This is a genomic window from Pseudoalteromonas sp. PPB1, assembly GCF_015356275.1.
In the GTDB taxonomy this organism is placed as follows: Bacteria; Pseudomonadota; Gammaproteobacteria; order Enterobacterales; family Alteromonadaceae; genus Pseudoalteromonas; species Pseudoalteromonas rubra_D.
The window spans coordinates 1-57671 of the sequence record NZ_JACEQV010000001.1; the positions used below are offsets into that span (position 1 = coordinate 1).

The following is a 57671-nucleotide window of genomic DNA, read 5'->3' on the forward strand; positions in this document are numbered from 1 at the left end:
GTGGGTTGAGCATTTCCTTAAGCAGTTTGGGGTAAGTGTGGCACTTGCTTGTGAGGTTGCAGGACTAAATCGAAGTGTCTATTACTACACGCACAAGCGGCCACCAGATGATGAGGTAATCGATGCGTTGCTATTGCTTGTAGAGCGTCACCCTCGCTGGGGTTTGCCTAAGTTGTTTAAACGGCTGCGGCATCAGGGCAAAACATGGAACAAGAAGCGTGTTGAACGAGTTTACAATATGCTAAAGCTCAACTTGAGGCGAAAAGGAAAGCGCCGTGTTCAGACACGCAGCCCAGAGCCATTGAGTACGCCGGAAAAGCACAATGATTCTTGGTCTATGGATTTCATGAGCGATGCTTTAAGCTTTGGACATCGCTTCAGAACATTAAATATTATCGATGATTATAATCGACAAGCACTGGCCATCGAAGTAGATACCAGTTTGACCACAGAGCGAGTTATCAGAACGCTTGAACGAGTGATTGCCTGGCGAGGAAAGCCGTCGCAAATAAGGGTTGATAATGGACCTGAATTTACATCCAGCTTGTTGGAAAGTTGGGCTCAGAACAAAAATATAAAGTTAGAGTTTATTCAGCCAGGTAGTCCTTATCAGAATGGATTTGTGGAGCGTTTTAATCGCAGTTATCGAGAAGAAGTATTAGATTTATATCTGTTCGATTCACTACAACAAGTACGCGAAATCACAGATGAATGGTTAGAAATTTACAATTATGAAAGGCCTCACGATGCGCTGGAAGACATGACTCCAGTTGGCTATCTTGAGGCTGCATAATTCTACTAATGAGCTGTACTAGGTTGGGTGGAGTTACAATAAAGCACATCTGGTGCCTGCGCAACACGTTTTCCCTTTTGTCAGAGGAAATAAAAACGATAAAAATGATTGCCTTGCCATTTATGAAGCAAGCCAGCGGCCTTACATTCGCTTTGTGCCTGTGAAATCAGAATCACAGCAAGCCGTATTATTACTGCATCGGATGAGAGAAAGGTTAATTAAGGCGCGTACCGCATGCCTAAATCAGACCCGAAGTTTTCTGCTTGAATTTGGCATTGAAACACCTAAAAGTTATCGCGCTTTTTACAGTCACATTCAGACCTTACTCGCCCAACAACTGCAACCGGTCATCTTGTTGCTTATACACGAAACTTGCGCCGAGCTGAAAGCCTTTGAACGCCAGTTAAAATAACTCGATTCTCTGTTCCGAGACACGAACCAACGTAGTCAGGCTGCTGAAATCATGCAATCCCTGCCAGGTGTCGGCCCAATCATCGCGTCTGCTTTTAGTGCCAGCATAGATAAAGGCCTGGCATTTAACAGTGCCAAAGAGTTCGGTGTCTGGTTAGGGCTCACACCCAGACAATATGCTTCCGCCGATAAAAGCGTTCTGAGCCATATCACCAAGCGAGGGGACAGATACCTGCGCAAGCAATTAATCCACGACGCTCGTACTATGGTCACACACGCACATAAAAAAGACGATGATTTAAATCGCTGGGTCAGCGCTTTACGAGAGCGAATTGGTATAATTAAAACCATTGTGACCACTGCCCACCGGCTGGCCAGGCTGATGTGGATATTACTACAGAAAAATGAACAGTATCTGCCGCAATATACACAATCGGGGGCGACACAATGCATCAAGGGTTAGGTTGTCAGGTGAGCTCGGCAAAGACAAGGGTCATTGAACCTGTGTGGGTGTTGTGAGCCACTGACAACCGCTTATCTGTTTGCCAAAGTACGATGAAAAAAAGGTCCAACCCTGCCTGCGCAAAACCCGACGAAGGCACTGTCGTTACAGACCGAGTGGGTGTATTAACTTTAGGGTGTGCAGGCTCGGAACTCATTAGGGGCGCTGAACAATCAGTTAAGCCCGGATATATGTCAGAGCAACACATTTATAGCGGACTGGACCAAGCATCAGGCGTGGCAACACGGGTAACATAACGAACGGGATAACGAAAACTCGCTAACCCGCAGGCCTACTCGGCTTGACATCGATGGAGCGTCCATATATGTCTTTGGTTTTTCACTGGAGCCTTGCCAGAAACAAAACGGCCGACACAGGGGGGAAATTGAAAAGTTACTGGTACATCCGGCTTATCAGCGTCAGGGCATAGCTCAGGCATTGATACAACGTCTTGAAGCCTATGCCAGCCAGGCCGGCATTTCATTGCTAGTGCTGGATACGCAAAGTGGTGACAAATCAGAGCGGTTTTATCAGGCAACCGGATTTACCAAAAGTGGACAAATCCCACACTTCGTCAGTGATGAACAAGGTGCCCTGTATGCTACCAGCTATTATTTTAAAAGACTTTCAATTAGCTAAATCAATAAAGGGGATTTAGTCCTTTTTCGGTGGTGGTGGGGGAAACAAAGACACTTCCCTTTTATATCGATAGGCGCCATTCGTGCTATTGATAATACTCAAAACAGGGTCAATGCAACCCAAGTATTCAACAATAAACTTAGCGCCAGGCTGCAGCCTGGAGCGACAACCGGCATCAAACTTACCTTCTACCTCATAGTGCCTGCCATCTTCCAGTTTATCGTTATCCATATCAGTCAGGTTATAAAGTAAAATTGCTTCCAGCACCCGACCACTTCTCGCGGCGTCTTCACCATAAAACATAAAAACAGGGTTTCTGCGTTGTGATCTCAACAGTAACCCCTTAACCTTAATTAACTTTCCATCGTAACGTTCAGGGTCGACAATGACTTTAAGCAAAGACACCCTACTGGATTCAGACAGTGCCGAAAATGATGCTAAAAAGCATGTAATACAAAAACCTAACTTTACCAATAAGGACATTTTCGTGCTCCTGTAATTGCTGTTGTTTGGCTACAAAACTCAGAACAATCATGGGTAGGCATAGACATTGCCAAAACTTATCATTTTAGAGACGCAAACCTTCATACTGGCGATGGCCATAAAACGCATACCCACTTTCGAATTCAATAGGCGGGACGCCACTTGTAAGCTTTGGAAACCACAATCGTAGCGCTGAAAATAACATAAACCTGGAGGCAGGACCAAAACTCCCCGTTACCACACAGGTTCTCAGCCTGTGACACAAATGCAGCGTGACTAACGCATCACTCTGATATAAAAAATGCCCCTGTAAACAGGGGCATTTTTAAATAGATGCAAAATAAAGAGACCGGCTCACTCTACACTTTGAGTATGAGCCTATAATTCTTGTATTCAACACTAAATGTTAAGTATCACTGCTGAGTTTGTCACTTAAACCAATAAGCTTACTTTTGAAAGCAAACATATATATGCCCACCCCTAGTAACATTGGGATATGGTACTCATAAAAAATACTAAATGAGCATATTACCAATGCTAAGAGGTAGTTAGCCGTAAGTGCCAACTTTAAGGTGCAGTCCTCCAAAATCAATACCCTTAACCTTTTCCAAACTGCCAGTACAACAATTCCGACCAATAAGAATAAATAGGTTTCGATAGCGGCTTTTGTAGCCGCTATCAAAGGTAAAAAGAACAGACACGCCAAAGCAATAGCAGAAGCGATTGTCCGGCCATCATTCTCCGGGAGGCTTTTCGACATAATTTGTCATACCCTGAATAACGCCTGTGCCATGCACTCCATTAACTACACCAATATTGTCCATTGTCTGACCTAATGGTTTATATATATACTGGTATGATTTGCCTACAGGGCCTAACAGCATACCGATTGCATTTTGGGTATTAGGCACTAAGCCATACGCGATAAATGACAAGAATGTCGAACTTAACATAGCCGTCATAGTCCCGGGAGCACCTACAACCAGTGCAGCGACGCCAACAGCAGAAGCCCATTCTTCATTGGTTGTTTCGTTGTAACTCTTCATATCTTCACCAGTTTGTGAAGGCAGATAACTCTCCGAGAAACTTGCAGGTTTTGAAAGTGGGTCTACCCAGTAATACTTGCCATCCTTACCCATCCTGCTAACAAACCCTTCTGCTTTATAACCCAAAGGACGTTCCCGGCTTCCATATTTAACCGCACTTCCTCCTTCAGCGTTGTACCACCACTGCATGGCTGAGGTGACCGCGCCATTAGCGAACTTACCACCCGTGAGTTCAGAGACCGTACCTCCGACGAGCCCAGCAATGATAGTCCGGGTGTAGGCATTGCCAAAGTTCGTGGTCTTAGGATTCATAAACCCTTTCATACTCGCCGACACCATCGAGCTGACAAAACCATGACCAAATTTACCTCCTTGCAGAACTGACGTGATCCCGCCAACCATGGCATGGGAAGCCACATTGGCCAAAGAAGTGAGCCCTCCCGTCTCAAATGGCAGGGCAGTACCTATCACTTCAGAAACGCCAATTGTCACGCTGGAGATAACATATGCCTTCAGTGCTGCACCGAAACTGCCCGTTACCGCATAGGTTTTCAGTCCCTGATATAACGGCAATGCCCAGGGCGCATACATCCCCAATGCAATACTGACCGCCGCATCCAGAATTGGGATCTTCGCAATGGCTTTAAGTAATGAGCTCAGTCCCGTGATCTTCATTAACTTCTTCAGGAAGTAACCGCTCGGGTCGTTGTAAGTCAATGGGTTATTCAGCACATAGCTGTAACGGTTATGGCTTTGCGTTAAATCCGGAAACTGAACAAACGGATCCGCCTGTAAGAATCGACCCAGATTAGCATCGTAGATACGCCCGTTCATATGTATGACCTCGAGCTGGTCTACCTGCTCGTGCCCGGTAAAGGCGCGCATCTGTGTCAGTGGTAACAGGCTGCTGCCCATTTCAGAGGCCGCATACACCCGCTGCTGTTTACCCCAGGGGTCGTAAATGTACTGTGCAATCGCACTGCCGCTGTCATTGGTCACCAGTACGGTTGAGCCCAGCATATCGCTGTGTGCAACCTGAGTTTTTTGTGCCTGACCCTCAACCTGACTGATAACCACACCACCGGCATACCAGCGATGCTCAATTTGCGATGGCAAAGTACTGCCACTGCTGTCTTTACCCCCAGTCTGCTTGATCAGCTCATAGACCTTATCAACGTAGTACACCTGTTTTGTTTGTGAACTGCCATTCACCAGTTGTACGTCTTTACGGTAATAGCGGTTACCCGCCTCATCATAGCGGAATTCAGTATAGGTATTACTGTCTTTGGTGATTTTATAAGGCTTATCAAACTGGGTGTAGTAAAAACGGCGCTGACCATCGTTAACAATGTTGCCATGGCTGTCATACGACATACTGTAGCTGCGCTTACCACTTGCCCCGGAAACAGACGTCAGCTGATACGGGTTATTGGTATTCGTATAGTGGTAAGTCCCGACATTGGTATTGGTTTTGATATTGCCATATGCATCATAGCTATAGGTTTGATTCGCCAGGCGCAATGACACACCATAACGGGTGCTGGCATGGCTTACCGTACGAGTTTCCAGGCGCTGCAGGCCGTTATTTTCATAGCCAAATGACTCGGTAAATTTGAACGAATCGTTACCCACGCCAGGCTCATAATACTGACTGATACGATGACGCGTTGTGCCACGGATATCATGCTTATAATTCACCGTATACAGCGTCTGAGTAGCATTTGAAATAGAAATTGAGTCAATAAAGGCACTGTCTTTTTCAAACGACTGGGTCCGGGATACCCCGCCAGCAAACGTCTGCTGCGTCACCCGTCCCTGTGCATCAACACGCTCAATTTTGCTCAACAACTTATTCGTGGCGGCATCATAGTTACTGCGCAACTGACCATTTGTGTAATACGACTTCACAAACATGCCATTTGGCAGCGCCACCTGACTAACCTGACCCAGGCTGTTATAGCTGGAAACAGACTTAAACTCACCACCGGCATTTTTAGTCACACTGCTTTCAGGACGACCTAAATCATCAAAAGTGTAATGCTTGCTGATGCTTGCCGTATTATTGGCAATTAAGTTTTCGCAGCTTGCCGCTGAGCCTGTCACACGGAACTGATAAGCATCTGTCAGTTTACCTATGTTACGCGCAGATTTGCTGTTGCCATACACATTACAGCTGACCAAGGAACGACCAGATACGGTTTTATCCAGCTGAACGGTGCGTGATACCTGACCCAATTTATTATAGAAGGTCTCTTTTGTTTCAGAGCGGCCGTTCACCTCTTTCACAACCTCTCCGAAGCCGTTGTAATACAGCTGCCAGGTTCCTCGGCTGGGATCATCTACCTTAATTTTTCTGCCATAACGGTCGTAGTGCGTTGTGGTTACAGTGTTTTTGAACTGTCCTGAGCTACTATTATAAACCGCATTGGTTGTGCTCACTGCGTTACCTAACGCGTTGTAGTTAAATTTAACACGGTTCACAATATCCGGATTAGAGCCCGTATAAGGATCTGTCTTATACAATGTACGGCCCTGCACATCCTGCATTTCATCGCGTTTGTAACTGGTTGCGCTGTAGTTATCATTACTGCCACCCACATCCGTGGTACGGGTTAAATGACCCAGATACTGAACGCTTGTCACTTTGCCACTGGGTAGCGTCGTTTTTTCCAGACGATTGTAGCTGTCAAAATCAAAACGCGTCGTGTACTTAGTCTCTCCCAATTTATAAGGCAATGTCTTAGTGATCGGGTTGTTGTGCTTATCGTAGGTGATATCCTCGTACGCCACACTCCCATCGACCAGTGCTTTGGTATTGCGCACATTGCGGCCATATATATCAAACACCTGATACTGCGCAGCCACACCTGGCTGAGTGGATTTAGTATAGTAGCGTCCGTTCACTGATGAGCACAGCGAGCTGCTGCCACACGATAAGGTTTCACTCTTCTGATAATTACCATCCGCAAAGTGAATCTCTACCACTTCTCCCCACTGGTTCAGAAGCTGTGTTTTTGACAAGCCATTGGGGCTGGTTTCCGTCACAGAAACAATGCGCCCATCCGGGTTGCTCACACCATTATATAAAAACGTGACTGCCTGGTTTAGCGCATTCGTCTTTCTGACAATCAGCTCACCCGTACTATCATACTGAGTATAAGTAGAACGCGTCTCTGAGCCCGCGGTGACATCAGTTTGCTTCACATTACCAAACGCATCGTAATGCAGTGTTTTAGTGTACTTGTTACTGGCATCACAGTGATTCACATCATTGCGGCTAGTCACGCTGCCAGAGCATTCTGGGGCAACCGTTTCGCTTTTCAGCATCAAGTTATCGTAGTAAGTAAACTCGGTTTTACGGGTCAGATTGGAATAAGCCAGACCCTGCTTAGCATATTGCAGCTGTCTCACCGAGCTTGACTTTAAGCGCCCATGTCTCAGATAGTCCGCACCCGTATAATAGGCGTTAGTTGAACTGGTGATGTGCGCCACAGTCCAGCTATCCTGGCCACTGCCCGTTGGCATATAGGTCGCCGTCGTATTGCTGGTCAGGTTACCCCACTTGTCAGTCAGTCCAGAGTCATAGCTGTTGGTGACCATAATCCGCTTGATGGGACGACGGGTGCCATCAGAGCCTACCTGCCAGCCTTTTTCATCACTGTGGCGAAGATAAACGAATAATGACCCCAGCTTATCGGTATGCTGATTCCAGGTAGAGGTTGCATGCGTGATCAGATGACCGCCAGCATAAGACTTAGTGAACTGAGGCTTGCCTGTCAGTGGCCAGCTCTGATGATAGCGCGTCGTCGTTTTGATGTTCGTTTGCGGATCGGTAGTTTCTATTTCATAGAAACCCTGAGGCCCTCGACCCAGTTTATCAATCTTAAACCCTGAGTATTTGTATTTAACACCCACTTGCTGTGCCGATGAGCCACTGCCATTAGAATCCGAATAGACACTACTCACCAGCCACATACCAAATTTTGGTGAGAAGAAGTTCGCATTCACCTTACCTAAGGTATTAAACGCCGGTAAATGGGTGTACACCGCGTCGTCTGATATCTTCTTATAGTTAATATCCGTTTCGACACCGAAACCCGTGGTGATTTTAGTCAGCTTATGTGAGGCAACACTGGCGCTCAGCATCGTATTGCGATAATGCGCAAAGGTTGCATTGGACGTTGCAGCAGTACTACTGCGCAACACATCAACCAGGCCATCACCATCTATGTCACCAATTTTAAGCGTATGACCAGTGCCTTTTAATTCACCACCCAGTTTGATTTCCGTGTAGCCAATACTGGTGGCGCTGGTTGTTTTCCCTGTCCAGACCGTCGCCTGCATCCCATCAGTGTAGGTCGTATCAACCCAGATATAGCCCGTGTCACAATTACGCCATGACGTGGTTGCCACTTCCTCTGCTAACGCAGGTACTTCAGGTTCAATACCATGGGGCTGGCCATCGCCTACCCAGCGGCAATACCCCTCACGATCTACTACTCGAGCATGATTAAGCGCGATAATATCAGCAATATTATCCTGGTTTACATCAGCAAAGTGAACGTTGCCCCGGTAACTCTCAGTGCCCATTTTTTCAGAGAGTATCGACAAACTTTTTGCCGATTGTAACGGTGCTGCCGCATTGCCTGTACCCAGGCGATACTGCCAGCCACTGTTTTTAGCAAATACCAGATCAGACAGGCCATCACCATTTAAGTCTGCAAACCGAATGTCTTCCACACCACTGAAGTCATAGTCAAACTTACTATACTCATCCGTGCCTTTACTCAGCAGCAGCTTATATTTATATGCCGCACGAGAACCTGGACACCCAGCCTGACTGTGCATAGGGCCATAGCTGGTTTTCAGTCTGACAATAAAGTCGGACACACCATCTGCGTTAATATCCGCACTTTTGGTGAATTTACGCTCTATTGAATAAGACGAGTTACACCCCTGGCTACTCCTATCTGGAGAAAAGTCTGCAGTGCTAAACTCATAGAAATAATCAAGTGCGCCGTAGTCCCGGCCCAGGGCGTTATTGGATTCTATGTTCTTACGATAGGCCAGCTTTCTGCCATAGCTGGATAACCAGTCAGACAAGCCATCACCGTCAATATCGACGAACATAGTAGAACTTGAATACCCAGGCGCCAGTGCCACAGCCGAGCTAAACGAGAGTCGTTCAACATACTCATTTGGATAACAAATCCCTCTGCCTTGCAATTGCGTAGCGCTCAGGCTGGCTGGCTGAGAAAACGCTTCGGTACGTACGCTATCTGCTGACTGTACTTGCTCTAAATAATCAGCATGCATCAGATCTGCACCGTAAGGCTGCACACCATCATCACAGATCATATCCGACACCGTTTGCGTAGCAGGCTGATAGGCCTTTGCATACCACTTGGTTGTCGAGCCCGACGTTTGTGCATAGATGATATCGGTATAACCGTCACCGTTCACATCCGTCAGTTTAAAATCATTAACCGACTTCAGGTTTGAGGTGATCACATCTGTATCATGACCTGCGATCTTAACGCTCAGTACTTTGCCCGTACTATTGGTATATAAGAAGTCCGAGCGACCATCGCCGTTAAAATCCGTCAGTAAGGTCGTTGTTCTTATTCCTGAAGTTTGGTTTGCAGCGACAGCAAACCCAACATCGCTGGTGTCTTTTTTATAATCAAACGTAAGTGCGTACTTACATGACTTATCAGCACTGATTGAGGTACATTCCTGAATGCTGTCAATATAGTCATGCTTACTACCATCACCATTGATATTGTAATAACGGTATGCCTCACCGCCGCGTGTAACCTCAATTCCCGAGATGCGTTTTACATTCGCCACCTTACCCCCATAGGCGTAACCATATTGGCGGGTATTACGGTCAGTGTAATCAAAGTTAACTTTTACTTTTCCATAAGCAATATAGTTCAACAGGTGGTAGCCAAGGCTCGTATTGGTGGTGTAGTGATAGGTAATTTTATTGCCGAAAATATCACTGACTTGTTTCAGCGCCCAGGTGTGTGCCCCTTTCGCTGAACTGCCAGCCGGTTTGACAAACGCATCACTGTCACTGCTTAACGATGTATCACCGTAATATTTTGTATCGCCATCTTTGGATTCAACCACAAAACCTTTGGGCCCGGTGTTGCTGCTATCTGTACCGATTGCTTTAATGGTCATAAAGTTAGACAGCTCAGTGCGATAGGTGCTGTTTGCCGCACCATAAGTGCCACTGACCAGGATCAGACGATTACCATCTAAACAATATCCGTCGCTCTTTTGCATTCTGACCGCTTGTTGCTTACCGTCTGTTGCAATGTTTTTTGTACATCGGGTAATGGCAGAAGCAGCTGCGACATTCCATCCATACCCGGCATTACCGACGCCCGCAGCAGAGCTATAAGAGATAGAAACCGACGGCTTGATGCCACCAGGGCCCTTAGGTAAAGCCACAGGTATTGAGTAGGTTGCCTGACCCGTCTCATCAACCCTAAAGTTGCCCGCCGTGGTATCTATTTTGCTGGCTGGCTCTACTGCACCTTGCCCGGTATACAAGAAAGTGCCATTTGCCGAAGCCAGGAAAACTTCTGAGCCTGACTTCACATCCAGCCGGCCATCACCATTGACATCAGTAAGTTGATAATTATTAGCTAAATTGGTACCCGACGGCAGCTTAAGTGCACGGATCGCGCCCGACTTAGTGCCAATCGAAATGAGACTCGCATCATGATGAGAAGACGCATCGGTGAAAAGGACATAATCTCTGGTACCGTCACCATCTATGTCTTGCCAGAGCAGGCGCTCTGTTAGCGAGGCGCTAAGCTGAAGCTGAGATTCTATGGCTCTAAACTGTGATTCAGAGAGTATTTCACGGGTCCACTGACCGTTACTGTATCTCAGTTTGAGTAACCCCATTGTGGGGTAGACGTATAAAGGCACGTCTATTTCACCGGCAATTAAGACAAACTGCTTAGGCGACTGAATATAGATATTTCCCGAGCTATCCTCATAGACACTGGGCGACTGTGCAACACTCGCCTGTGCCAGTGAGGAAAACAGAAATAACAAGCTTATTATTTGTATTATTGTTTTCATATTTTCAAAATCCCTGACTGATTTTATTTACCTTAAAGAAACAAAAGACAATCTCTCTGAACAAAATTCAGACGGTGATTATACCTAAAGCAGAAAAATGAACAAATGATTAATAATGAATTAAATTTCACGAACAGAAAGACATGACAAATAACAAATGAACAATATAAATATTTACTTTGCCCAACGGACAAACGTGTCGGTAACAAAACAGCCTATTCACCAGGCAATCGTTACTCGCGCCAGGACCTGTTCAGCCCTCACAGAAGCCATGTTAGTTACAGAGTGACTGAAGCAGTTCCGCACCACAAAAACCTTCCCACTGGCAACCTATAGCTTGAGCGCCACAACAAAATGTTTCATCAATATTTCATCGCTGTACGCGCTCAAATCAGATAGTACCATCAGCTTTTCTCCGTCTTTGGCTATCAGGTAACTGTTCCCAAAGATATCGATCATGGCACCATTCAAAAGCACGACTCGCTCTCGGCATTCGCCCTGCTTAATTTGCGGGTATATATCACGTTGCCAGTCTGGCCTTTTTAGTAACTCCAGTTTGTCGGTACGTTGCTTTAATACATCAGCGACATTGATCAGTTGGCACAAGGCGATGATGCGTTTGTCATGAAGTGCTTCTTGCTTCCAATAATTGAACAACAACGAAAAGCTCAGAATCGACAGAGCCAGACACATCAAGCAACACCAGAAGCACACTGTACGCATTCATTTTATCCCGTTATTATCTCATTTATTATGTTGCTCGCTTCCATCGGCTATCTCTTTAAGCTATTTCCCACCAGCTAAATCAATAAAGGTACCTGTCGCATAGCTTGCCTGATCACTGAGCAACCAGGCGATGGCACTGGCCACCTCTTCGGGTTTACCACCTCGTTGCAGTGGCAAGTATGAAGCCAGCCTGTCGACTCTGCCTGGTTCACCACCATCGGCATGAATATCGGTATAGATACATCCCGGACGGACACAATTCACACGGATCCCGTCTGACGCGAGCTCCAGAGATAAGCCGCGCGTGAAGCTGTCAATGGCGCCTTTGGCTGCCGCATAGTCTACATACTCATTTGCGGCTCCAAGATAGGAAGCCACCGATGACACATTCACGATGGCACACATGTCCGCCTGATGATATGCACGGATCTGCTTAAGCACCTCTCTGGCGCAGATAAAGTAGGGCGTTACATTGGTGCACAACATCTGATTAATGCGTTCAGCTGTCATGTCTTCCACGCGCATTTGAGTAGCCAGCACTCCGGCATTATTGACCAGATGTGAGATAGGCCCCAATTGTGATTTGATGTCTTCGCACAGCTGAACCACCTGCGCCTCTTCGCAGATATCAGCGGCAAAGCTATCCGCAATGCCCCCTTGTGCGCGGATCTGCGCAACCACCTGTTCAGCAGCCGCATGGTTAGATTTATAATTAACGGCTACCTGATAACCCTGTCCGGCAAGCAACTTGGCGCTAGCCGCACCGATCCCTCGGCTGCCTCCCGTGATTAAAACGACTTTTTTCATTGTTGTTATTTCCCATATAAAAAGGGGTGCTCTGCACCCCTTTAGATTCATTTTTAACGGTCTGGACAACTGTCCAGGCTCAGCTAATGCAGCCGTTATCGGCCAAATTCAGTTGGCGCTGGCGGCACAGTAAGTGGCGTCTTCGGATTTGCTTTCATTTCTTTTAGCAGCTCCTCAACAGCGCGCTCTACTGACGGATCTTTACCTGCATGGATCAGTTCCGGACGATCAATGACTTCGATATCCGGACTCACGCCCACATCTTCAATGATCCAGTTACCCTCATTGTCCAGAATACGGAAAGTCGCAGCAATTACCTGACCACCGTCAACCAAGCGAGGATTACCCGAAATACCGATCAGACCGCCCCAGGTACGAGTACCAATGAGTTTACCTAATCCCGCCTGACGGAAGTAGTAAGGTAACGCGTCCCCGCCCGAACTTGAATAGCCATTGATCAACATGGCTTTCGGTCCATCATGGGCAAATTGCGGCGTTTTAGTTGGCTCAACACCACGGCGTTTCCAATAGTTCAATGGTTTGCGAGCCAGCCAGGTGATCATATGCTCAGGTATAAAGCCACCGCCATTGTAACGGTCGTCAATGATCAGGGCATCTTTGGTTGTCTGCGGCATAAAGTGCTTAAACATCGCACGGTTACCTTCAAACAAAGTATTTGGCAAATGAACGTAACCGATACGGCCGCCTGACAGTTTATCGACATATGCCATGCGAGAATGAACCCACTCAAGGTAACGCAGGCCACCTTCACTGGCACTTGGCTTCACTGTTACCTGCCAGGCCCCATCCAGGCTTGGTGTGTTATTAAGACGCAGCTCAACCTGAGTCCCCTGAGTATTTTCCAGCAGCTCATAGAAATTACTCACCGAGTTAACCGAGCGACCATTCACCGATACAATGTAATCGCCCACACTGGCGTTCACACCCGGCTCATCTAGCGGCGAGCGGAACTCTTCATGCCAGTTCTCACCCTGATAGATTTTTTCAATGCGCACAAAACCTGAATTGTGGGCACTGATCTGAGCCCCTAATAAACCGTGCTTTTTGCGCTTGGCTTTCGGCTCGTCACCAGACTGAACATAAATGTGACCCGCATTGATTTCACCAGCAATTTCGCTCAGAACATAATCCAGGTCATTGCGATGTGCGACGGCATCAGCCATTGGCTGATAACGCTTCAAAATGGCATCCCAATCCTGACCATGGTGATTTTCATCATAGAACCAGTCTCTGAGCGTCCGCCAGCCTTCGACATACATTTGTTGCCATTCAACTTTCGGATCGATCTTGAGCATCATGTTGCTCAGGTCAAGTTGTGTCGCTTTCAGATCTTGCTTAGCTTTGGGCTTTATCACACTGTATTTACCGCCTGCACGGACAATCAGATGCTCACCACCAGCAGCCAGCTTGTAGGCCTGTACGCCCTTAGCAACCGTTTGCACTTTGCCATCTTGCTTGTTGGGGATCAGCTTTAGTGTGCCTTCAGACAGTGTCAATACGCCGTCCTTCACACCATTCAGGTCGCCATAACTACCTGCTTTCGCCGGTAGTGCGACCACCCGTGACATAAAGCCCTCAACCTGCAGCTGGTTATCTGCTTTGCTGTCGTCGGCCTTCTCGTCTTTTTCTTCACTGACGATTGCCGCTTCATCACTGTTAAACGCACTCAGTGAAGCAACCTGGTCGTTCACCGCAACAGCATACAAACGGGTTGCGTTGTTATACAAATAAGCAAATTCATACGAGCTGAAAGTCAAATTGAAATCGCGCTCTGACGTGAAATACAGGTATTGGCCATCCGGTGAGAATGCGGGGTTCTGCTCATTAGTCATGTCATCTGTAAGACGACTGAGCTTTTTACTCTGCGTGTTGTAATGCCACAGCGATGCATACCGGTTGGCATTGTTTTTCACAAAGATCAGATCTTCGCTGTTGGGAGACCAGGTATATTGTGTGATGCCATCGTCATCAAATTTACCGGTATCAATTTTATGCAGCTCACCCGATTTAGCGTCCAGCCACCACATAGTGTGGTTCTTGTCAGCAAACAATAGCTTTGAACTATCAGCAGACCAGATAGGGTCAAATCGCCAGATAGTGCCGTTGCTGGTGAGTTGTGTGACTTCGTTATTGTTGGCGCGATCTTTTAGATAGATCTCATATTCGCCCGAAACATCACTCATGTAAGCGATATAACGGCCATTCGGTGACCAGCTGGCTGAAATTTCACGACCCTTGTCCGTCATACTCAAGTTACGAGTCGTGCCCTGCTCTACTGGCACTGAAAAAACTTCACCACGTGCAGTAAATAAGGCACGCTTACCGTCATGAGACACATCCATTGAATCAATGAATTTGCTGACATTTTTGGTATAAGGCATGGCGTACTTACGCACCCCTGGCACATTAATAGTCAGCTTTTCAGTGGCTTTGGTTGCCTCATCAAAACGATACAGGTAACCGCCATTTTCATACACGATGGCATCAGGTCCAGCTGAGGGCCACAGCACATCATAGTCACTGTGGTTAGTCATTTTAACTGGCGCTTTCCCTTTCCGGTGCTTGTATAAGTTCAGCGTATAATCGCGATCAGAAACAAAGTAAATACTGTCATTCACCCAGGTTGGCTGCTGATCGGTTGCTCTATGATCTGTAAGCTGCTCAGAGGTGTTGTTTTCTAAATCATACACCCAGACATCCTGCGCACGACCGCCTCGGCTGCGTTTCCAGGTTCTGAATTCACGATCTATCGGTGTATAAACAAACTGTTTACCATCGGGTGACAGCATACCACCACCACTTTCAGGGATTGCCAGTGGCTGCTCCAGGCCACCATCCGCCGGGATCATGAAAGGGCGACCCATACGTTTACCCCAGGGAGTACGATTGGCACGGAATACAATATGTTTGCCGTCCGGTGTCCAGTCAAAAACCCGGTAGTCAAAACCGCCGCGCGGTGGCATTGGGCCTACATCATTGTAATACGTCAGCTGCTTCAGGTTAGAACCATCCGCGTCAATCACATAAATTTGTCGGCTACCATTGTATTCGGCAGCAAAGGCGATGCGTTTGCCATCGGGAGAGAATTTGGGAAACGTCTCAAAGCCAACATGGTCTGTCAGGCGAGTGCTGTTACCCGATTTCGTGTCGGCAATATAGATATCGCCACCATATACGAAGGTAACCTTGTTCTGATGAATATCAGGAAAGCGCAGTAAACGCGTGTCCTCTGTTTGGTAAGCAGCGGCCAGCGGTGCTGCCACAGCCGCAATGGCGGCAACTAGGTGCTTGAGTTTCATAAGCCTCACAAGTTAGTTTTGTTATTTTATCTCATTTATAATAACAACTCTGTTCCTAATTACAGCTAACTTGCGGTCAAAAGCTTGTTACAAAATATGAAACCCCAATGATATGGCCCAACTCAGCGCCTATCACTGAAAGTTCAGTACCTCAACGCCCATGTCTTCTTTAACATGTTCAATCACCATATAGGTATGATTGGTGCCAACACCGGGGATCTCAACGATCTGCCCCAATACCTCTCGGTACTGACGCATATCTTGTACCCGTATCTTTAAAAGGTAGTCGAACCCACCCGCCACCATGTCACAGGCCACCACGTTGGGAAGCTCCAGTACATGTTCCTTAAACGTTTCAAACACTGATTCGGTCGAGCTTTTCAGGGTGATCTCGACATGGGCCACCAGGTGCTGACCCAACTTGGCGGCATTTAACCTGGCAACATAGCCTTCAATATAGCCCTCGGCTTCGAGTTTCTTTACCCTATCCAGGCATGGACTGGGGCTCAAATTAACCGCTTTGGCCAGATTTACATTGGAAATACGGGCATTCTTTTGCAGGATATCCAGGATAGCTAAATCAATCCTGTCGAGCACCCGGGTTTTAATTGAAGTGGTCATTCAGCATAAAATTCTGCACAGCTTGGCAATTACCCGCAAATTTACCGTAATCCAAAAAAATAAGACAGCATATTCTGCTGTCTTTTCGATAGAATGTCCCCGAAATTTGACGTAATCGCCACATCAGAGACTTATCCGTGGCAAACCATTTATTAGAACGCGAGACTGGCTAAAAGTTGAACACCTCTAAAGGTGTGTTAAGGTTAGCACTATGACCGCATCATATTGTCGTAATTGACGCTTTATGCAAAGGCCTGCTTACATTAAAAGGCCACTCACATAGCAAGTACTTACATACAATTTGCTATCACTGCTTTAAGCTGTTCAATTTACAATCATTTTTGACTCTTATTTTATGAGGCTGAGTTATGCTTTATAACGGCGATTTGACAACCACCTGTCCTATCAGACAGAAGATCCGCGATTTTTACCGCATCGATGAAAACGAAGTTATCGACCATATTTTGCCTCTGGCAGAAGTAGGCGTAACGGCGCGTAGCCGTGCCTGGGAAAGAGCACGCCAGATGGTACTGAATATCCGTCGCGATCAGGATGGTCAAAATGGGGTAGATGCTCTGCTTAACGAGTTCTCTCTGTCATCAGAAGAAGGCGTGGTATTGATGTGTCTGGCAGAAGCCTTACTACGCGTACCAGATAAGGAAACTCAGGACCAGCTGATCCGCGATAAACTCGCCAAAGGTGACTGGAGCTCTCATTTGGGTAGCAGTGACTCTCTGTTTGTAAACGCGTCGAGCTGGGGTTTGCTGGTCACCGGTAAAATGGTTAACTACAGTGACAAACAACAAGAAGAACAATTTGGTGTCCTAAAACGCACTATTGGTCGCTTAGGCGAGCCTGTGATCCGCAAGTCTGTTAACTTCGCTATGAAGATCATGGGTAAACAATTCGTCATGGGTGAAACCATTCAGGACGCCATTACCCGCGCCGCAGAAAAAGAACAAAAAGGCTACGTATACTCATACGATATGCTAGGCGAAGGTGCGCGTACCATGGCGGATGCCGAGCGCTACTACCAAAGCTACATGAATGCAATCCACGCCATCGGTAAAGCAGCTGCCGGTCGTGGTCCAGTTAAGAGCCCGGGTATTTCAGTTAAGCTTTCTGCTATCCACCCACGTTATGAGTTTTCTCACAGCGACCGTGTGATGGAAGAGTTGGTGCCTAAGCTCAAAGAGCTGGCGGTAGCAGCAAAGCAGTATGATATTGGCTTTACGGTCGATGCTGAAGAAGCGGATCGCCTGGATATCTCTTTAGACGTGATTGAAGCGGTCTTCTCAGCACCGGAGCTGGATGGCTGGAATGGTTTTGGTCTGGCGGTACAGGCGTATCAGAAGCGTGCTATTTTTGTAGTGGAATGGGTTGCTGATCTGGCTCGTCGCGTAGGTCGTAAACTGATGGTCCGTCTGGTAAAAGGTGCTTACTGGGATACCGAAATCAAAACCACACAGCAAGACGGTTTAGACCACTTCCCGGTATTTACTCGTAAAGCGACTACTGACGTCTCTTACAAAGCCTGTGCAATCAAACTATTAGAAGCACGTGATGTGCTGTTTCCGCAGTTTGCTACGCACAATGCCTATACCGCAGCCACCATTCTAGAAGTGGCTAAAGGCGACAACTCTGGGTTCGAATTCCAGCGTCTGCACGGTATGGGTGAATCTCTGTTTGACCAAATCGTAGAAAGCGAAGGGATCCAGTGTCGTGTATACGCGCCAGTTGGCCATCATGAAGACTTGCTCGCTTACCTGGTGCGTCGTCTGCTTGAAAACGGTGCCAATTCATCGTTCGTTAATGCCATTGTCGATACCACTAAACCAGTAGAATCTCTGCTGCCAGATCCGGTTGAAACCTTGCAAGGCCTGCGTAACAAATACAACAAGCAGATCAGCCTACCTATTGAGTTGTACGGCGATGAGCGTCCAAACTCAAAAGGAATGGACCTGACTGACATTAATGTGCTCACCCCGTTCAAAGAAAACCTGGATAACTGGTTCAACGAACATCGCATTGAAGAAAGCGATGTGCCAGAGGGTCGCATGGCAGTACGCAACCCGGCTAATCACACAGAGATTGTGGGCCATGTACCTGTGCATGACGAAACATACATGCAAGGCATTCTCAGCAACGCAGAAAACGCCTTTGCTGAATGGTCTCAAACACCGGTTAAAGAGCGTGCCGACCTGCTGCGCCGTGTGGGTGATATTCTCGAGCGTCACCACGACGAACTGGTTGCAATCTGTATTAAAGAAGCTGGTAAAATCACCCAAGATGGTATTGATGAAGTACGCGAGGCCGTAGATTTCTGTCGTTACTATGCAGCACGCGCCGAAGAGCTGTCTAAAGACGAGCGCTTTGAAGCCCGTGGTGTGATTTTGTGTATCAGCCCGTGGAACTTCCCACTGGCGATTTTCCTCGGTCAGGTTGCCGCGGCCATAGTGACGGGTAACACCGTTATCGCTAAGCCTGCTGAGCAGACAAGTATGATTGCCGTTCGTTGTATCGAGCTGATGCGTACTGTTGGTCTGCCTGAGCACGTTGTTCAACCGGTTATTGCGCGCGGTAGCGAAGTAGGTAAACACATTGTCCCGGATGAGCGTATTCAGGCCGTAATGTTCACCGGTTCAACTGAAACCGGCACATTGATTTCACAAATCCTGGCTGAGCGTAATGACATCCAGGTACCTCTGATCGCAGAGACCGGTGGTCAAAACTGTATGGTGGTAGATTCAACGGCCCTGCCTGAGCAAGTTGTTGACGACGTTATTTCTTCTGGTTTCCAAAGTGCCGGTCAGCGCTGTTCAGCTTTGCGGGTATTGTTCCTACAAGAAGACGTCGCGGATGGCATTATCAAGATGCTGCAAGGTGCACTACAAGAGCTGCATGTTGGCGACCCGGCGCTGTTGTCTACCGATGTAGGCCCGGTGATCGACGAAAAAGCACTGAATGCACTGACTAAACACGTTGAGTTTATGAAAGGCAACGGCAAGTTGTTGTTTGAAGCTAAGATCCCGGACAACAGTGAAAATGGTGCTTACTTCTTTGCGCCGCGCTTGTATGAAATCTCTGACTTGTCAGTGTTGAAGCGCGAAGTATTTGGCCCGGTTGTACACATCATCCGCTTCAAAGGCGAAGACCTGGACAACGTCATTGACCAGATCAATGGCACGGGATATGGCCTGACTATGGGTGTTCACTCTCGTATCGAAGCACGCTGTGAATACCTGGCGAAAATGTCTCGCGCGGGTAATGTCTATGTCAACCGTAACATGATCGGTGCCATCGTAGGTGTGCAGCCATTTGGCGGTCGTGGTTTATCAGGCACAGGTCCAAAAGCCGGTGGTCCAAACTACTTGTTGCGCCTGGTGAAAGAGAAAGCATCTCCGGACAACGTTCAGATGACTAACCTGACACCTGATGAGCTAGAAACACACCACTTCCCGGGTGCGGTTGAGCAAGTTGAAGCCCTAATGCAAAACTCGCTTCGCGATGAAAAAATCTGGCGTGCAACCCCGCTTAATGACCGTGTGTCTGCGGTACGTCAGCTACTTGCTAAAGTGGCAACGGTTGAGATCATCGATGACCTGGCGGACGATTTAGCCCTGACACTGGCAGATGCCCGTGCCCAGCTTAACCGCCTGGAAAAGCGCATGCGTTCACACATTGTGTTACCTGGGCCAACGGGTGAATCTAACACCTTACACCTCGAACCACGTGGCTGTGTTGTGTGTTATGCCGATAAGAGTACCTCGTTTAACTTCTGGGCGCTGTCTGTCATCACTGCATTGGCAGCAGGTAATACCGTGATCACGGTAGCATCTGAGCTATTCTACGAGGAAGCACAGGCATTCCGTGACAAGTTTGTCGCCACCGGGGTTGCCGAAGGTGTATTCCAGGTCGCTAAGCCAAACCAGTTGCAAGCTATCCTGGCACACCCGCACCTGTCAGGCGCTGTGGTTGCTGCACGTTCGTCACGCTTGGGCTACTTCAGTCAGCAGCTGGCTGCACGTAAAGGCGCTATCCTGCCAGTGATCAGTGCTGAATACTACGACACACTGATCAGCCGTCTGGTTACGGAGAAAACAATCAGTATTGATACCACCGCATCGGGCGGTAATACTTCACTGATGACTCTGGTAGAAGATGACGAATAACCGAATGCGTTAAACCTCATTCAACCTAAGCCGGCATTCGCCGGCTTTTTTTATGCAATTTCAATCACCTTAAACGGCGCTGTAATGCACAAATTACAAGCCTGTACCTTGATTTGTAGCAAAACTATTTCATTTTTTATTGAACCGTTATATTGTGCCTGCTTCTCTCACAAAGTTAGGGGCTATGTGTGCAAAAGAACAAAACTATCGGCAGCATGTTAATCGTTGCCGGCACCACCATCGGAGCAGGCATGCTGGCGCTGCCGATCGCTTCTGCGGGACTAGGATTCACCACCGCGTTACTCTTAATACTGGCAACCTGGGCCTTGATGACCTACACCGCCTTACTGATGCTCGAACTGCATCAATACGCCAACAAAGAAGCCACACTCAACACACTCGCTAAACGCATTTTGGGTAAAAAAGGCCAGTATGTGGCAAACTTCTCCATGGTATTTTTGTTTTATGCACTGTGTGCTGCCTACATTGCAGGCGGCGGTGCTCAGCTTCAGGAGAAGCTGACTGCATTAACCAGTATGGATATTGCACCTCAGGCAGGCTCAGTACTGCTGGCCATCATGGTCGCAACAATTGTTACTTTGGGTACCAGCACCGTAGATAAGCTCAATCGCGTCTTATTCACGATCAAAATCCTGGTGCTGGCCAGTTTGTTTTTTGTTCTTACGCCCTATGTACGCGGTCAACACTTGCTAGATATGCCCGTCGAACAAGGGCTTATCATCTCTGCGTTACCAGTCATCTTCACGTCATTTGGCTTTCATGGCTCCATTCCCTCTATCGTTAAGTATGTTGGCCTTGATATCCGCACACTGAGAAAAGTGATGATAGTGGGCGCTTCATTGCCTTTAGTGATCTATATAGGCTGGCAATTGCTCAGTCAGGGTGTGATGGCACAAAGTGCTTTACTAGATAGCGAAGGGCTGCCTGGGTTTGTAGCTAGTATCTCCAGTATCGCGCATAGCCCACAGGTAAGCACCTTTGTGACACTGTTTGCAGACCTGGCTCTGGCGACCTCATTTTTAGGAGTAAGCCTGGGTCTGTTTGACTTTTTTGCTGATGCCTTTAAAAAGCGTAATACCGTGTCCGAGCGGGTGATCACGGCACTCATCACCTTCTTACCGCCACTTGGTTTTGCACTGTTTTATCCGCAAGGATTTATTATGGCACTGGGTTATGCGGCCATTGCGTTAGTGGTGCTGGCCATTTTCCTGCCGGTTACTATGGTTTGGCAGCAGCGCAAAACCCAGCAAATGGACGGCTACCAGGTTGTTGGTGGAAACTTGGGTCTGGTGTGCGCGGGACTTTGCGGCGTATTGATCATTTCAGCACAATGTTTGCAAATGCTCGGGGTTATCCCTCCACTTTAACAAATCACCACACTTTTTGCCTCGATTTAACTGCGGCTGGCGATATAATGCCCGTATAAAGACATTATCAGCCGTAGTTAAGAAGGACCGTATGAAGCATCTGATCCCCCTCATTCTGCCAGCCACTTTACTTATCGCCTGTGGCGGAGAGAATAGTGAGCCACTAAAGGCTAACCCGGACTCTTCCACAGATAACAATACCCAGGATACCAGCAACCTCACACAAAGCTGCGGCAGTGATTTCAACGCGCAACGGTCGCTGAACAAGTTTGAAAGCACCTCGGTGTTTTGGCAAATTGAAGGAGCCAGGTTACAATCCAAACCCCAACTCACCCTATTAGCCGACAAGTTATCTCTTTCTGCATCTCACGAACTTAGCTCAGATGACACCTTGTGCCTGCTGGCCGCAAATATCTTTGGTTCCAGTAGTGCTCAGACCTGGCAAGGGAATGACAATGGCTCGGTAAAACCGGGGGAGCTGTACTATTACAGCCCCGCGATGACCTTTACAGGGGCTTTACCGTCTTTCACGTCACTGGATGACTGGCGCAGCCAGGGTGCGCCGACACAAACCCCAGTCACAACCCCAGACAGCGAGATCACTATTTGGTATCGCAACCGGGATGAAAACCGCTTTACTTTGGGAACGACACAAAGTAACCAAAATCCAGTCATACTGAGTTGTGATCAAGACGGATTTGCATTGTCTTACTCTTTGTCGCAGGTTGCTCAAAGTCAAATAGATACACTCAATCCCAGTTTCTGTGAAACCCAAGGCAACGGAGAAAACGCAGTGACTCAATGCCTGAGTGTTGCACTTACCACCACGGATAAACTGGAGTCATGTACATTTGGCGCAACCAGTGTGGCTTTACCAGACAACACTGGCAACAAAACATCCGTCAAAGTCGCCGGTGAGCTGAATATTGTTACAGGGGACGCTGAACTAAAGATTACTCAGATTGATGTAAAGTAGTAAGACCCTCTAATGCCGTGCCTGGTTGGGCACGCATTACCCGGCATCTTGCTGTGGACGGGTCGATGAATTCGCTTTTGCATTTCTGTCCAACAAATATATCAGCGGAACAAAACACAAGAAAACGGTCGCGTAGTTCACTAAAGGCAGGATAGTTTTATACAGGTAACCTGAATAACTAAGTTCCATAAGATGCCGGTCAACCAGCCTGAACAGCTGTAGTAAAGGCGCAGGAATAACAACCAGTTGGCAGATGATGCTCTGCCACATATACATTTTGTCTTTCAGGGCCCAATAAGCAACAATGGCAATAAAAAGAATGTCGGCCGCAGCCCAGTAAATGTAACGGTAGACTTTGTTGCTATCAAGCTCCAGGACCAAATCGTGAGTCAAATAGCCGTTAACGAAAAACGCAAAACACAATAGCGAGTACCGTAATGCTTGCCTGTCTTTCAGGAAATAAAACAAAACAACGGCAACTGAAACAAGGACCATCTGACTATCAAAAATAGTATTCAGAAGTGCTCTTATCGTGTCACCGTTGATATCGATATTCGCCAACATGGCTATCAGAAACCGTTAGAACTTATTTCGGATCTTCGCTTCCATCGTCACCGCCACCATTTGAACCCGGCATATAAGCATATTTATTAAGCATTGTTTTCTCCATTAACATTATCAGATTAAATTCCGCTGAATAGCCTAGCCCAAGAATCGGTACCACGCAATACTTCTAGTTGTTTCCACGTACATTAATTGGGTCAGATTCCTTAGCCTTACCTTGCATGATAGAGATTTCGACACGCCGGTTGCGACGACGGTCTTCATCAGTTTCATTGGGCACCAGCGGCCGAGTATCTGCATGCCCGACGACGACCATACGGTTTTTGTCGAATCCAGTGACGGTCTGCATTTCTGTCGCAACCGCAACCGCCCGAGTCGCAGACAGATCCCAGTTATTACTATATAGCTCATTCGAAAACTGGAAGTCATCCGTATGCCCGGACACCGTTATTTCGCCAGGCACATCTTTGAGTAGTTGGGCAATATCCTGGATCACGGGTTTAAACTTAGGTTGTAAGAATGCGCTGCCAGAAGGAAAAGAGCCATTCTCCTGGATCCGAATAATGATTTGCTGTCCCAATGATTCCAGTTCAATTGCACCATCCATGATTTGCTTTTCCAGCTGCTGGGCGATTTTTTTCACCAGTTCATTGACCTGCTCCTGCTCCGCAGCCGCAATTGCCTGTGTCATCGACTGCTCTTGTGCGGTACTGGAAGACTCACCTCCGCGCTTGTTACCACGCTGCTCTTGTCGTCCACCCGCAGAGCTTTCATCACCAGCCTGAAACTCCAACATCTGCTGCGTCATTTCAACTGTCTGTTGCTGTATCGTTTCGATAGGAGTGGGTTCAGGCTTGCCCGGCGTGAACTCCATGGCAATCACACTGGTCCCTTTTGGAATGTCCTTTACCTCAATCTTGTTTTGCACGCCAAATGCAAATTTCATGGAGCCCGCGATCTGCTTAAATTTGAGTACATCCATTTCTGAAAACGCCAATAGCAATACGAAGAAACACATCAGCAGAGACATCAGATCGGCAAAAGTCCCCATCCAGGCAGGTAAGCCTGGGGGGGGACATTTGCATTCGTTCTCGTCAGACATAATTACTCCTCGGCCTCAGCACCCCGTTTGGACTCAGGTAGGTAGTTTTTCAAGATACCTTCTATCACTTTCGGGTTCTGGCCGTCCTGGATCCCCAAAATAGCATCCAGGATTAAGCGTTGATTTCGTTCTTCCTCGTCTTTACGCAGCTCCAGTTTTACCTGAATTGGAATAGCCACCACGTTAGCCAAGAACGCACCATACAATGTCGTCAATAGTGCAACGGCCATCGCGGGTCCAATCGCTTTCGGGTCATCCATGTTCGATAGCATGGCTACCAGGCCGATTAAGGTACCAATCATCCCCATTGCAGGAGCAATGTCCGCCAAAGATTTAAACAATCCAGCACCCATTTCATGACGCGTCGAAGTGAGCGCAATGTCTTTTTGCAGGGTTGCCCTGACCACATCCGCATCGTGACCATCCACCAGCATGTCAACACCTTTACGCATAAAGGAATTGGGAATTTCGGCCTCTTCTAATGCCAGAAAGCCGCCTTTACGCGCAGAATCCGCCAGCTCAACCGCTTTCTCAATCAGTTCTTCCGGGGTCTCCAGCTTAAACATAAAGGCCTTACCGGCCACTTTACCGATGCCAAAAAACTGGCTCATGGTAAAGTTCGACAGCACGATAAAAATCGAGCCACCAAATACAATAACCACTGATGGAGTGTTGTAAAACATGGCAATCTGGCCATCACTACTAAGTACCATGGACATCACAATCAAGCCTATGGCCCCTAAGATACCAATCACGGTTGCTAAATCCACACACCCTCCAAAGGAAATTACCCGTTATCTATCACGCAGTTATTATTATCGACAGAGTTATCGGCCAGTTTTGCAATAACTTAACTCAATTATATTAAATTGCCTTGAAATTGCGAATCCATAAACCAATGGCAAGTCATCCTGACTGTATAACGCAAAAATTCTGAGAGATCTTTGACCTCAATCTGTAATACTCATAAAATTAGGCGTTTTTTAATTTAGCTCAAAGTGAATACTGCACATGGCGACAAAAAAACCGGAAAACATGAGCTTTGAAGAAGCTGTTGACGAGCTTGAAGGCATTGTACAGGGCATGGAACGGGGCGAACTCACCCTGGAACAGTCGCTCAAACAATTTGAACGCGGGATAAAGCTGGCCAACGCTTCCTCGCAAAAGCTGCAACAGGCAGAACAGAAAGTGGCGATTTTGCTCGGCAATGACGAGCAAAGCCCGCTAAGTGAATTTACGGACGAGCTGGAATAAACATTGGATTTACAAGCACAACTTGCTCATGCCAGAGCGCAAGTCGAAGAAACTGTAGGCGCGTATTTCGCTCAGGAATTGGACAGTGACGACACCGCCATTGCTGCAGCGCGCTACAGCATTAGTAATGGTGGTAAACGGTTGCGCCCATTTCTGGTCTACACAACCGGGCAAATCTTTGGCGCCACACCTCGCGATCTCGATATCGCCGCAGCTGCCGTCGAATGTATTCACAGTTATTCATTGGTTCATGATGACCTCCCGGCCATGGACGATGATGACCTGCGCCGTGGTAAACCGACTTGCCATATTGCATTTGATGAAGCACAAGCAATCCTGGCAGGTGATGCTTTGCAAACCCTGGCTTTTGAGCTGTTATCAGCGCACACATTCTCTGTCCCGGCGGCAAATCAGATTGCGATGATCAAAACCCTCGCAAAGGCATCCGGGTTGCAAGGCATGGTCGGTGGTCAGGCGCTGGATTTAGCAGCAACGGACAAGTCTGTCAGCTTGGCAGAACTGGAGCGGATCCATCGCTTAAAAACGGGCGCGCTGCTAACTTGTGCTATTGAACTTGGCGCGCTGTGTGCCCCAGATGTGTCGCCACATACCCTTGCCCGACTACGTGACTATGGTCAGAATATTGGTCTGGCATTTCAGGTTCAGGATGACATTCTTGATATAGAAGGTAACACTGAAGTGCTGGGCAAACCTCAGGGGTCTGATCTGGAACACAATAAGTCTACGTATCCTGCTCTATTAGGATTATCGGGTGCCAAACAAAAAGCACAAGCACTCGTAGAAGAGGCAAAGCAGGCGCTGCACAACATTGATGCAGACACACAAACCTTGGCTTTGCTGGCAGACTATATTATTGCCAGAGACCATTAATGACCATAAACCGACTAGCAATCAACTGATAAGTCGCTAAATTAATAACTAGTTAAGTTATACTGTGGTGCATTGCACACTGCACGCCGAACAAAGCGCCGAGCACCCAGCACAGAATTTATAAATTTAATGGCGGATAACAATGACAACCAAGTCAGCGAACTCTGCCCAGGATAACGTAATCAATATGAGTCTTGATAACAGCAAGTATCCCCTTTTGGCATTGATTGAGCAGCCTGAGCAGCTGCGCACTTTGCCGCAACATAAACTGACCGAGTTCAGCGATGAGCTACGTGACTATCTGCTCAACTCGGTCTCGCAAAGTAGTGGTCACCTTGCCTCCGGTCTAGGCACGGTTGAACTGACAGTGGCGCTGCATTACGTTTACAATACGCCCGCTGACCGCCTGGTATGGGATGTAGGCCACCAGGCTTATCCACATAAAATTCTCACGGGTCGTCGCGATCAAATGCATACCATACGACAAAAAGATGGCCTGCATCCTTTCCCGTTTCGTGAAGAAAGCGAGTACGATACATTCAGTGTTGGTCACTCTAGCACCTCTATCTCTGCCGCGCTGGCCATGGCGATTGCCGCTGAAAAAGAACAACAGGGGCGTAAAGTCGTCGCTGTGATTGGTGATGGTGCAATGACCGCAGGTATGGCTTTTGAAGCCATGAATCATGCCGGTGATGTGAAATCGGACATGCTAGTGATCCTTAACGACAACGAAATGTCTATTTCTGAGAATGTCGGCGCATTGAACAACCACTTTGCACGGATCTTATCGGGTAGCTTTTATACCAATATCCGCGAAGGCGGTAAAAAGCTACTTTCCGGTGTACCACCGGTGAAAGAACTGGCCAGCAAAGTTGAAGAGCATCTCAAGGGCATGGTCATTCCGGGCACCTTCTTTGAAGAACTCGGCTTTAACTACATTGGCCCAATAGACGGCCACGACGTCAATATGCTGGTGGACACACTCAGAAACATGCGCAACCTTAAAGGTCCGCAGTTGCTGCACGTAAAAACCCAAAAAGGTAAAGGTTACCAACCAGCTGAAGCCGATCCAATTGGCTATCATGGCGTGCCAAAGTTCGATCCTAGCGTGCATAGCCTGCCCAAATCAAAACCTGCTGCACCAACATTTTCTAAAGTATTTGGTGACTGGCTGTGTGACATGGCAGAGCAAGACAATAAGCTAATGGCCATCACGCCAGCCATGCGCGAAGGTTCAGGCATGGTGCGTTTCTCTAAAGAGCACCCAGACCAGTACTTTGATGTGGCCATTGCAGAGCAACATGCCGTCACCTTAGGGGCAGGGTTTGCCTGTGAAGGCCTTAACCCGGTCGTGGCCATCTACTCCAGCTTTTTACAACGGGGTTATGATCAGCTGATCCACGATGTGGCACTGCAAAACCTGCCTGTGTTGTTTGCCATTGACCGCGCCGGGATTGTTGGCGCAGATGGCGAAACACACCAGGGAGCCTACGATCTGAGCTTTATGCGTTGTATTCCCAGCATGGTCATTATGGCTCCCAGCGACCTGAACGAATGCCGTCAGATGCTCTATACCGGCCATCGCCTGCAACAACCTGCCGCTGTGCGCTATCCGCGAGGCTCCGCAGGTGAGGCTGAAATTGAAGCACAGATGACGGAGCTGGAAGTGGGTAAAGCCAACCTGCTGCGCTCAGGTAAAAAGGTCGCCATTCTTAACTTTGGCACCTTGTTACACAACGCAAAACCAGTCGCAGAGGCGCTGGATGCAACTTTAGTTGATATGCGCTTTGTGAAGCCACTTGATGGCGACATGGTTACTAAGCTGGCAGCTGAGCATGATCTGCTGGTGACACTGGAAGACAATGCCATTGCAGGCGGTGCTGGTAGTGCGGTCAGCGAGCATCTGGCCGCTGCGCAGATCCTCAAACCAATTTTACATCTGGGCATTCCTGATGAGTTCATCAAACATGGTACACAAGACCAGATGCACACCGAAATGGGCCTGGATGCAGACGGGATCCAAAAACGGATAGAAGCCGTCCTGTAACCGCTTCACCACCTTAAATTGAGCCACTGTCATCGCAGTGGCTTTTTTATTTTCTGCCTGCCAAACACAGACTGTTCCAAACATGCCAATCCTTGCGCCAAGTCATGAAAAGGAGCCTTTAGACTAGTAAATATAAGCCAACTCGCTGACAATACAGCGGTGATTAAATGGAATTAACGTGTCCCGCCGGGATGCGTCTTCACGGAACCAAGTCCACTCGAGTACCCAAAGTGCGAGTAAGCAAGGCCCAACGAATGTCCTCCCCTCGCCTTTCGGGTTAGTGGTTCTTTGCTGCCGGTTATCCTGGCAGCACATCAGGAGTTTCCTATGTCTTCAATAACACGCAAAGAAGCCGCACAACTGGCACTGGATTGTATGGATTTGACCAGCCTGACTGGCACAGAATGCGACCAAGATATCATCCAGCTTTGCCAGCAGGCCAGCTCAGCATTAGGCAATGTGGCTGCAGTTTGTATTTACCCTCAACATATCGCACTGGCCAGACAACACCTGGCCACAGGGATCCGCATCGCCACTGTCACGAATTTTCCGCACGGTAGCGACAACATAGTCAAAGCAGTTGAAGAAACTCGCACAGCTGTTGCACTTGGTGCCGATGAGATCGATGTGGTCTTTCCTTACACTGCTCTGATGGCTGGTAACGCTGACATCGGCTATCAGCTTATCGAGCAATGCAAGCAGGCTTGTGGGACACACGTGCAACTCAAAGTCATTATTGAGTCCGGTATGCTGCCAACGTCACACTTGATTGAACAGGCATCGCGCATCGCAATCAATGCCGGGGCTGACTTTATTAAAACCAGTACCGGCAAAGTTGCCGTGAATGCCACCTTAGAGGCCACGCAGGTGATGCTCAATGCCATCAAGAACAGTGGCAAAGCAGTCGGCTTTAAAGCCGCTGGGGGTGTACGCACAGTTGCCGATGCTCAAGCTTACCTAATGCAAGCCAGCCAAACTATGGGCCCGGACTGGGTGAACAAGCAGCACTTCCGGTTTGGCGCTTCTGGCTTGCTCAATGATGTGCGCTCAATCCTGACAGGTGCGCCCTGCGAAGACAAGGGAGGTTACTGATGATGCACACTAACCCGCATGGTACGGTTCACATTAATGCGCCTGACGATGCATTTGCTGACACAGTATTGCTGCCGGGCGATCCTCTGCGCGCCAGATTCATTGCAGAGCACTTTCTGGATGATGTTAAAGTCGTCAACACAGTGCGTAATATGCTAGGTTACACGGGCTTTTTTCAGGGTCGCAAACTCTCGGTGATGGGCACAGGCATGGGGATCCCCAGCTGCTCCATTTATGCCAAAGAGTTAATCACCGAATACAAGGTGAAAAACCTGATCCGCGTAGGCAGCTGCGGGGCCGTTTCCAAGCACGTGCAACTGCGCGACATTATTATTGCCATGGGTGCCTGTACCGACTCAAAGGTAAACCGAATGCGCTTTAAAGATCATGACTTTGCAGCCATTGCCGACTTCAACCTACTCAATGCCTGTGTCCACACTGCCTCAGCATTGACGCTAAAAGTACAGGTTGGCAATGTTTTTTCATCCGACCTGTTTTATACGCCACAGCCAGACATGTTTGAGCTGATGGATAACATGGGGATCCTGGGTGTAGAAATGGAAGCGGCCGGATTATATGGTGTCGCCGCGCAATATGGTGCCAGGGCACTGACCATTTTAACGGTTGCAGACCACATTACCCTGGATACACACCTGAGCAGTGACGCCAGGCAATCTTCCTTCGAAGAGATGATCCAACTGGCACTTCTGACAGCAAAAGAAATATAATCACAGTCCATTACCTGGTGTGCCAGCAGGCACACCCTAATAGCCTGTTCGTTGCCATAACTTTTTGCCAAACACGAAACAATTCAACGGCTGTTTCCTTCACTAAAGATAATACCCAAATCTGCGACCCAGACACCATCCATTGCGAACTGCTACTGGCGCTGTTACCATCCCCGTGAAAGGAACATACACAACCACAATTTGGGAGTATTACTATGAGAACACTTTTACCCATTGCCGCTTTACTCTTCTCTGGCTCAGCACTTGCTAGTTTCGAAATGAGCGGCAAAATCATCAGGCTATTTGTCAGTGAAACGGGGAGTATTGCCGTAAGACTAGACAAAAATTACAATGACTCTGCCAAACAGGCGTGCCCTGGATTTAATGGTTGGGCAGGTAATGTATCGGCAGATCCAATTCTTAAGTCCACCTTGCTTGCTGCACATGCATCTAAAACGAATGTCGCACTCTCAATATCGGGATGCACAGCGGGCGGGGCCTGGGTAAAAGTCGCCGCCGTTTATTCTGACTAGTCAGTTACGATACACTTCAGGAAGCCTGCTAACGCAAGCTTCTTTGACCAAAAACAGCGAGTCACGGCGTGTCTGATAGCCAAATCATGATGCTTTTTTACCCCGACCTGTTTTATACTCTCCTCCCTGAGCCGGGACTTTATCGCTGATATCTAAAATGCACCACGCTAGCATAAAGCCTAAGAGCCCGTTTTTTCTTTAATTACATACTTTTAAAACTATGACCAAAACCCGACAGATCATTTATGCGGTTGTACTCAACCGGGGATTTTTACTGTTTCCACTGGTGCTGATCAGCCTGCTGGTTGGTAGTATCACCGCAGAAGACATTCGCTATCTGCTGGGCCATATGGATCAGCATGGCTATCAGAAAGTCATTGAAAATGAGTCGACCATCACCATTTTGCTGATTGGCTTTGGGGCTATCATGGATGGCCGGAAAATTTTTTCAAAACGCATGCTGGAAAGTAAAAACGACCCAACGCTTGAGCAACACAGTGCGCTGAATGCGACCTCTGAATACTATGGTTTTATGCTGATTGTGATAGGCATTGCCATCGAGATTGTTGATCAAATCACAAGGTATTTGAGCACATTCAATATTGATATTATGGCATTTGAAGCCATTTTTAGCCTGGTATTTAATGTGGTTGCGCTCATTGTGATGCTCAAAGCAGCCTACAGAATAGCGGCCATTGACATAGAAGCACACCAGCTTTAAGCCTAATCCCAGCGCGCTTCTTACACTCCCTGTAATACAAAGTAATATACTTGCGGCATTCGAGCATGTAGGATAAAAAATAGGTGTAAGTATCTAATATCAAAGCGCTAGGGATTGTTTTATGTCAACAGAAGCATTTACGGGCGAACTCATGCCCTTTGTCGGTAATTTTGTCGTAAGAGAGTATCTGGCATGTGACGGCCAGCTAGTCAGCATAGGGCAGTTTACGGCCCTTTACTCATTAATGGGTACCTTGTATGGTGGTGACGGCCGGGTCTCCTTTGCCATGCCAGATCTGCGCGGCCGCAGCCTTGTTGGCCACGGAAAGGCACCCGACTTAATGTATGACTATCAAATCGGTATGATCGGTGGCATTGAAGAAAAAACACTCACTGAATATCACTTACCAACACACAATCACACCGCATCGGCTCAGGTACCGACCCTCAATAGCGGGGCGACGTCATCCATGTCTGTTGCGAACAATAACGCAAACACACCAGCCCCCAATATCAGCGCTTTCCTCGGCAAACCACAGGATCAAAGCTTCTTTGTGCCAAGTGCATTTGAGGCTGTCCAACCGGTTAAGGTCAAAGGAATGAATGTAGACGTTCAGTCTTCGGCCTGGGCCAACGTTGAGTTGCATGATACAGGCCAGAGCGAGTCTGTTGATATCCGCAATCCGGTTCAGGCTGTAAACTGGCTTATTTGTGCAGACAACATCTATCCGCCACGCCCCTGATCAGTACTAAGCTCAATCAACAGCGTTTATCGGCTCGCATCCGTTAAAACTTGCCAATGACGTTGTCGGTATGTGCTGTAATACAAAGTAATATACTTCTAAAAAAGGATGAGGTATGGTTGATTTTGACTATAACGTTTTTAACAACAATGATTTAGGGAGAGCGTGTTATGGCTGCCGACGCATTTATCGGTGAAATGATGCCGTTTACAGGTAACTTTGCAGTACGCCAATTCGCAGAGTGTGGTGGGCAACTCATTTCAATCTCACAATACTCAGCAACGTATGCCATCCTGGGTACCTTCTATGGTGGCGATGGTAGAAGCACCTTTGCGATGCCAGACCTGCGTGGCAGAAGCCCTGTCAGTAAAGGACAAGCACCGGGCTTATCCTACTATCCGTTAGGTAGCAAAGGCGGCAGCGAATCAGTCCAACTGACAACCGCACAGCTCCCCGCACACTCTCATACAGCAACTGCCACTGTTGGTGTATCCAGTGCCGCCACGGCCACCCTATCTGTGGCCTCCAACAATGCCAATAACCCAGCACCAACTGCAGCTGCTTACCTTGGTAGACCACAAGACTCAAGCTTCTTTGTTCCCAGTGCATTTGAAGCAGAGCAACTGGTCGAGATCCAGGGACCAGAAGTGCAGGTACAATCGGTCGTAGACAACGCAACAGTCACGGTAAACAACACAGGTTTAGGTCAGGAAGTTAGCTTACTAAGCCCGATTACCACGATTAACTGGCAAATGTGTTTGAATGGACTGTTTCCATCCCGCGCATAATAGCTCATTTGACCACCGCGCATCGGGAGGCGATCCTCCTGATGCGAATTACTAAGGTTGCAAAGCGACCTTTTATTTTCTTGGCTGATAGCCAGGTAGTGATTTTCTTGTCAGCAACAGGCGCGCACTAGAATTAGCCAGCTAACGACTTCCATACGCCTTCGGGCACAACCATTCATTGCATCCATCTGATGTACTTATTATCGCAATTTAAACAACATTACAGAGAGGTAGAATCATGCAAGTTGAAGCATACCAGGGTGATATGATGCCGTATGGCGGTGACTTTACTGTAGAAGGTTACGCACCATGCGATGGTAGCCTTATGTCAGTCAACCAGAATCAGGCACTGTTTACTATATTAGGCAACAAATACGGTGGAGATGGGCGCAGCACATTTGCAACTCCGGATCTGCGTGGCAGAAGCCCGATACGATTTGGACAAGGACCCGGGTTATCGGAATACAAGCTGGGGCAAATAGGAGGCATAGAGCAAGCCCAGCTCTCTTATATTAACATGCCTAGTCACACACATGTTGCCGAAGCAGATACCAAGCTTCACTTAGCAGAGAACTATGGCAACACTTTTGAACCTATTAAAGAGGACCCAAGTTATTTTGCGCCCTCAAATCTCGATAGTGACGAACAGTTTTTTGTTCCTTCTGGTTTTGAGAGTCCAGAACTTTTGACGGCCAGTAAAAGTGTCGAAACACAGATACAAATTAAAAATGCCGGTGGAAGTCAACCATTTAGTGTTCTCAGCCCCTATTTAGCTATTGGCTGGCAGATCTGTATTCTGGGTGCCTACCCTAGGCGCGCTTAATCAATACTAACCGGGTGCAATGCACCCGGATTGGCCTGTCACTCTTCTTACTCGACGTTCCCAATCACCTTCAACAAACTCATCGATTCGCAGACCCTCTCTGTTGCTTCACGCTCACACGACAATGACTCCAACCGCGCAACAAAAACCACACTAAAGAATGACAAAAAAAAATATAGCAACCATTAATTCGTAATCCTGTACAATATTCATCGCACATTAATTCAACTCTACTCTTACACAGGAAAAAACATGAAAAAACGAGTGTTACCTGCCATGCTCGCCACATTATGCTGGCACGCATCGGGAGCTGAACTGGTACAGGATGGCCAGTTCGAGCAACAAACACTGGCTGAAGCACAGTTAAGTCACACCTCTGCTGTCTGGACATTTTCCGATAGTCAGGCGGGGATCATTAACCTCTCCGCAACTCATTATGCCGATCATCAGGCCGTAAATAACGTCGCCTTTATTGGTCAGGGTGCATCCCTGAGCCAGGCCCTGCCTGTGCCATTGAGTTTAACCAACAACTACATGATCCAGGCTAAATTGGGCGTGCGCGCCAGTGTTAACCCGGCCAACTTTAGAGTTGGCTTTCGCATTGCAGAGCACTTTGTTGATGTCACTCCTGATCTCACATTAGTCGAAGGGGCATTTGTCCAGCTCGATGTGACCTTTGAGCCGACCGAGGCGCATCGTGCGCTTGCTGAGTTAACTGATACGATGGCACTGGAAATACACAATACCAGCATTGATGCCAACACCATTGACGTAGATGCCATCTCCGTAGTTAGCCTGGCTAAACCACTGGATGATGACGGCGATGGCATGACCAATGACTGGGAAATTCGCTATGGACTCAATCCGGCAGATGCAAGTGATGCCGGTGCAGATTTAGATCAGGATAGCGCCAGTAACTTAGCTGAGTTTCTGGCCAATACTGACCCCACTGATCCCAACAGTTACCCGGCATTATTTGAGCCACTGGCGCAGGCCAACCTGGAAATACCCGGCGCCCTGAGATTAACGCCCAATGCCAGTGCACCAGTCCCTTGCAACCCAGAGCACACAGGCTCGATATACTACAGCAGTGTAGATAAGCAAATTTTTAGCTGTGATGGCGCACTCTGGCGCGAGTTACAAGGTGAACAGGGTTTACAGGGCGAGCAAGGGCTTCAGGGGCCACAAGGTGAACAAGGTTTGCAAGGGCCACAAGGTTTGCAAGGGCCACAAGGTGAGCGCGGACAACAAGGAGAACCAGGCATACAGGGGCCACAAGGTGAACAAGGCCTGCAAGGACCCAAAGGAGATCAGGGTCTGCCTGGCACCACACATTGGCGTGATGGTGCAACAACCGTATCAACCACCGTTTCCGTCGGTGTGGGCACCCAGTCACCCAGTGCAGCGCTGGAAGTCATTGGTAATGCCATCGCCAACGATCCTATCGCGCCAAACCATCTGGTTACCAAACGGTATGTTGATAATGCCAGTCAGTCTCTGGAAGCCAAATATGCCCGTTTACTGGACATGGTTAACGTCCTCAATCAGGAAGTGTATCCCAGTGATGGGATCAGCTGTGAAAGCATTGCCCTTAGTGACCCAACTGCAACATCCAACTTATATCTGATTGATGCGGACGGCCCCGGTGGCGCACCTGCTATCCAGTACTTCTGTCACTTTGAAGACCTGACACTCTCCCGCCCGGTTGTCACCGATGGTGATACCACTGGCGCTAATAATAACATTGCCCTAGTCTACACGAATTCACTCTCACCGGGTAATTACACCGCCAGTGGCACCGTTAACCAGTTCAGTCCGGCTGGTGCATTTGACGGCCACCTGTATTACACGGATCCAAATCCGAAAATTAACCCTCAGGCAGGTGAACTGCTGACGCACGGGATCTGGCTTGGCCCAACCAATAGTAACGAGTGGTTGCAAGTCTCCTTTGCCAGAAAAGCCGTGATCACCGGGTTCAGCACTCAAGTGTCGATGAAGCACGCAGAGTTTTCGCCCCGGACACCCAAAGAGGTGATTTTTCAGGTATCAGACGATGGCATCACGTTCACCGATCATGAAACCATTACGATGGAAAAAGGAACCAGTCAGGTTAAGCTCTCTAAAGCGGCGTTGGGGAGCAGCTTCCGGCTGCTGGTGCTGAGCACCCATGGCTCTGGCGACTATACTCAAATCGATGAAATGGAATATTACGGCTTTTTTATCGACGAATTTGCCGATAACAGCCCGCAGGCACAGGGTAAAACCTGCCATGATATTCAACAAACCAACCCGACCAGCCAGTCAGGCTACTACACCATAGACCCGGATGGCGCGGGCAGTGTTGCCCCGTTTGTGGCGTATTGTGATATGGAAACCCTGGGCGGTGGCTGGACACTGTTTGCCAACCATGCCGATGGTATTGAACGAAAGCTGATCCGTGAGCCTGTCAGAGTCGATCAATATGGTGTGCTTGAGTCTTCAAGATGGCAGGCACTGCGCGCTGCGATGACGGAAGGACTGATGTTTGTTGATGAGCATAGCAAAGTATCGATGATCTCTGCCTTCAATGTCACCAACCCAACTGGCGTAGGATGTCAGGGGCTACTGGACGACACCGCGGCAGACTTAACGGCAACTTTCGACAACACGCCTCATATAGAGGGTCTGAATATTTTCAGATCTGAGCCCACCGGCGTGCCCTGTAGTTATGTCGATAGCGGCACTTTCACGATGGCTGCTCTGGCTGACAATACCGGATATTATCAATGGGATATTGCCGGTGCGGCTATTTTTAATGGCAATCCGGAGCGACAATTTACCATCTGGCCATACTCTACGCTGTATTCTCACACTGAGCAGGATGTGCTGAAGTACTATATTAAATAACACACAACAGGTGCTGTTTAATAAACACATTAGACAGCACCGTTAACCTCTCAGCCAATTCCAAGACTTACATTGACACGCCCCACGGCAAACATTTCTTACATATCTTTCTAATGCATATATGGGCGCTCCGGCAATGTATCCTAAATACAACCTAACGACAGATAGCACACATTTTACCTACCAATTTGAGATAGTTATCTGGTACTTCTTTACATTAAAAGATCGTAAGAAAAAGCTTGGTTCTGTATAATAAACAATTAGGCGTGGGACCGCTAAAGCTTGACTCCGCTTCACTACACCGTTTGGCCACGCATTATCAGCCCCTTATTAGGGCGTTAAGTTAAAAGCTAACTATGAGGTAAATTTTGAAAATTAAAGCACTCGTTATAAGTTCAACATTGGCGATTTGTTCATTTGTTACTCATGCAGGCTCCTGGAGCGGTACGACTTATGTTAAGGAAATCTATGCTCACTCAACAAATAATGTTGATGGAACGATATACTTCAAATTCGCTTCAATGAAAAATCCATACAATTGCGAGCAGTCTGACTTAATCGCTCTGAAGAAGTCCAACAAAGTATTTTCTGAATTGTACTCGCTCATATTGGCTGCATTTGCAACCGACCAAAAAGTAAACTACTACGTCAATGGCTGTGATCAGCATGGTTACCCAGAACTAATTCACGCAAACGTATCTATGTAGATATTACCTATAAAGCCAATCACAAGACTTTACAGACGCAGCGAGCATTTTGTATTGGGCAGACAAAACACTGCCCATTTACAAGTGGATGACAGCATAATTGGTAAATTGGCAGGTCAATTGAGAGCACTTTCAATATGTAGCTCCACGCTTCCTGATAAGCTCTGAATAGTTAAAGCCGTAAGTATAAACTCGAAATCCCGACAAATCGTCCGGGCCGGGCAATACCAAAGCACACTCGGCCTAAAATTAAATATACCGAGATAACACTATATCAACCCAGTAATCGCTCGCACTGAGTCAAGTTGGCGCGTCGTCTTTTATGAAGATGCTCACAGTAATCTGTCATCGCTTGCTTTCGCCCTACCGCGCCATGGAAGACCTTCGTAAACTGCGTAGTAAGCTTGAGCCAGTTGTCTGGCTCTATTTGCAATCGTGTCAGCAAAAGCTGGCTATCGCTGATATAACCCCGCTTATCTGCACGCATACATCGGCCTGTTAATTCAACTAGCTGTATGTAATAGGTCAGCTCAAACGGCAGTCCTTTGGGCATATGCTTTCTTGGGTTACCCGCAAAACGCAGCAGGCTTTTTGGTTGCTTGCCTTGCTGTGCATGCTCAATACGCTTTTTAATGCTGGTGTAGTCTGACGTTTCCGGGGTTGCTGCCATTTTGGCTCTGACTGGGTTCAGGTCAACATAAGCCAGACACGCTGCCAGTGCCGCTTCATCCAGTAAGGCCTGTGACTTAAATCGCCCTTCCCAAAACCGGCCTGTACAACCATCTTCTTTATTAGCCTTGCGGGCAATGTCTTCATTCAACACCCGCATGAACCAGCTGATGCTCGCAAGGCGTATTCTGAACTCTCTGATGTCTCCATCAAGCATATTGCGCTCTGACTCGCTCAGCGCATCACCATTGACGAATTTGTGCGTCAACCAGTTGCCCTTAAACAACTTATGCCAGCGAAGAACGATTGCTTTATCTGATAACCTTTGTGCTTTCTTATCATCTACATACAGCACAACATGCGTGTGATTGCTCATCACCGCGTAGCCACACACATCAATGCAAAACACCTTCGCAAGGGTCAGTAATTTTTCCTCAACCCAATCTCTACGATGTTCAAAAGACTTGCCCGTTACGCGGTCTACGCCGCACAGAAATGCCCGGCGAACACACCGGGATATACAGTGGTAAAACTTTGTATCTGATAAGCTGACCTGTCTCTTCCTTGAAATTGGCATAATCCAGCATCCTCAATCCATTGAGTATTGTCTAAAGGTAGACGACGTACATTCCGCACGTCAATTTCGGGTGGGTGTCTCTGTTTGTCTGCCAGCGAAGAACGATTGCTTTATCTGTTAACCTCTGCGCTTTCTTGTCATCTACATACAGCACGATATGCGTGTGATTGCTCATCACCGCGTAGCCACACACTTCAATGCAAAACACCTTCTCAAGGGTCAGCAATTTTTCCTCACCCCAATCTCTACGATGTTCAAAAGACTTGCCCGTTACGCGGTCTACGCCGCACAGAAATGCCCGGCAAACACACCGGGATATACAGTGGTAATACTTTGTATCTGACAAGCTGACCTGTCTCTTCCTTGCCATTGACATAATCCAGCACCCTCAATCCATTGAGTATTACCTAAAGGTAGACGGCGTACCTTACATACGCCAATTTAGGGTGGGTGTCCATTCAACCTACATTCATAAGACTTGCCCGTAACGCGGTCGTTGCCGCACAGAAATGCCCGACGAACACACCGGGATATGCAGTGATAGTACTTAGTGTCTGATAGGCTGACCTGCTTCTTCCTTGCCATTGGCATAATCTAGCATCCTCAATCCATTGAGCATTATCTAAAGGTAGACGGCGTACATTCCGTACGCCAGTTTAGGGTGGGTGTCCTTATAACTTTATGGTTGCACAGAAAAAAGGCGCTCACTGAGCGCCGATTTTGAATGGGTGTCACCCTAAATTATCCATTGCAGTTGGCATAATTTGTCATCCTCAATCCATTGAGCATTACCTAAAGGTAGACGGCGTACATCCCGTACGCCAGTTTAGGGTGGGTGTCCATGTAACTACTTGTAACGTGTAACTCTAACGAGTTACTCCACTTTCAAGATAAACCATCCATCCTCTAACGAGGTATAACTATAAGATTTATCAACTATAAGCTCACTATCGTCAGAGTAATATACCAAATATGTTTCTTGGCAATTGCTCAAAGCTAAACACCCCCCCTCCATGTAAAGCGACACAACGACGTGCGAAAGGCCAATGTGCTCCTTGTGATGAAAAACCACTTGTTCCGATTTGACCCCTAATACTTGAAACATCGCTTTCATACTCGATGCTATTCTTTCTTTTTGAGATCTAGATTCAAACTTTCCCTGCATTGATGCTGGGAAATCTCTTAACCCTATTTCACTATGGATGCTATAACCTCTAGCGTATTTAGCAATAGTGTTAAAGTGCTGCTTGTTTTCATTGAACCAGCCTTTCAACTGCCTATTATCTAGCCCATAGTATTGCTCACAACCAGATAATAGAACTACCAGAGAAAAAATAAACAACACTCTATTGGCAGCTGTTACCAAAACACCCGTATACGAAGCTCGCAAAACTATGTCCTCTCATTATAGATATGGAATCACCAGGATTATCTCCCCATGTCCAGCCTGAATTAGTGATATTCGTTGCAGATTCATTATTAAGCAAATGATAACGTCCTGCACTAGATATTATTGCATGGATATGATTCCCACCTTTCTGCTTCCAAGCTTGATATTGTCCGGCACCATACATAGACATAGCAAGAGAATGGCCACTCGCCGCAGCAACAATTCCAAAATGAACATTACCAAAATCATCCATTCTCTCACTTCCGAATTCTTGGACTAGAAATGGATAGTTTTTTGGGCTCTTATAATCCCATTTACCACCTGTTTTGACGGCATCTACAAATTCTTGCAAACTCATTTCGTTTGCATCTGCAACATTACGAGTGATATCAATATTCCCAGCTTCCAGAATATCCCCATATTTTTCATAAAAGGACTTGTAAACTTGGTTTCTTCTGGCCGCAGGCCCCTCAGCATTCAACAAGTGCATCATAGCAGCTGTTCTTGCACCATTTGAGAACTTACCACCGGTAATAGCACTTGCCGTACCACCAACAATAGCTGCTACAGTCGTCCGCCCGGCAATTGCCGTCCAGTCGCGGTTATTCATATTAAACCCGGCATTGCCCATGGCCATTTTTGTAAAGCCAGCCGAAATAAATCCATGGCCAAATTTGCCTCCAGATGCAACCGAGGAAACCCCGCCAACTAGAGCGTGGCTGCCTGCCCATTGTAATTGCTGACCGAGTCTTAAGTCTCCAAAACCAAAATCTTTAGTAATACCAAATTTAGCTTTAAAATGCTCACCCACTTGTTGAAAAGCTGCTGCGGTTAGCCCGGCTATTGCTCCGGCTTTAAATGCTTGTGATGAGGACCCCCCCATTGCTCTGGTGAATTCATAGCTCCAGTAAGCTGAACAGGCCGGTGCACAGAAAGACGCAGCAATACTACCCACAACACTCACCATTTCAGCGCCAAACATCTTAGCTGCACCTCGGATCAAATTCCTCTGAACCTTTTTAAACGGATTAAAAGAAATATAACCACTCGGATCAATCCGGCTAAGCGGGTTGTTCAGTACATAGCTGTACGCGTTGTAACTCTGGATGTTACTCGGCGCCTGAATAAACGGATCCGCCTGCATAAACCGGCCGGTGTCTGCATCGTAAATCCGACCATTCATATGAACTAATCGGGATTGTGGAATATAACCTTATGATTTATTTGTCATCCCTGACTAAACTTGCTAAATCATTGCTTCATATTTACGTAGGTGGGAAACCAAGGTAGGTAGCTTTTGCCGTTGCAAGCAATCCAGATATTCACTGGCTGTCATGGGTGGGTTTTTAAGTGACCGTCTTTGCCGTTGGGCTGCCAATATGGCTGCACTGGGGTCTAGCTCAAACATATCAGATAAGAAATTGTCTGGATGGATTGCACTCAGGTCAAATGGTGCCAATTTATCATCCGGAAAGTCTTTCAAATTAAATGTAATTATCCCCTCTGCCTGACCCTTAACAGCTGCGGCCACAACATGCCTGTCATCTTTATCAGGCAAATTTATGCCATCAATCAGCGGCTCATACCCTTCAATTAAACAATCAGGGACATGCGCGTTCATTAACTGCCTTGTTCTGTCGAGCTTTTTAGGGTCCATTTCCGGGTTGTTTAATAGTAAATTGCGGATCCATTCATCATGTATCTGTTCCGTCCAGCGGGCTCTAAATAACCCCGTTAAAGTCAGGTGCATCAAATAGCTGCGCAAGGGAGCCGGATACATTACACACGCATCCAGGATTACCGTGTATGTTGACATGGTGATTAATATCCTAATCCTAATTCCTGATCTAGATCCGTCAACTCATCCAGAGCAGCAAGGCGTTTTGCTTCAATATCCTGCTTATATTTCATCACCTGCGCAAACTCAATTTTGCGCCTGTTGCCCGTTCTTGTATACGGAATGTCTCCCTGATCCAATATCTTAATCAGTGTAGGGCGAGACATATTCAACATATCTGCGGCTTCCTGAGTCGTTAGCTCCGCGTGGATAGGTGTAATGTTTACACTGTTGCCTTGTCCCAGCTGCGTCAGGACTTCGATCATCAATTGAACGGCACTGGCTGGCAATTTTAGCTGATGACTTTCCCCATCTTTGCCCACCACACTCAATTCTTGTACTTCGCCATTCGCTTCTAATACTGCGGAAAGCTCCTGGCTACATAGTTTTGCTAATGCGACTTCTTCTGCGCTTGGCAGCGATTTTACATTTAACATGGTCACTTGCTCTGTTCGTCTGTTCGTCTGTTCGTCTGTTCGTCTGTTCGTCTGTTCGTCTGTTCGTCTGTTCGTCTGTTCGTCTGTTCGTCTGTTCGTCTGTTCGTCTGTTCGTCTGGCGATAGCTTCTTGTGCGCTTAGCTTGATTTCAAGCCTGGAAAGCATCCCATTTATCACGCTTTAATATTATCCGAAATATTCGAAAACGGCAAGATTCGAAATATTCGAAACCACCACTTTAAAGAAAAGGCCGCAATGCGGCCAGTTATCAGAGTTTGTGTCTTGCCAACGGGTGGGCTCGCAAATATATCTTTCGTACATGGCATAAGCTGACATGCACGTATACCTGGGTAGTCGAAATATCTGCATGCCCCAGTATCATCTGTATCGCTCTCAAGTCTGCACCGCCTTCATATAAATGCGTGGCTGCGGCATGGCGAAGCTGGTTACAGGCTCCCCCTTTGGTGATCCCGGCCTTTTTAATATAACCTGCGATCAGCTCAGAGAGCTGAGTCGGCCTGAATGGTTTACCAAGAGTGGCAACAAATACGGTATTCCCAGAGCAAAGCGTTGTCAGCTTGGGTCTGATCTGATTGATATAGACGCGCAGCTTTTCACATGTATCCGGCGCAATGGGAACAAGCCGATCTTTAAACCCTTTACCATGGCACACTTTCAACTGCTGTTGAGGCAAATCTACATTGTCCATTGTCAGATCAGCGAGTTCTGAACGTCTTAGTGCCGTTGCATAATAGAGTTCCAGCATGATTGCATCTCTCATACCCATTGCCGTTTCAGTGTCAGGCTGATGAATTATACGCTTGACCTCATCCACGCTTAGTACAGGCCTTGGCAGCACCCTACCACAACGTGGTAGCTCCAGCTTCTCAAAACCCGAGTCGGTTATCAGCGACCTGTTAAACAATGCCCTTAGAAACAACTTAACAGCGGTCAGCCGGTTGCGGATTGTACCTCTGCACAGGCGCTGTCCGCTGCGGGTTCTGTACTGATTCAGGAAGCACTAATAATGCTCACAGATCGCAAGATCTATATCCATCACAGACGACACCTGATGTTGTTCGCACCAAGCGGAAAACAACGATAAGTTAGAGGCTTTTGCCGCAACCGTTTTATCGCTCTGACCTCTGGCACTGCATAGTTGCAAGTAAAATGGAATACAGCCTGACAGAGCCATATCTGGTGGAGGGTTAAGCATAATGACCTCCCATTTTTGCTAACAAAAACTCAAATGGCGCATAGTAGATACCTGCACGATACCAAAACACCATACTTGGCCGTGCCCTGCTAGCCTGTCGTCGAAATCGCACGCCACAGGCACTACATACCACACCATTGAGATCAAAGCAGGGTTCCACTACACAACCAGCAAATGCTTCATGCCCGGATCTTCTGAGTAACTGCATAGCCTGCAAGCGACCCCGCACAAGTCCGCCCAGTGCTGTTCTGGCACAAGGTAAAACTTTATTCAATGAGCGGTCTGAATAGCCCATGTATTTTTGAAGAATTCTTGCTTCATCAATGCCCTGGCTTCTCAGCAACTCAAGCACTTGTGGCATTTCCAGCAGCTTTTGGTGGTAATGCTGAAATAGCTGCTCTGCGATTTGTCCATCTGATGTTTTTGGCATGGAACGCGAATCGTTAAGGGAGTTGGCGTGAGCTGTCATGACTTGCCCTCCCTGAGCGGAGAATGCAACTTGCGCATTGATTCGCCATGCAACTGAATGATATGGGCCCGATGTACAATACGGTCCATGATGGCATCCGCAACAGTGGGCTCACCAATATACTCATGCCATTGCTCAACCGGCAGCTGGGAGGTGATAATAAACGAACCTGATTCAACCCTATCCTCAACCAAATCAAGCAGGTCATGCCGATTGCCATCACTCATAGGGCTCAGACCGAAGTCATCTAAAATGATGACCTTATATCTGGAGAGTTTATTGCGCAACTTCGGCAAAGATCCATCCCTATGTGCAATGGCCATTTCCTCAAATAACAAGCCGCTTCGATAGTAATGCACTGATCGCATCTGATTAATAGCCTGATTTGCCAGTGCACAGGCAAGCCAGCTTTTACCAACGCCGGTTGGACCTGTAATAACAAGAAACTGATTTTGCGAAATCCAGTCGCAGGTGATTAATGTCGCCAGATAGCCCTTGTCTATTCCCCGATTGGCCTGGTAATCAATATTCTCAACACAGGCATAGCTTTGTTTTAGTCTTGCATCTCGTTTTAACCGCTCTCGCTTTTTCACGTCTCTCGACTGCATTTCGGCATTCGTCAGATACGCTAAGGTATCCAGCAAAGGCCATTCACACATTTGCGGCGTCAGTAGTACTTTTTGCAACGCCTCGCTGACTCCATGTAACCGAAGCGCCTTAAGGTTGTCATAAACAGTTTGCTCGTTACTCATGGCCATCACCCTCGCCACTGTAATAATTTGCTCCACGTACATTATGATGCAGTGGCAGTGATAACTGAGTTACCTCTTCATTTGTATCCGTTTTATCAAGGTTACACTGCAATATAGAGCGCACACTACTCGCTGTCAGCGATTGGATTTCACAGGCGCATTTACATGCACTTTCCAAGCGGTTCGCTCCATATTGTCCGAGCAATTTTTGCAGCTGGGCGCAAGCTTTACACCCCTTCAACGAGTGGTCAGCCTGTTCTGAAAATTGCGCGGTGACTACTGAAACCGTACAAGAGCCAACCCCTTCAGCCCACTTTAAAAAACTCTCTCTTGATTGCTCTGCATAGGCTCTGTGGCTTTTAGGCCTGTGCCGATTCTCTGTTGTTGCACCACCCTGAACATGGCTGCGGACATGAATGGCAACTTGCTTATGATGGCAGTAGACTTCTACTTTTTTTGGACAGACTTTGATATCAACGTACTGATGCGCAAACTCAAAGGGAACAGAATACGCGTGACCATAAACGTACACATGGTAGTCTCTGTCTACTTTTTGATGATGGATCCAGTGACCAATATCAAAAGGCTCGGCAGTCAGGGGCATGAGTGTCTCAGATTCCTGAGTCTCGAACCGGGAACGCCTGCACCCTTCGTAGCGTTTAAACGGTCGATTGTTTAGTACTTCAAGCAGCTCCCTGATCGCCACATTCATCTCTTCTAAACTAAAGAACTGCCGCCGCCGAAGGACCACGGTGATCCAACGAGTGACCAGCAAAACTCCGATTTCCGCCAATGATTTGTCTTGCGGTCTGCGCACCCGTGCGGGTTCTATCACAAACCCGTAGTGCTCCGACATCTCCTGATAACTTCGATTAATAACCGGAAACTTACCAGGCTTAGTGACGGCGGATTTTAAGTTATCAGGGACTATCAGCTGTGGGACACCTCCAAAATAATTGAGCATCTGCTGATGCGCATACAACCAACTTTCCATCTTCTGGTTTAGCACAGCAATGGCGAATATCAGCTGTGAATGACCTAAAACGCCCACAAATAGCTCGGCAAACTGCTGTTTCCCAAACTTAAGCTTTGTCCATGATGGGCGCTTTCCCGCAAAATCAACAAAGGCCACTTCTCCGGGTGCATAGTGCTGCCGCATCGTGATATCAATTGATTTAATATAGTTACGGTAGTAGTGCGTGAACTGGGAATAACAATAGGCATCTTTGGGATTTGCTCTTCGATATTCCTCCCATAGCTGTATTAACGTTTGGTGTCTCAGCTGCATAAGCCCATGAATATAAGGCCAATCTGGCTGGCGACGTTGAAAGGCGTTTGCTTTGTGCGTAGTGAACAGGCTATTGAGTTGATTGTCATCAGACTCATCCAATGCTTGTATTGTCAGGGGCTGACTTTGCAACTTCTTTCGATAGCGTTTGACTGTATTTGGAGCCAATCCGCTCAGGTTTGCAATGTAACCATTGGAGTAATTTGTATTTAACAATAAACGTAATAAATTACGTAACTTATGTGCGTCCATAATAGGACTCCTTAATTTCTGAAACAACGAAATCAAGGCACATAAACGCCCAGGCCGGATATGTCACCCAGCTTGACAGTCTGGCGCTGGACAGCTTTAATTAAGGTGTCGAGCCAATCAAATTTCGACAACCCAGAAGAAGTCAGCATCGGCAAAATGCTGGCTTTTTCGCTATCTGTGCCTTGGAAAAGGGTTAATTACTAATAAACTCGTCGAGTAATCACCTCCCCAATATCAATTACAGTGTGCGCTACGGCTGCTTATGACGCATGGTTGCCAGGAAATCAGCCACATCTTTGACATACGCATAACGACCCCGACGATTTTCCATCGTGTATAAAGGCACGGGTACTGTTTTTCGGTGTATTGCCTGCCTGAACGCATCAAGGCTCGAGTAACCCAATGCCGTACTCAAATTTTCTCCAGATAGAACTGGAGAGCCATAAAGCCGTAATAGCTGTGTTTCAAAATCTTCAGCCAACATATACATATCTTTACTCCCGTCTGAGTTTGCCGTCATATCGCTTGTAGTAATTGGTTAGAGACTAAAACAAAGTGTAGACCCTATGCCCACCTGCGAAAACTGTCTTCTGTACTATGCTTTATGGAATGAATTCGCTGCGAAATAAACATCAAAAAGCATAATAATCAAAACGTTAATTAATTTTTCTTGGAGTTGTTCATGCGCATGCCTAATTTGGAGCAGAGAATGAGTTTGACTCAATTCAGGTCCCTTAAAAGAGAAATTAAGCTATTGGCAACCAGATACTGGCTCGGATTAATATTGACTCGACTCGGGTTGAACAGTTTGAACCAATTAAGCGATTTGATTAAAAAGCGAGAGATGGGAAATTGCTCGGCCAGTTTTTTATATAAAAAATGGAACGAGAGCCCTGTTGGCAGTATGGCTAAGATCCAGTTACTAGATAACCTGGTTCCGGGGTCATCTGGATGCCTGCTCAATCCGCTGTGGAGCCTGCTGAACAACCCTGAACAATGCGTAAAAAATATAGATTCATTTCTGTGCTCTCTGGATTCACGAGTCACTTGCAAAATCTTTGAACCAAATACTGATTTGGCTCACCCCTGTCGCACCCAGCACGTAAACGCAAGCCAACTGCGGCACATTGCTAATTTCGTAACGCCAGATGCATTCACTTGCTTGCTCTTATTGTCACTCGCCCCTGGGGACAACAAAATGCTTCTGGAGAGGTTTGCACACCAGCACTTCGTGCAACTCACGACATTTACACCATTTAGCTTTATTCAGTCAAAGTTATATGACTGTGTGTACGAATTGTTTTTCTCAAAAGCAAAGAGGCAAATTAAAGAAGGGCTGCACAGCTTTACCATCAGAAAAGATTTAGATTCATCGGAATATATTCGGATCTTTCACTTTTTCACCCCTGTACCGACAGGATACCTGACAGCACTGAGCGAATACTATTGGGATGTTGCACAAGACATGGTATCGCTCGGTTTAATTAATGATGATCCATTTAACAAAATGTTGTTTAGCAATTTATATAGCAACTCTGACCAAGGGTGGGTAAAGGCGGGCATTGCCGGGCTAAAACACGGTCACTCTGAAGATCATAGCAATGGATGGCTGCCAAAAATACTACACAGCATCAAGTACCTTCAACGCCTCCAATCATGAGTGCAAATAAAAACAGCGTGATAAGCAGACCAAATAAGTAGAACTATGCAGTGGCTGCCAGCGCGAGCCATCAATTTCGGCAGCACAGCCACTTGGTGGGACTGGCCGCAAATGCACCCTCCGCTGGTCTGTTGTGCACGCCAGCGCTGATTTCCACTGCACACCACGCTGGCGCGATTGCACAGAAAAAAGGCGCTCACTGAGCGCCAATTTTGAATTCGGAACTTTGCAACTACCTCTATAGCTGTTTATGTCTCTGTTCTAATTAATTCCAATAACTTATCCTCACATTCATTATAAGCAGCTTTAAACAAGCTAATTTGAGCTAGAATATTTAGTTCGTATTCTTTAATTGAAGAAAAAGCAGAATAAGCAGGGATAAAATAGGGAACTATTGCACCTGATTGAATAACTAAAAGCTTATTAGCACCTTTTAGTTCAATATGAGGACTTAATTCAATCTTAGAGATTTTGCAATCTTTTGTTCTGAGATGAAATATTAGCTCTACCGTTCCAAATTCGGGTTGAATTAATAAATCTTCATAATTCTTAATTCCACAACATAAGTAAATTTCTTCATCAATATTTTTACAGTAAATAGGATATTTTTTTGATGAAAACTTCTTTTCAAGTGACATTCCCAATGAACCTAGGTAATCAGATAACACATTGACTAATGTATCGAACTTTTCTTCATTAGAAAGGTAGGTTTCGTAGCTATAATCTTTTGCCTCTAAATTACTGGATTCCTTTTTCTTCTCTGCGGCAAACTTTTTATCAAAGTCACTTTTAGAGTGATAAAAGTCAACTGGACTCGTTATTTGATTTCTCAATCTTTCACTACGGGATTTGTCTAACTCCAACAACCAAGGAGAAGGGTTAGTTTTTCGAAACTCCTCTATATTCATACCGTTTCGTTTATTTCGATTTACGGCCAAACTCTGTAAGTGCGGGGACTGATAACCAGTGCTATTTTCACCTATAAATGAAGCTATTCCCCCATCATAGGAGCCAACAGTTTCCTTGCCTAATTCCTGCATATATTTGTAGTGTGAATCCACATCATCAAATGCACCTTCGTACTCCTGAATAAGCCTAAATAAGAAAAACCCCTTTCTATTCAATATTTTTTCGAAATATTCACTTCGCCCACACAATTCTACAAATTGCTCGAGCATTTTTAGTTTTACGCTGTTTGAAAATTCTTTTGTCATAAACAAACCTATTTTAATAGGATGAGCTTAAAGCTGGAGAGCTACTTGTTTGAGGCCGTTTAACCTTAAACAGTCTGGTAGCCGGTAAAAAATCAAGCACCCAATTCCGCTGAAAAGAGTGGTCATACACGATAAGACCAGGCCGATAGCCAGCATCATAGTACGTGAACTTATACTGATTCAAGCCTGATGTCCCAAATAGAGTTATATGAGTATTACCGCCCATCGCTAGTTCATTAATACCCGGTGTTAATCCTGGATTTGAAGCTAAATAATCCTCTAATTGAGCAATACCTGAGTTAACGCCCTCTAAGTTGTTTGGCTTTAGTTCGAAAGCACCATTTGTACTTAAATGCTTAAAATCCAACCGTCCTTTACCAGATTTGTTTAACTTACTATTCACTAATACCTCGTCATCCCATTGCTCTGGATCTCGCTTTTTTAAGTGCTCTTGAAATAGTTTGTGCGCAAGCTTTCCTCTTATGAAATGTTCCCCCTCAGCATTCAACATATGCATCATAGCAGCTGTTCGTGCACCATTTGAGAACTTACCACCGGTAATCGCACTTGCTGTACCACCTACAATCGCTGCCACAGCAGTCCGCCCAGCAATGGCAGACCATTTGCGGTTATTCATATTAAACCCGGCATTGCCCATGACCATTTTAGTAAAGCCAGCTGCAATAAACCCATGGCCGAATTTACCGCCTGAAAGGACATTAGAGATCCCACCAACAAGCGCATGACTTCCAGCCCAAGCTAGTTGCACCGACAGGTCAGCAGTCGCAAAATTTCCATATGCTCCTTTAAAATGACTTCCTATCTCGTAAAATGCATATGAAGATGCAGCAGCTATTGCACCTGCCTTAAATGCTTGCGACGAAGACCCACCCATTGCTCTGGTGAAATTGTAGTTCCAATACGCCGAACCAATAAAATGTCCCACCTTATAAAACGCAATGTTGCCGATAATGTTCGTCAGCGTAGGACCAATTATCTTTGAAGATAACCTGATCATTGGCCTGAGGCCTGGATCCAAAGTTTTGCCAATGCTGATATAACCACTCGGATCAGTCCGACTAAGCGGGTTGTTCAGTACATAGCTGTACGCGTTGTAACTCTGGATGTTACTCGGCGCCTGAACAAACGGATCCGCCTGCATAAACCGGCCGGTGTCTGCATCGTAAATCCGACCATTCATATGAATAATACGGCTGTCATTACCAATCTTGACGGGCTCATGCCCTGTATAACCACGGAAGTTATCAGACACCGAGTCGAAGATTCGCTGCGCTGTTGCAAAGTTCAGTGTATCAATCTGATTCAGAGGTCCCTCAGACTTTTGTGCACCAAATACATCATAGGAATAACGGGCCAGTAACTCATAGTTACGGTTTGTAATTGCAATTACCGAACCCTGATGGTCTGTAAACATCCACTGCATGGCGCTGTTGCCATTCATAAAGTACTTTTGCTGCGCATCATTGCCGATATAACGCTTTATAAATGGTGTGTTGTCGCCGCTTTCCGTCGAACTCACAGTAAGCTCCAGCGCACCAACATAGTAGATTGTCTGGTTTTCATCTACTCGCTTATAACGGCGGTTGTTCGCATCGTAATTAAAGCTGACAACTTTGCCATCAACTGTGATGTTGGCCGCTTTATTTCGAGCTGTATACTCAATAGTCCGGTACTCTGTACCATCGATATAAAGCTTGGTTTGATTGCCGTTTTTGTCATAGGCAAACCGCTCGGTCACCGTCCGGGCTGTGTTTGTCGACGCAGATTGCCCTGATAAATCAGCACCAGACAGCTGTTCACCCGATAGGGGGATAGGAGAACCAGTAATAGAAGACGGGAATAGCTCAGTTGCACCACAGCTATTGTCTACATCTCCGGTATTGGTCGAGCGGCTTGTTATAGCATGTCTGGGGGCTTCACCCTGGCCAAAATATTGGGACCACTTATCACGGACCGAGTTACATGCAGCAATTCCCCCGCGACCAAAACTTGCTTTAAACCATAAATTGCCGTTGGCACTGTATTTGAATAATTCCTTATTCTCGATGTGCGTCACCCGGTTAAGTAAATCATATGTATAATTTTGTTTAGGGAGCGCAACCTGTGCACGACTCAGTAAGTTGCCCAGGCCATCAAAGCTGTAAGAGTCTGCCTGAATATGATTATAGTTAGTGCTTGCAATGGTTTTTACCATACCTGCATCGTCATACGATACAGACATGACAGCGTTACCTTTTTTATACTGGGTCACTTGTCCACGGGTATTCAGAGACTGTACTTCATAATATTGCTGACCATACAGCCCCTCTCTCGCTTCATGTTTTTGCACAACCAGGCCGTGCTGATAGGTATTTCTTACCCCTCGGGCATCGATGTATTTACCGTTTTCCAGTTTGCGATAATCATCAAACTGATAGCTGATCCGGCTAAATTCATCATAGGCCATTTGTTGGATCACACATCGCGAAGACAAGGGGTCAGACAGGTCACGGCTCGGATGGCTCGGGTCGTTATAGCCTGGTTTAATACGCAAATCGTTCAGGCGTGTATTAAACACAACGCCACTCACACATGTTTGTGTTTCCAGCGCCGTCAGAGTTGCGGCAGTACGACCAAAAGTATCGTAGTAATAATACTGCGCCCAGTTATCGCCCTGAGTGGCAGACTGCAATTGATGCACATCGTCTTCTTTTGTACCAAAATACCAAAGACTTTCGCCTTCATACACAATATTGGTCTGGTTAATGTAGGTAGAGTTGGTAGTGGTGCTATCCGGTTGCGTATGCCACTGACGGACTTTTCGTCCCAGCAGGTCGTAACTTAGATGCGTCGTAACACCACGCGCATCGGTTTGCTTTGTGAGCTCTCCAAACGCGTTGTATTCATAATGAAAGTCACCACGATCAACATCTTTGGTAGTCTCCTTACGGCCTAACAAATCATAACTGTTGTCAATCAGTACCATGTTGTCCGCGGATGAATATACCGTCAGCTGATTACCGCGACTGTCATAGGTATATTCCAGCTTCTTACCTTTGGCGTCTGTAACAAACTCAATCTGTCCAAGCGCATTTTTAGTAGTCGTGGTCGTTTGCTTACCGGTAGATACACCTGCGCCGCTTAGCTCAACAGCACTAGTCAGGTCATTCTGAGTGTAAGTGGTTGTCACCTGACTATTGTTATCCGTTGTCGACGTCACCCGATCAAAGGCATCATAGCTATAAGTCACTTCAGAACTTCCCGGTGCCGTTTGCGCCAGCGTGCGACCATACTGGTCATGCGCTACTTTCGTATCCAGCCAGGTGCCCAACACCGTTATTGAGCTGGTTTTATACACCCTGCCCATTCTGTCCATGAATTGTTTTTCAACCAATTCACCGTTGACAACTTTGTTGGCCTGAGCAACGCATTTGTCACTGTCCTGACAAGCTGACAAATACTGATAACTTTGCGCACCAGAGGCGCTATAACTGCCAATTTTAGTACCGAACACGTCATACAGCGTGGTCACTTTTGTGCCGTTAACAGTGCGAACTTCAATTGCCTGCCCAAAGGCGTTGCGTGTCAGAACTTCTGCCCCTTTTGCCCACAGTTCCTGATCTGCTTTCGCTTTTTGTCTTGAATAAACCGGATAACGCTTTTCTGAATCGTAACTGGTTTCAGAGATCCGGGTTTGCTTGTCGTCCTCACACCCTGAGTTAGATGTACTCTTTTGCGTTAGATTGCCCAAATCATCATATTGATAATAGGTTTTGAGCTCGTACTGACACCCTTTGCCTTGTGCAATCGTTTCACTTTCGAGCATATAAGCATTGGCATGGCTAGACCCATAGTAGGTAAAGTTTGACGTCAGCGAATGACTCGCTTTGCCATCGGCTGAATGCGTAACCGTTGATGAAACCAAACGGCCGCGCTTTTTATAATTATCACTGACACCATAGTTATTGCTCGTCGTCACGCTCGAAAGAGGATTAGTTAGACTTAAACTATCAATACTACGCCAGGCATCGCTTTCGTAAAAACTAACAATGGCCGTGTTCCGGTTATCTGGTAGCTGTTGAGAAATGGTTGTGGTGACATTGCCAAACACGTCCTGCTCTATTTGAGTACTGGCGCACTGGCTTGAGCCAATTGACGTACTTTGGTCAAAATTAATAAGGCTGGTACATTCTTTCGCCAGCTGATTATAGACCTGATACGTCACTCCCGCTGTATGTGGATTAGGCTTCACCTTATAGTCATTTAGCGCGCTGCTGATCACCGTGCCATTGTAAGCTTTAATGGTTCTGGCTGGCATTCCTGAAAGCGGGTATGCCTGGTGATAACGCGTTGTGGTGCTGAACTGTTGGCCATCTTTGACATTAACGGTTGTCAGTGACTTAAAGCCAAGCATGCCTCTGCCACCAAACTGAACCTGAGCTCCGGCATAGCTGTATTCAATAGCGCTTTTCAGGGTGTCATCAGAGTAACTTGGGCTATCCGTTTCAACCCGCGAGACCAGTACCATGTCCCCGCCATTGATAGGTGTTACTTTCAATTTTTGGTCTGCAAAGGCAATACGGTCTTTGTTATCTTCCGCAAACAAAGAGCCCACAAATGCTGACGAGAATGGCGTATAAACTGTGCTATCTGACATTAACGCATAGTGTATCTGAGTCTTATTAGCGTAACCCTGAGTAATGCCCGACAGATACCCTTCATAGGGTGACTGGTCCAGGTTAAACTTCACCAGTACCTTGTCGCCATTTTTAAACATCAGATCAGACACACCATCGCGATTGTAATCACTGAAAAACGCAGAGTCCCCTTTGTCAAATTGCACGTCAGGCGTCAAAAATGGCGTATAATTTTGTGTCTTAACAAATTCTTCATTTTCGATGTGCCATTCGTACTGCACCCATGAAGGCGACTCTGTGTTGATATTTTTAGTTGAGAAATACAACTCAGTACGGCCATCTTTATTCACATCCATGACCATAGGCGCAAGTTTGTCGCTCAGTAAACGTACTCCAGCAGAATCTGTTTTCGACCAGTCGATATACGATTCATCAAACGAAACACGCTCACTCGACCGGTTCAGTAAAACACGCCAGCTTTTTACTTCATCTGGGTAACGTATCGTTTTAAGATAAATAAGATCAATCAGCCCATCGCCATTCACATCCGCAGGCGTGAGGTGCTCAATGTGATTTGCGCCGGTGTTAGTAATTGCACTCGAATCAAAGCCCGTCAGGTTGCCACTTATGCTCAAACCCTTGTTCAGATTGACATAAATGTGGCTTGCTTCGCCCTCACCACAGTTATCACGAGGACACTTAAGCGACACAATATCCGCCAAACCATCGAAGTTGACGTCCATTGCATACCAGGGCGTATTCTTGCGCGTCATCTGCGAATAATTGCCCGGCTGATTTGAAGTCGCGACATGCGGCGCTAAAAACTCACTCGCTTGAGGGTCATAAAGCGCGATAAAAATCTCATTCTTGCCACTGAACTTATCGTGCCACTCACTCTCTCCCGATAAACTGGCTTCCTTTTGCTGGAATACCAGATCGGCATATCCATCGCCATTAAAATCAGCAAACTTGCTATGTTTGATGAATGGTCCATAGCTGTCAGAAAGTGGTATCGGCGACCACTCAATCACCCCAGCATTTAAAGATGCACGCGTCCAGTAGTAAGCATTGGTTTTATGATCGCCATTGTGCTTATCCTGCTTACTGATCCACAACGATTGCTTACCATCCCCATTGGCGTCAACCACCTGCATATCCACGGTGTCTGAATCGTCATAACGAGAAATACGGCCACACGCTATTTCGCTCGCAGGTGCAAAAGTATTACCTTCCCATAAACACAGCTCATACTGTTTATCGCCAATTTTTTCCAAAGTGGCCACTTCTGCGATTCCGTCGCCCTGAGAGTCAATCAACGTCATAGCGGCCAGTTTGTTGTCCCCTGATGGCGTAAAGACCTCAGCATAGGATTTGTACTCTAAATCACTGGCAAACGGTGTGTAGTCAAACTCTATCGGGAGTTTACATATCTGGTTACGACACTGCGCAATGCTCTTCAGTGTGCGCAGGCCATTATTCTCAGTGTTGAATACCAGTGAATAATCACTGAGCTCGAAGCCGTTGTGATTGGTTACTGTGATACCATCAAGTTGAGAGGCCTGGGTTAATCTAGCCTCATCAATATAACTTGAGCGATAAGTGTCTGTTACAGAGTAACTAAACTGCACAGTATTATCGCTATATTTAATCGTACTCAGTACTTTTTCATTGCTGCCTAGCTTCTGGCCGTTAGATGCTTCCGTTGTATAGGTGTAGTAAATGGAAGTCTCATCTTTTTGCAGATTATCTGTTACTTTCTGGAGCATCCAGGTCAATACATGCGTCTGTTGTTCGGCATCAATGATACGTACTTCACTGTTTTCAGTACCGCCATAATATTTGTACGAGCCGTCTTTGCCCATGACGACAAACATTTCCAACCCGGTCTCTGGATTGTTTGCCAAAATGATCGTCTGATGGCTCTCAATCTCTGTCTCAAAGGTGGCGATGGTTGTCAGCCCGTCAATAGACTCATTCGCATCCAGCTGGATCAGGCGCTGACCATCTAAACAGTATCGATCTTCGTCACTCAGGGTGAGCCCCTTAAATTGGCCATCCTGTGCTTTGGTCTGACGACACCGGCTAACACTGGAGGCCGCGCTTAAACTCCAACCAAGTGCAACATTGGTACGGGGTGTTTGCGAGTTGTAATCAAGGCTGACTGATGGTTTAACACCCGTCTTACCTGCTGGTAGTTCAATAGGCACATTGTAAGCTGCGGATCCTGATTCACTGACCCGGAAGCTACCCAATGTCGGGGTAAGACGAGCGTGTGCCGTTAAAATATCCACAGAGGGAGCCGCATTTTCAGCCTGGACAAATGGCAATGAAATACTGGGAGACGTAGTTTGCGTGCTGTCATTGATCAGCACGCGTTCTTCATTCGAGAAATTATTACTACAATGTAGTACTTGAGGGTTCCCCTTCAGGGCAACTCGAACACACGCCTTAACCTTAAAGCGATATTCTCCATTGTCGTAGTCATTTACCCAGGTAGTGACATCACCACTCACCGGCCCATCTTCTGCATTTTGCGCTGCGATTACGTCCGCGCGATAATATGCATCATTATGTTGTGAGACATATAGTTCATACTCTTCCACCAGGCTATCCGATGAGATGGTCAACTCAACTGTGCCGAATCCGGTGTTCACTAACGCCAATGTTGGCGCACTTATTCCATCAGCCGGGTCAACGGGGTTGGTCCCTAATTCAATCTCAACCCGATCGCTTAATCCATCATTGTCTGAGTCACTGTCATAGATACAGCCATTCACCACCCGACAGTAGTCATAGAAATAGTAGAGTAAATTGAATGTGACACTGTCATACTGGCTTCTGGCGGCGCCAGCTTCCAGCAATGCTATAAACACTTCTGTACGGGTCGCACCTGATCTAAGCTGTGCAACCCAGTAGGCCTGATCGCCTCCAGCCAGGATTTCGTCGCCTGTCAGTGTACCCAGAAAATATCTAAACAGGGTGTTGATAAAGGCCACATCATCGGCATTCGCCAGCTCAGGGTTAGCGTTAATTAAAGCGCTGATGATTTCATTAAATGAAAACCCGTTGTCATACAGGAATGCCAGTAAGCTTAACTGATCTTTGCTTGGTGCACGCTGTAACAACACCAGCATGGCTTTGGTCAATGCAACTAGCTGAGTGTGCTCCTGATTGGGTTCCCATCGGCTGGCTTCCCACAGTGCAATATGCTCTCGGAAGGCATCATGTAATACGCCTAAATCTCGCCATTTAATCGCATTGGCTGAAATCATAGTTCTGTCGATAACATGCAGCTCACCATCTGCCGTCTTAACATAGATTTGCCCGGATGCAGCTACATCCACCTGATGATTGATACCGGCCGGAAATTCGTACTGCCACTGCACGTGACCTGTTTGCTTATCCAA

At 46.9% G+C, this 57671-nt stretch carries 41 protein-coding genes and 4 pseudogenes (1 of these 45 running past the window's edge); 20 read left to right on the top strand and 25 right to left on the bottom strand.

Annotation, left to right across the window (positions count from 1 at the left end):
• The 4 genes and pseudogenes from IY568_RS00005 to IY568_RS00020 form a co-directional block, all read left to right on the top strand.
• Positions 1 to 793: IS3 family transposase (locus IY568_RS00005; protein ID WP_194866463.1), on the top strand; the 793-nt coding region annotated here is incomplete at its 5' end.
• 49 nt (positions 794 to 842) lie between these two features.
• A pseudogene (locus tag IY568_RS25415) lies at positions 843 to 1074 on the top strand (IS110 family transposase); the annotation flags it as partial.
• A 185-nt stretch (positions 1075 to 1259) separates the two neighbouring features.
• Positions 1260 to 1667 (top strand): annotated as a pseudogene (locus IY568_RS00015) (transposase); the annotation flags it as partial.
• Positions 1668 to 2048: 381 nt separating this feature from the next.
• Positions 2049 to 2345: a GNAT family N-acetyltransferase gene (locus IY568_RS00020; protein WP_228553070.1), complete on the top strand. Its 297-nt coding sequence runs from the start codon at positions 2049 to 2051 to the stop codon at positions 2343 to 2345.
• Between the two features lie 15 nt (positions 2346 to 2360).
• On the opposite strand, the gene IY568_RS00025 is transcribed toward IY568_RS00020, so the two are convergent.
• From IY568_RS00025 to IY568_RS00055, 7 genes are all read right to left on the bottom strand, one after another.
• The gene (locus IY568_RS00025; protein ID WP_194866466.1) at positions 2361 to 2828 is read right to left on the bottom strand and encodes a hypothetical protein; all 468 of its coding nucleotides are present in this window, start codon (positions 2826 to 2828) and stop codon (positions 2361 to 2363) included.
• 406 nt (positions 2829 to 3234) lie between these two features.
• Positions 3235 to 3588, bottom strand: a complete 354-nt coding sequence (locus IY568_RS00030; protein WP_194866467.1) for a hypothetical protein — start codon at positions 3586 to 3588, stop codon at positions 3235 to 3237.
• Complete coding sequence (locus tag IY568_RS00035; RefSeq protein WP_194866468.1) at positions 3563 to 10978, bottom strand: FG-GAP-like repeat-containing protein; 7416 nt, start codon at positions 10976 to 10978, stop codon at positions 3563 to 3565. Before IY568_RS00035 ends, IY568_RS00030 begins: the two co-directional genes overlap by 26 nt.
• Before the next feature lie 330 nt (positions 10979 to 11308).
• Positions 11309 to 11701 carry a hypothetical protein gene (locus IY568_RS00040; protein ID WP_194866469.1) on the bottom strand — a complete coding sequence of 131 codons (393 nt, stop codon included), beginning with the start codon at positions 11699 to 11701 and terminating at the stop codon, positions 11309 to 11311.
• A gap of 63 nt (positions 11702 to 11764) precedes the next feature.
• On the bottom strand, positions 11765 to 12511 hold the full coding sequence (locus IY568_RS00045; RefSeq protein ID WP_194866470.1) for an SDR family oxidoreductase: 747 nt from the start codon (positions 12509 to 12511) through the stop codon (positions 11765 to 11767).
• 95 nt (positions 12512 to 12606) lie between these two features.
• Positions 12607 to 15831: a S41 family peptidase gene (locus IY568_RS00050; protein WP_194866471.1), complete on the bottom strand. Its 3225-nt coding sequence runs from the start codon at positions 15829 to 15831 to the stop codon at positions 12607 to 12609.
• Between the two features lie 132 nt (positions 15832 to 15963).
• Positions 15964 to 16452, bottom strand: a complete 489-nt coding sequence (locus IY568_RS00055) for a winged helix-turn-helix transcriptional regulator (RefSeq protein WP_010382851.1) — start codon at positions 16450 to 16452, stop codon at positions 15964 to 15966.
• 368 nt (positions 16453 to 16820) lie between these two features.
• Between IY568_RS00055 and putA the strand changes: the two genes are divergently transcribed.
• The 3 genes from putA (at position 16821) to IY568_RS00070 (ending at position 22988) form a co-directional block, all read left to right on the top strand.
• Positions 16821 to 20624 (top strand): bifunctional proline dehydrogenase/L-glutamate gamma-semialdehyde dehydrogenase PutA, encoded by a 3804-nt coding sequence (gene putA / locus IY568_RS00060; protein WP_194866472.1) that lies wholly within the window; start codon positions 16821 to 16823, stop codon positions 20622 to 20624.
• Between the two features lie 188 nt (positions 20625 to 20812).
• A complete protein-coding gene (locus tag IY568_RS00065; protein ID WP_125557927.1) occupies positions 20813 to 22012 on the top strand; it encodes an aromatic amino acid transport family protein in 1200 nt (399 codons plus the stop codon).
• A gap of 91 nt (positions 22013 to 22103) precedes the next feature.
• Positions 22104 to 22988, top strand: a complete 885-nt coding sequence (locus tag IY568_RS00070; RefSeq protein ID WP_194866473.1) for a hypothetical protein — start codon at positions 22104 to 22106, stop codon at positions 22986 to 22988.
• Between the two features lie 36 nt (positions 22989 to 23024).
• On the opposite strand, the gene IY568_RS00075 is transcribed toward IY568_RS00070, so the two are convergent.
• The 3 genes from IY568_RS00075 to pomA form a co-directional block, all read right to left on the bottom strand.
• On the bottom strand, positions 23025 to 23552 hold the full coding sequence (locus IY568_RS00075; RefSeq protein WP_323744707.1) for a hypothetical protein: 528 nt from the start codon (positions 23550 to 23552) through the stop codon (positions 23025 to 23027).
• Positions 23553 to 23721: 169 nt separating this feature from the next.
• Positions 23722 to 24654 (bottom strand): flagellar motor protein MotB, encoded by a 933-nt coding sequence (locus IY568_RS00080; RefSeq protein ID WP_125557931.1) that lies wholly within the window; start codon positions 24652 to 24654, stop codon positions 23722 to 23724.
• A gap of 2 nt (positions 24655 to 24656) precedes the next feature.
• On the bottom strand, positions 24657 to 25424 hold the full coding sequence (gene pomA, locus IY568_RS00085) for a flagellar motor protein PomA (protein ID WP_049865534.1): 768 nt from the start codon (positions 25422 to 25424) through the stop codon (positions 24657 to 24659).
• A gap of 241 nt (positions 25425 to 25665) precedes the next feature.
• On the opposite strand from pomA, the gene xseB reads away from it, so the two are divergent.
• From xseB to IY568_RS00145, 12 genes are all read left to right on the top strand, one after another.
• Complete coding sequence (xseB, locus tag IY568_RS00090; RefSeq protein ID WP_194866474.1) at positions 25666 to 25908, top strand: exodeoxyribonuclease VII small subunit; 243 nt, start codon at positions 25666 to 25668, stop codon at positions 25906 to 25908.
• A 3-nt stretch (positions 25909 to 25911) separates the two neighbouring features.
• Positions 25912 to 26799 carry a (2E,6E)-farnesyl diphosphate synthase gene (ispA, locus tag IY568_RS00095; RefSeq protein WP_125557935.1) on the top strand — a complete coding sequence of 296 codons (888 nt, stop codon included), beginning with the start codon at positions 25912 to 25914 and terminating at the stop codon, positions 26797 to 26799.
• Positions 26800 to 26986: 187 nt separating this feature from the next.
• The gene (gene dxs, locus IY568_RS00100; protein WP_194866671.1) at positions 26987 to 28846 is read left to right on the top strand and encodes a 1-deoxy-D-xylulose-5-phosphate synthase; all 1860 of its coding nucleotides are present in this window, start codon (positions 26987 to 26989) and stop codon (positions 28844 to 28846) included.
• 327 nt (positions 28847 to 29173) lie between these two features.
• Positions 29174 to 29938, top strand: a complete 765-nt coding sequence (deoC, locus tag IY568_RS00105) for a deoxyribose-phosphate aldolase (RefSeq protein WP_194866475.1) — start codon at positions 29174 to 29176, stop codon at positions 29936 to 29938.
• Positions 29938 to 30666 carry a purine-nucleoside phosphorylase gene (deoD, locus tag IY568_RS00110; RefSeq protein ID WP_194866476.1) on the top strand — a complete coding sequence of 243 codons (729 nt, stop codon included), beginning with the start codon at positions 29938 to 29940 and terminating at the stop codon, positions 30664 to 30666. The genes deoC and deoD overlap by 1 nt, the downstream gene beginning before the upstream one ends.
• Positions 30667 to 30881: 215 nt before the next feature.
• The gene (locus tag IY568_RS00115; protein ID WP_125557941.1) at positions 30882 to 31199 is read left to right on the top strand and encodes a hypothetical protein; all 318 of its coding nucleotides are present in this window, start codon (positions 30882 to 30884) and stop codon (positions 31197 to 31199) included.
• A gap of 220 nt (positions 31200 to 31419) precedes the next feature.
• Positions 31420 to 31920 (top strand): hypothetical protein, encoded by a 501-nt coding sequence (locus tag IY568_RS00120; protein ID WP_125557943.1) that lies wholly within the window; start codon positions 31420 to 31422, stop codon positions 31918 to 31920.
• 121 nt (positions 31921 to 32041) lie between these two features.
• Positions 32042 to 32662: a phage tail protein gene (locus IY568_RS00125; protein WP_194866477.1), complete on the top strand. Its 621-nt coding sequence runs from the start codon at positions 32042 to 32044 to the stop codon at positions 32660 to 32662.
• 170 nt (positions 32663 to 32832) lie between these two features.
• On the top strand, positions 32833 to 33450 hold the full coding sequence (locus IY568_RS00130; RefSeq protein WP_194866478.1) for a phage tail protein: 618 nt from the start codon (positions 32833 to 32835) through the stop codon (positions 33448 to 33450).
• 238 nt (positions 33451 to 33688) lie between these two features.
• Entirely contained in the window at positions 33689 to 34273 is a 585-nt protein-coding gene (locus IY568_RS00135; RefSeq protein WP_125557949.1) for a phage tail protein, read from the top strand.
• 252 nt (positions 34274 to 34525) lie between these two features.
• Positions 34526 to 37159, top strand: a complete 2634-nt coding sequence (locus IY568_RS00140; RefSeq protein WP_194866479.1) for a fibrinogen-like YCDxxxxGGGW domain-containing protein — start codon at positions 34526 to 34528, stop codon at positions 37157 to 37159.
• A 368-nt stretch (positions 37160 to 37527) separates the two neighbouring features.
• Positions 37528 to 37866 (top strand): hypothetical protein, encoded by a 339-nt coding sequence (locus IY568_RS00145; protein ID WP_125557953.1) that lies wholly within the window; start codon positions 37528 to 37530, stop codon positions 37864 to 37866.
• Positions 37867 to 38140: 274 nt separating this feature from the next.
• Here IY568_RS00145 and IY568_RS00150 read toward each other — a convergent pair whose 3' ends face one another.
• The 13 genes and pseudogenes from IY568_RS00150 to IY568_RS00205 form a co-directional block, all read right to left on the bottom strand.
• Positions 38141 to 39112 carry a transposase gene (locus tag IY568_RS00150; protein ID WP_194866480.1) on the bottom strand — a complete coding sequence of 324 codons (972 nt, stop codon included), beginning with the start codon at positions 39110 to 39112 and terminating at the stop codon, positions 38141 to 38143.
• A 91-nt stretch (positions 39113 to 39203) separates the two neighbouring features.
• Positions 39204 to 39488 (bottom strand): annotated as a pseudogene (locus IY568_RS00155) (transposase); the annotation flags it as partial.
• An 86-nt stretch (positions 39489 to 39574) separates the two neighbouring features.
• A pseudogene (locus IY568_RS24580) lies at positions 39575 to 39703 on the bottom strand (transposase); the annotation flags it as partial.
• Positions 39704 to 39986: 283 nt separating this feature from the next.
• Positions 39987 to 40502: a hypothetical protein gene (locus tag IY568_RS00160; protein WP_194866683.1), complete on the bottom strand. Its 516-nt coding sequence runs from the start codon at positions 40500 to 40502 to the stop codon at positions 39987 to 39989.
• Positions 40459 to 41709, bottom strand: a complete 1251-nt coding sequence (locus IY568_RS25210; protein WP_323744709.1) for an RHS repeat-associated core domain-containing protein — start codon at positions 41707 to 41709, stop codon at positions 40459 to 40461. Before IY568_RS25210 ends, IY568_RS00160 begins: the two co-directional genes overlap by 44 nt.
• A 39-nt stretch (positions 41710 to 41748) precedes the next feature.
• Positions 41749 to 42318, bottom strand: a complete 570-nt coding sequence (locus IY568_RS00170; protein ID WP_194866482.1) for a PIN domain-containing protein — start codon at positions 42316 to 42318, stop codon at positions 41749 to 41751.
• Between the two features lie 5 nt (positions 42319 to 42323).
• A complete protein-coding gene (locus tag IY568_RS00175; RefSeq protein ID WP_194866483.1) occupies positions 42324 to 42776 on the bottom strand; it encodes an excisionase family DNA-binding protein in 453 nt (150 codons plus the stop codon).
• Positions 42777 to 43044: 268 nt separating this feature from the next.
• Entirely contained in the window at positions 43045 to 43635 is a 591-nt protein-coding gene (locus tag IY568_RS00180; protein WP_323744710.1) for a tyrosine-type recombinase/integrase, read from the bottom strand.
• Positions 43636 to 43797: 162 nt separating this feature from the next.
• The gene (locus IY568_RS00185) at positions 43798 to 43992 is read right to left on the bottom strand and encodes a hypothetical protein (RefSeq protein ID WP_194866485.1); all 195 of its coding nucleotides are present in this window, start codon (positions 43990 to 43992) and stop codon (positions 43798 to 43800) included.
• Positions 43985 to 44461 (bottom strand): hypothetical protein, encoded by a 477-nt coding sequence (locus IY568_RS00190; RefSeq protein WP_194866486.1) that lies wholly within the window; start codon positions 44459 to 44461, stop codon positions 43985 to 43987. The genes IY568_RS00185 and IY568_RS00190 overlap by 8 nt, the downstream gene beginning before the upstream one ends.
• A complete protein-coding gene (istB, locus tag IY568_RS00195) occupies positions 44458 to 45213 on the bottom strand; it encodes an IS21-like element helper ATPase IstB (RefSeq protein ID WP_194866487.1) in 756 nt (251 codons plus the stop codon). Before istB ends, IY568_RS00190 begins: the two co-directional genes overlap by 4 nt.
• Entirely contained in the window at positions 45206 to 46753 is a 1548-nt protein-coding gene (gene istA / locus IY568_RS00200) for an IS21 family transposase (protein ID WP_194866488.1), read from the bottom strand. Before istA ends, istB begins: the two co-directional genes overlap by 8 nt.
• Before the next feature lie 250 nt (positions 46754 to 47003).
• Positions 47004 to 47243, bottom strand: coding sequence for a hypothetical protein (locus tag IY568_RS00205; RefSeq protein WP_194866489.1), 240 nt, complete (start codon positions 47241 to 47243; stop codon positions 47004 to 47006).
• Between the two features lie 318 nt (positions 47244 to 47561).
• Here IY568_RS00205 and IY568_RS00210 point away from each other — a divergent pair, with 318 nt between their 5' ends.
• Positions 47562 to 48413: a hypothetical protein gene (locus tag IY568_RS00210; RefSeq protein ID WP_194866490.1), complete on the top strand. Its 852-nt coding sequence runs from the start codon at positions 47562 to 47564 to the stop codon at positions 48411 to 48413.
• Positions 48414 to 48661: 248 nt separating this feature from the next.
• On the opposite strand, the gene IY568_RS00215 is transcribed toward IY568_RS00210, so the two are convergent.
• Positions 48662 to 49627 carry a hypothetical protein gene (locus IY568_RS00215; protein WP_194866491.1) on the bottom strand — a complete coding sequence of 322 codons (966 nt, stop codon included), beginning with the start codon at positions 49625 to 49627 and terminating at the stop codon, positions 48662 to 48664.
• Between the two features lie 13 nt (positions 49628 to 49640).
• A protein-coding gene (locus tag IY568_RS00220; RefSeq protein ID WP_194866492.1) for a SpvB/TcaC N-terminal domain-containing protein crosses the window boundary here: on the bottom strand, positions 49641 to 57671 show its 3' portion. 3036 nt of this gene lie beyond the right edge of the window; 8031 of the gene's 11067 nt are visible here — the last part of the coding sequence; its start codon lies off the right edge, out of view; the stop codon is at positions 49641 to 49643.

What these genes read in the sequence shown, in the direction of transcription:
- IY568_RS00025 (WP_194866466.1), bottom strand. Translation starts at nt 2,828, where the DNA reads ATGTCCTTATTGGTAAAGTTAGGTTTTTGTATTACATGCTTTTTAGCA.
- IY568_RS00030 (WP_194866467.1), bottom strand. Translation starts at nt 3,588, where the DNA reads ATGTCGAAAAGCCTCCCGGAGAATGATGGCCGGACAATCGCTTCTGCT.
- IY568_RS00035 (WP_194866468.1), bottom strand. Translation starts at nt 10,978, where the DNA reads ATGAAAACAATAATACAAATAATAAGCTTGTTATTTCTGTTTTCCTCA.
- IY568_RS00040 (WP_194866469.1), bottom strand. Translation starts at nt 11,701, where the DNA reads ATGCGTACAGTGTGCTTCTGGTGTTGCTTGATGTGTCTGGCTCTGTCG.
- IY568_RS00045 (WP_194866470.1), bottom strand. Translation starts at nt 12,511, where the DNA reads ATGAAAAAAGTCGTTTTAATCACGGGAGGCAGCCGAGGGATCGGTGCG.
- IY568_RS00050 (WP_194866471.1), bottom strand. Translation starts at nt 15,831, where the DNA reads ATGAAACTCAAGCACCTAGTTGCCGCCATTGCGGCTGTGGCAGCACCG.
- IY568_RS00055 (WP_010382851.1), bottom strand. Translation starts at nt 16,452, where the DNA reads ATGACCACTTCAATTAAAACCCGGGTGCTCGACAGGATTGATTTAGCT.
- putA (WP_194866472.1), top strand. Translation starts at nt 16,821, where the DNA reads ATGCTTTATAACGGCGATTTGACAACCACCTGTCCTATCAGACAGAAG.
- IY568_RS00070 (WP_194866473.1), top strand. Translation starts at nt 22,104, where the DNA reads ATGAAGCATCTGATCCCCCTCATTCTGCCAGCCACTTTACTTATCGCC.
- IY568_RS00075 (WP_323744707.1), bottom strand. Translation starts at nt 23,552, where the DNA reads ATGTTGGCGAATATCGATATCAACGGTGACACGATAAGAGCACTTCTG.
- IY568_RS00080 (WP_125557931.1), bottom strand. Translation starts at nt 24,654, where the DNA reads ATGTCTGACGAGAACGAATGCAAATGTCCCCCCCCAGGCTTACCTGCC.
- xseB (WP_194866474.1), top strand. Translation starts at nt 25,666, where the DNA reads ATGGCGACAAAAAAACCGGAAAACATGAGCTTTGAAGAAGCTGTTGAC.
- dxs (WP_194866671.1), top strand. Translation starts at nt 26,987, where the DNA reads ATGAGTCTTGATAACAGCAAGTATCCCCTTTTGGCATTGATTGAGCAG.
- deoC (WP_194866475.1), top strand. Translation starts at nt 29,174, where the DNA reads ATGTCTTCAATAACACGCAAAGAAGCCGCACAACTGGCACTGGATTGT.
- deoD (WP_194866476.1), top strand. Translation starts at nt 29,938, where the DNA reads ATGATGCACACTAACCCGCATGGTACGGTTCACATTAATGCGCCTGAC.
- IY568_RS00115 (WP_125557941.1), top strand. Translation starts at nt 30,882, where the DNA reads ATGAGAACACTTTTACCCATTGCCGCTTTACTCTTCTCTGGCTCAGCA.
- IY568_RS00120 (WP_125557943.1), top strand. Translation starts at nt 31,420, where the DNA reads ATGACCAAAACCCGACAGATCATTTATGCGGTTGTACTCAACCGGGGA.
- IY568_RS00125 (WP_194866477.1), top strand. Translation starts at nt 32,042, where the DNA reads ATGTCAACAGAAGCATTTACGGGCGAACTCATGCCCTTTGTCGGTAAT.
- IY568_RS00130 (WP_194866478.1), top strand. Translation starts at nt 32,833, where the DNA reads ATGGCTGCCGACGCATTTATCGGTGAAATGATGCCGTTTACAGGTAAC.
- IY568_RS00135 (WP_125557949.1), top strand. Translation starts at nt 33,689, where the DNA reads ATGCAAGTTGAAGCATACCAGGGTGATATGATGCCGTATGGCGGTGAC.
- IY568_RS00140 (WP_194866479.1), top strand. Translation starts at nt 34,526, where the DNA reads ATGAAAAAACGAGTGTTACCTGCCATGCTCGCCACATTATGCTGGCAC.
- IY568_RS00150 (WP_194866480.1), bottom strand. Translation starts at nt 39,112, where the DNA reads ATGCCAATTTCAAGGAAGAGACAGGTCAGCTTATCAGATACAAAGTTT.
- IY568_RS00170 (WP_194866482.1), bottom strand. Translation starts at nt 42,318, where the DNA reads ATGTCAACATACACGGTAATCCTGGATGCGTGTGTAATGTATCCGGCT.
- IY568_RS00175 (WP_194866483.1), bottom strand. Translation starts at nt 42,776, where the DNA reads ATGTTAAATGTAAAATCGCTGCCAAGCGCAGAAGAAGTCGCATTAGCA.
- IY568_RS00185 (WP_194866485.1), bottom strand. Translation starts at nt 43,992, where the DNA reads ATGCTTAACCCTCCACCAGATATGGCTCTGTCAGGCTGTATTCCATTT.
- IY568_RS00190 (WP_194866486.1), bottom strand. Translation starts at nt 44,461, where the DNA reads ATGACAGCTCACGCCAACTCCCTTAACGATTCGCGTTCCATGCCAAAA.
- istB (WP_194866487.1), bottom strand. Translation starts at nt 45,213, where the DNA reads ATGAGTAACGAGCAAACTGTTTATGACAACCTTAAGGCGCTTCGGTTA.
- istA (WP_194866488.1), bottom strand. Translation starts at nt 46,753, where the DNA reads ATGGACGCACATAAGTTACGTAATTTATTACGTTTATTGTTAAATACA.
- IY568_RS00205 (WP_194866489.1), bottom strand. Translation starts at nt 47,243, where the DNA reads ATGTATATGTTGGCTGAAGATTTTGAAACACAGCTATTACGGCTTTAT.
- IY568_RS00215 (WP_194866491.1), bottom strand. Translation starts at nt 49,627, where the DNA reads ATGACAAAAGAATTTTCAAACAGCGTAAAACTAAAAATGCTCGAGCAA.